The following is a 57,671-nucleotide window of genomic DNA, read 5'->3' as shown; positions in this document are numbered from 1 at the left end:
GTACTGGCCGAAACCATTTGCCCCAACATAGTATTGACCACTTTCTTTTGCTGGCCAGAGCCACCGCAGGTAGAACAGGTTTTGAAAGTAACTCCGCTGGCATTCACCAAACGGTTAACTTTTATTTTCTTCTCTACGCCCTCGGCAATTTCATTTAATGTAAGCTTAAGCTTTATGCGCAAATTCGATCCTTTTCGTTGACGACTTCGGCCTCCGCCCCCGCCTCCAAAAAAGCTTTCGAACGGACTACCGCCTCCACCTCCAAAGATGTCTCCGAATTGCGAGAAGATGTCATCCATGTTCATTCCGCCACCATGACCGCCTGCACCAGCACGCATGCCATCATGTCCGAAACGGTCGTATTGTGCACGCTTGTCTGCGTTGCTCAATACTTCATAAGCTTCGGCAGCTTCTTTGAACTTATCTTCTGCTTGAGGATCGTCTGGGTTTTTATCAGGGTGGTATTTAATAGCCATTTTACGATAAGCCTTTTTTAGCTCATCGTCTGTTGCTGTTTTACTAACCCCTAATATGTCGTAGTAGTCTCTTTTTGCCATCTTATGCTCCTATCACCACCTTTGCGAAACGAACTACTTTTTCACCTAAGAAATAGCCCTTTTCAACGGTATCTATAATCTTACCTTTTAACTCTTCTTCTTCAACCGGAAACTGCGTAACCGCCTCGTGCAAGTCTGCATCGAAAGCCGTTCCTTTTTCCGTATTCATTAATTTAAGTCCCTTTGCCTCAAGTGTTTTCAAAAGCTTTTTATGAATTAAATCAAAGCCTTCTTTCACCACTTCTACATCTTCTTGCTTTTGATTGGCTTGTTGAGCTCTTTCAAAATCATCTATGGTAGGGATTAAATCAGCCATTAAGTCTTGCGAGGCTGTTTTAATCAAATCTATTCTTTCTTTAGCGTTTCTTCTTCTGAAGTTCTCGAACTCAGAATACAACCTTAGGTATTTGTCTTTTGCTTCTGCTACCTCAATGGTCAACTTTTCTTCAGCAGTTAACTCAACAGGTTCTTCTATTTCTTCGTTCTGCGCTTCAGCAGCCTCATTAGCTTCTATCTCTTCAGCAGTAAGATTATCCTTTACCACTTCCTCGTTCTCTTGCGCTTTGTTTTTCTTCTTCATCGATTCTCTATCAGTTTTTAAAAATGCCGAAAACATTTTCTTAATTCTCGCCATTTTACCTCCTTAAAAACAGACGCTCGGCTACAATTATATTGCCAAGCGTAGTTTTGTGTCATTCTGACATAAGATGTAAAAAGAAAGAAGGTAAATGGCAGTTCCCCAGCTAAGGTTTAGCGGGATTCAGTTTTGACCAAAGTAAGTCTTTCAGTTCTTGCAGCCCAATATTAGCCACTGATGAAATAAATAATGTAGGCAGTGTTTTAGGCAACATTTCCTTCATCTCTTCAATCATTTGCTCATCTAACATATCGGTTTTAGAAATTGCTAGAATTCGCTCTTTATCTAACAGTTCAGGATTGTATTTTGTGAGTTCCCCTAAAAGGATTTCATATTCTTTGGCTACATCATCGGCATCGGCAGGCACTAAAAATAGCAACAATGAATTGCGCTCTATATGACGTAAAAACCTTAAACCCAACCCTTTTCCTTCAGCAGCCCCTTCAATAATTCCAGGAATATCGGCCATTACAAAAGAACGGTGGTCGCGATAAGACACCACGCCCAAATTAGGAACAAGGGTAGTGAATGGGTAATCCGCAATTTCTGGCTTGGCAGCCGAAAGCACTGAAAGCAAAGTTGATTTACCCGCATTTGGAAAACCTACTAAGCCTACATCGGCCAAAAGCTTAAGCTCGAGCACGAAAATAGTATCAATCCCAGGCTCTCCAGGTTGTGCATACCTTGGTGTTTGATTGGTAGAAGTATTGAAATGTTGATTTCCTAAGCCCCCTCTTCCGCCTTTGGCAAGTATAATTTCTTCGTTGTGCTCGGTAATTTCACAAACAATTTCATTGGTTTCAGCATCGCGTGCTACGGTACCTAAAGGCACTTCCAGTATAATGTCTTTCCCATCTGCTCCAGTACTGCCATGTCCTGATCCACCTTCGCCATTTTGAGCGAAAACGTGTTTCTGATATCGAAGGTGAAGCAATGTCCAAAGGTTTGAACTTCCGCGAAGAATAATATGCCCACCACGACCGCCATCACCACCATCGGGGCCACCTTTGGGTACGTGTTTTTCTCTACGCATGTGTACAGCGCCTGCGCCTCCATTGCCCGATCGGCAATAAAGTCGGACGTGATCGATAAAATTGGAACTGGCCATAATACGTATTTAACTTTTGTTCGAATTAAGAACGCCCCCTAACCCGTAGATTAAAAAGGGCTTTATGAAAATAAAAAAGATGATCAACCCGAAAGTGACCATCTTCAAATTACTAATTTTTTCAAGCAATATTAAGCGTAATGCCCATCTATTGCCTTTTCTATCTGAGCGAAAATTGAGTCGATAGTACCCACTCCATTAACCCTGCAGATTTTATTTTGTTTGGCGTAAAACTCAGCAACAGGAACCGTTTTGTTATTGTACTCCTGAATTCTAACGTTAATTTTTTCTTCATTTTGATCGTCTGCTCGGCCTGAGGTTTTGCCTCTTTCTAACAAACGCTTTTTCAGTTCTTCAACCGGCACTTCGAGCATCACCATGCAAGAAATGGAAGTATCATATTTAGCTAAAAGTTCATCTAAAGCCTCTGCTTGGGCTACAGTTCTGGGGAAGCCATCGAAAATAAAACCTGGAGCAGTTTGAAATTCCTTCACTGTTTCACCCACCATTCCAATCACTACTTCGTCTGGAACAAGTTTTCCGTTGTCCATAAAGCCTTGTGCTTTTTTGCCCAATTCGGTGCCTTCTCCTAAATGCTTTCTGAATAAATCTCCTGTGGAAATGTGTTTCAGCCCGTACTTTTTAATGATGTTTTCGCTTTGTGTACCTTTCCCCGCTCCTGGAGGGCCGAATAAAACTATATTAACCATTTACAGAATTAGATTTTGAGGGTTCAAATATAGTGAAGGAAATTTTTAGGCTTCCTTCAATTGATAAATATCTTTGAGATTTCGGCCATGGCCGTTGTAATCTAGGCCGTAACCTACCACAAATTTTTCAGGAATCTCAAACCCTACATAGTCGAGTTTCAGGTCTTTTTCAAGCTTTTCGGGCTTTAAGAGCAGTGTAGCTACTCTTATAGATTTCGGTCCTCTTTCCTGAAAAAATTTAATTACTTGTTCCATAGTGAGGCCTGAATCTACAATGTCTTCAATGAGAATAAGGTGCCTTCCAAATACGTTTTCTTGTAGTCCGAGCACTTGTTTTACAGCCCCACTACTTTCCATTCCTTTGTAGGACGCCATTCGGATGAAAGCTATTTCTGAAGGTACATTTACGGCCTTCATCAAGTCGCTGGCGAACATAAATGAGCCATTCAAAATACCAATAAACAATGGATTTTTATTAGCGTACTCCTCATTTATCTCTTCGCCTATTTCCGCTATGCGCTGTTGAATTTTGGTTTCATCTAAGTAAACCTCAAACTCCTTTTCTCGAACTTTGATTGTATTCACAGGTAATAAATTTTGGCGCAAGTTAATAATTACAACCGCTCCATCAGCACTTTGTACAAAGCAATCATGCAAGCGATGTCGTGCTTGTGAACTTTTTCATTGGGGCTGTGTACATGATCTTCAGGTGCGCCAACAAAACACCAATCAAACGGATAAGGTGAAAGTTGAAGTTCTCGACCATCACTAGAGCCAGCGCCTTCTACTTCAAGTTGAAAGTCAATGCCTGATTCCTCGGCAATTTTGATGATTTTTTGAATATAGCTTCTGCGCGGAATATTTCTGTCGCGCATTGAAATGGCTACGCCTTCCCCGTGCGGAACTCCTTCGGTAACCCAAGTAATATCTGAAATTAAGGCTTGCCTTACGCCCCATTGTTCATACATATGTTTGGCCAAATACGGCACGGCTCCCCCTCCGTGTTCTTCCCAACAACCAAAAGCAATTACTCCGTTTTCTAAGGTTTCAGCTACTTTTAATGCATTGAACACCCCCAAACGGTTGTCCATATAACAAGACTGAATGTATTCATCATCTTCGCGAAAATCGCACTTAAAAACTAGCTCTGTTCCTCGATCAATACCTCTTGGAAACTTGTAATAAAGGTTTCCATCGTCTTCAAGTAATTCGCACTCAATGGGTCCCATTGAATCTTCTCCCACCAACTTATAGCCAGTTTCTGCTTTGGGGCCGCCAATGGCCACTAACTGATCGTTATAGCGCACTGTAAAACCAATGCTGTCCATGTGGGCAAAAATGGCAGTTCGAGGTGTACCGAATTTGAGCATGACGCAGTCTTGGAATTTATCTCCAAAAATCACTTCAGGTTTGGTCTTCCATTTAGAAGCATTGACCTCCACGTAATTTAAGATGAACTCTTTCATGGCAACTTCGTTTCCAGAAGGTGCATGAATTTGGCAAAGGGTTTTAAGCAGTTTGAAATCCATAAGTGAGAATTTGGCCAAAATTAAGTTGGTCTTTTGTGATACCCTAGCATTGTCAGGCAAATTCACCTTTCAACCGATATTGTCTGAATGAGCGAATGTTTCCATTAAATTTGCAGCGAATTTGAAATTGAATGAGAGTACTCAATACATCAAACAGCATTGCCAATACTTATTTGGCCGAACTCAGGAATGTTGAGGTGCAAAACGACCGGTTGCGCTTCAGAACAAATTTGCAGCGACTGGGAACTTTGATGGCCTATGAAATTTCGAAAACACTTCATTTTGAAAAACAAAAAATTCAAACCCCGCTGGCCATTACTGCTGAACAAACCATTAGCGACTCAATTGTATTGGTGTCTATTTTACGGGCTGCGGTGCCCTTTATGAATGGTTTCTTAGATGTATTTGACCATTCTGAAGTTGGCTTTATTGGCGCATGGCGAAAAGAAGAAACCGAAAATATTGAAGTAGCGTTGGAGTACTCAGCTGCGCCAAACTTAGAGGGAAAAACATTGATTTTAATAGACCCAATGTTGGCAACTGGCAAATCGCTGGCAGCCAGTCTTAATCAAATTCTTAAAAACGGCAAACCAGCCAGTATTCATTTGGCTTCAGTAATTGCCGCACCAGAGGGCATTGAATACCTAAAAAGGAACATCGAGGTCGACCATGAGTTATGGATATGGGCGGTAGATGAAAAGTTAAACGATAAATCATACATAGTGCCCGGTTTGGGCGATGCGGGTGATCTTTCATTCGGGTCAAAACTTTAATTCATGCTATTGAGTACGATTCTAATTCTTGTTTTGGGTTTGGCTACCCTAATTGTTGGTGGTGAGGTGCTTGTAAAAGGAGCGTCAAAATTGGCCTTGCGTTTTAACGTGAGCAGCTTGGTGGTTGGCCTTACCGTAGTTGCTTTTGGTACCTCGGCACCAGAGTTACTTGTCAGCTTGAATTCAGCCTTGAAAGGTGCACCTGATTTTGCTTTGGGCAATGTAATCGGCTCCAACATTTCCAATTTGGCTTTAGTGCTAGGAACAGCCGCTCTTTTTGGATTTATTCCCATAAAAAAAGACAGCGCAAGAAGAGATTGGCCTGTAACATTAGGCTCATCAGTGCTCCTCTACATTTTCGCTTACAACGGCATGATTTCTAATTTAGAAGGCACAATTCTAGTGATTCTATTGGTGATTTATTTAGGTTCATTGCTGTACACTACACGCAAAGAACAAATCAAACTTGATGTGGAAGAGCCAGACAAGCTAGAAAAATGGGGAATTGTTAAAGATATTTTTCAGGTGAGTTTAGGTATTGTTTGCCTCTATTTTGGTGCAGATTGGTTTATTGGTGGTGCCGAAGAAATTGCTGTGGATTTAGGTGTGTCGCAGCGCGTTATAGGGCTTACTGTATTGGCGTTAGGCACAAGCTTACCCGAACTTTTTACTTCTGTAATTGCGGCCCGAAAAGGAGAAACCGATCTTGCATTAGGAAATTTATTGGGTTCCAATATTTTCAATGTGCTTTCCATTATAGGGATTACAAGCATTATTAAGCCTCTTTCGGTAAACATGGACATGCTCCATACCGATTTCCCTTGGATGATCGGTATTACAATACTTATCCTTCCTTTGATGGTCTTCCGTAAAAGACTAGGAACGCCTTCTGGAATTATCCTGATTGGCTCATATCTAGTCTATGTGTTTTTCTTATTGAAGTAATGTTAGAGAAGGTTCTTACTTACCTTGGCATTTATTTGTTGGCTTGCCTCAAGTCAATTCTCCCTCCTTTATTAGGGCCGAATGTGGGCATGAGTCCATTGGAAATTATCATTATCACCATGGCTGGACTAATGACCAGTGTAGTCTTATTTTCTTTTTTAGGAGAGAAAATAAAAAAGAATGTGCTCCCTATTTTCATTAGAAAGAAAGGTAAATTTTCGCCTCAAAGCCGCAGAATGGTAAGAATTTGGACGAAGTATGGCATTATTGGCACCTGCTTTCTTACCCCTCTAATCCTATCTCCAGTGGGTGGTTCTCTTTTGGTTTCAACTGTGGGTGCTCCTCGCAAGCAAGTCTTTTTCTATATGTTTATTTTTGGGTTGTTTTGGTCTATTGTCTGGACATTCTCAGTGGATTGGCTAATTGATTTGGGCTTGATTAATTCGAGGTAGTACTGAATACTAGGAAGCATTCTTGAGATAACTATCCCCCTCGCTGGCGAGGTGAGGCATAAGATTGATATACAGGTCTGACCTTCGGTGCCGACCTAAAAGTAGTCCATCGAGTAATCGGTCGGTACCGAAGGTCAGACCACATTAAAAAGAAGAAATTCCTTACTCCTCTCCCTCATCAGGTAACATTTCAATGTCTTGAATCAATACTTTTTTTGAAATGGCTTGACCCGTGAGTGTAGCGGCTAAGCCTCCCATGGCTGTTTCTTTGTAGCGGGTTTCCATGCTTTGACCTACTTCGCCCATGGCTTCAACACATTCGTCTACCGGAATTACTGCGCTTACATTTGCCAGCGCTATTTGTGCCGAACTATTGGCAATAGCGGCTGCACTTGCATTTCGTACCACGCAAGGCACTTCAACCAAACCTGCAACTGGGTCACAAATTAAGCCCAACATGCACTGAATGGTAATAGCCACTGCATTAAAAACTTGGTCGATTGAGCCGCCTAAACAATACACAATAGCACCAGAAGCCATTGCTGCTGCGCTACCCGTTTCGGCTTGGCAACCACCCACTGCTCCAGCAATGGAAGCACGTTTTTCCATAATCAAGGCAATACCTGCGCTTACTAAGAGCCCTTCGTGAATCTTACGGTCAGGCACATCGTGCAACTCTTGGAAGGTAACTAGCACTCCTGGGATAATGCCCGAAGCACCAGCTGTTGGAGCAGCCACAACGCGCCCCATGCATGAATTCACTTCCTTAGCAGCCAGTGCACGAGAAATCAAAACTTGGAATTCTTTACTTAAAACAGTTACCGGGTGGTTGTACACTTTCTTCGCGCCATTATTTATCATTCCCGAACGAGAAGTCATGTCTTCGGTGAGACCTGTTTGAACTGCCTCCTTCATTACGGTATAGGCATTCTCTAAGCTGGCCCAAATGAATGCTTCATTGCGTTGCTTTTGCTGCACCTCGTATTCAATTACGGGTTCAAAAAGCTTCATATCATTTGCCTCACAATAGGACTTCCAACCTTTAAAATCATCGAAAAGAAAGCTCATAACTGTATACCTTTTACACAAAGCTAAGGGAATTAAGGGAAAGGATTGCAAGCAAATTGAGAAAGCCTATGCCCCTTAAGATTAAGGGAAAACTGATAGTACTATTCATTGTTTTGAGAAAGGGTTTAGAACGAACAATTCCTATCTTTGCGGCATGGAATTGAAGAACGATCTGATTTTACGTGCGGCCAGAGGCGAAAAGACTGAAAGAACTCCAGTATGGTTAATGCGCCAGGCAGGCAGAATTTTACCTGAATATCGTGCGGTTAGAAATAGCCTGAGCGGATTTATTGAATTGGTGAAAAATCCAGACTTGGCTGCCGAGGTAACTATTCAACCAGTGGATATTTTGGGAGTGGATGCCGCCATTATTTTCTCAGATATTCTCGTGATTCCAGAAGCCATGGGCTTGCCTTACGAAATGATCGAAAAGAAAGGGCCTTGGTTTCCGAACACCATAAAGTCTGAGGCAGACTTAAAAAACATCAGAATTGCCGATTCTTCTTCTGATTTGGGTTATGTTATTGATGCCATTAAAGTAACCAAAAGAGAACTGGCTGGGCGTGTGCCATTGATTGGTTTTGCTGGCGCACCCTGGACTATTTTCTGCTATATGGTAGAAGGCCACGGAAGTAAAACCTTCTCTAACGCCCGAAAAATGCTGTACACTCAACCTGCTTTGGCCGAAAAGCTGATGCAGATGATTACCGACAGCACCATTACTTACTTGAAAGCTCAAATTGAAGCAGGCGCCAATATTGTTCAAGTATTCGATTCGTGGGCAGGTATTTTGCCGGCAGATCAATACGAACAATTCTCGATGAAATACATTCGTCAGATTTGTTCGGCCATTACCGAAGTGCCCGTAACTGTTTTTGCCAAAGGAGCTTATTTCGCTAGAAAATCTATGGCTACTTTAGATTGCGAAACCATTGGGCTGGACTGGAATATGGACATTAAAGAAAGTCGTGAGCTAGTTGGGCCAAATAAAACTTTGCAAGGAAATCTTGATCCATGTGCGCTTTATGGCTCTAATACCGAAGTAGAAGCTGCTACCAAAAAGATGCTTGATGCTTTTGGGCCAGACCGTCATATTGCCAATTTAGGTCACGGTGTTTACCCTGATATCGATCCTGAGAAGGTGAAGGTGTTTGTGAATACAGTGAAGGAATATAGCGCAACACTCCGTAACTCTTAACTTAACCATGACTCAGTGTGGGAGGTAAAAAACATATCCACGGAGAGAAGGACTCTTAACTTCGAATCATCTGGACAAGGTGTTCATGTAGGCACATCTATATATGCCAACAATGAACTTCTATTTAATCAAGCAGAATCAATTCAAGATCACGGAGAGGGAGAAAATGTATTCCAGTCTATTATCTGTGACCATTGTGGATTTTCAAATTGTGAGCCTGGTAATTGGATTGCCCTGAGGAAAATTGGTGATGCCCATCTTATCATACCTGTATTTGATTGGATTATAGAAGAGGAGGATTCTTTGAAAAATGAATATTTGCCACCTAAATATATATCATCTCAAGGGGCTGGTATTATTGACTCTTCTACATTTGATAAGTTGAAAGAGTTAATTACGCCATTCAAGGAAATTCACGAGGTTAAAGAACTTACCGGAAAGGAACTCGCGACTTTATACAAGTATGAGACCCCAACGCGCCTTTTTGGAGACTTACCTAAGATCGGGCAAATAAAAAAAGACCAAATTATAGGTTGTTCTGAAGGTGAAGTAAGTCTTTATCTAAAGCTCATAGATGAAAAGATTTATCAGATTGAAAAGTGCAGCACAGTTCAACTTGTAAAAATGGATGATAACTATCGCTTTGTAAGTTTTTTTCTTGATGATCTTGGCTCTACGGAATGGAAGGCAGCTACAATTGACTCCGAGGGAAACATAGAATTATTGATTGACAATTGGAGAGTTATTAGCAATTAAGCTTCTTAAGAAGTTCGGTTAAAGTGAGTAAAAATAATGCATAACTAACCTCACAGCTATCCTTAAAATTTAAAAATTCTTCTTTCTTAAATCTTAGGAAGCTCTTTTAAAAAACTAAGGGTTCATCACCCACTTTCAAATATCACTTGCTTTGTGTTAATTGGTTAGTAAATCTTGAGCTATGAAAAGATCCTACCAACTCTCTCTGATGGCATTTATGCTTTTAGCCCTGTCGGCTTTTACTTTTAAAACTGACCCAGCGCCTTCTTTAAAAGAAAGAATTATCGAACTCTCTAAAAAAGTGGAGCCTAAGGTAATTGAATGGCGACATCACATTCATGAAAACCCAGAGCTTTCCAATCGCGAGTTTAAAACAGCCGCCTATATCGCAGCTCATTTGAAGGGTTTGGGCATTGAAGTACAAGAAGGCGTGGCCAAAACAGGAGTCGTGGGAATTCTTAAAGGAGGAAAACCCGGGCCAGTAATGGGCTTAAGGGCCGATATGGATGGCCTCCCCGTAAAAGAAAAAGTCGATTTACCTTGGGCATCTAAAGCCATGGGAGAATACCAAGGCGCTGAAGTACCTGTGATGCATGCCTGTGGACACGACACGCATGTAGCCATTTTAATGGGGGTGGCCGAAGTGCTTTCTCAAGTGAAAGCTGATTTAAAAGGCACCATAAAATTTATTTTTCAACCTGCGGAAGAAGGCGCTCCTGCTGGTGAAGAAGGTGGTGCAGACTTAATGGTCAAAGAAGGAGTCTTAGAAGGAATGGATGCCATTTTCGGCCTACACATTAATGCCCAAACCGAAGTAGGGCAAGTGAAATATCGTCCCGAAGGAATTATGGCAGCCGTAAATAGCTTCGAAATTAAAATCAAAGGAAAGCAGACGCATGGTTCTACACCATGGACGGGCATTGACCCCATTGTAACTGCAGCGCAGATCATTAATAATGTTCAAACCATAGTGAGCAGAAGTATGCCATTAACGACTCAAGCAGCCGTAGTTTCATTTGGTAAAATTGAAGCGGGGGTAAGAAGCAATATTATCCCAGAAGAAGCCACCTTGGTGGGCACCATTCGTACGTTGGATGCCGACATGAGAGAAAGACTTTTCGAACGTCTTCGCACCATTGTAAAGAGTACCGCTGAAAGTAATGAGGCCGAAGCCAGCTTGTACATTGATAAAGGTTATCCTATTACCTACAACGACCCACAGCTTACGGCTAAAATGGCTGACACATTCGTAGATGTAGTTGGTGCCCAAAACGTAACTCCCAACATGAATGCCATTACGGGAGCTGAAGATTTTTCATTCTTTCAGGAAAAAATCCCTGGGCTGTATTTCTTTATTGGAGGTGCTCCAAAAGGAGTGGATGCTGAAAAACAAGCTCCTCACCATACGCCAGATTTTTATGTGGATGATGCTGGAATGTTAACAGGCATCAAATTATTGAGCAGAATAGTTGTGGATTATCCTGAGGTGACGATTTCGAAAAAGTAACAGGAAATAAAGAAGCTTTCCAAAAGGCAGAACTTTTGGAAAGCTTTGAATCAATTCAGAATCTTATTGTCTTCGGCTTCTTCCATCAAGTCTTCTTTATTGATGGGCACTACGCCTACATGTTCGCAGACCAAGCCACCCGCTAAATTGGCCAAGGCCGCAGCTTTTTGAGCCGACATTCCCACTGCCAAAGCGCAAGCCATTACACTGATTACTGTGTCGCCAGCGCCAGAAACATCAGAAATATGGCGGATGTGGGCAGGAATCAAATGTGTTTCGCCATTGTCTTTAATGAAAACCCCGTATTCCGAAAGGGTCACCATCACCATTTCGGCATTCAGTTTAGACTGAAGCAAAGTCACTCCATCGCGCACCGAATCTATGTTTTTAGGATCCACTTGAATGTTCAATCCTTCTCTCAATTCTTTCAAATTAGGCTTAAAAAGGGTCACCCCTTTATAGTCCATAAAGTTGCGCTTTTTGGGATCTACCACCGTTGCTATGCCCAATCGGGTTGCCTCCTTAACGGTTTCTTCAATAATGGTGGCGTTAATTACACCCTTATCGTAATCTTCAAAAACCACCACATCGCAATCGGGCAATAAACGCTTGATATTGGCCAATAGCTGTGCTTGTTCAGTAGCACTGAGCTCCTTATCGGTTTCAGTATCTACCCTCAGCATTTGATGCGCTCCGGCCAAAACACGCTCCTTCACCGTAGTATCTCTTTCAGAGCTGGTCATTACTCCATTGCTTGGAATTCCTTTTTCTTCCAATCTGTTCAAGAAAAATTCACCGTCTAAATCGTTGCCCACAATGGCACATGGAATTGGAGTAGCCCCTAATGCTTGTACATTCAAGGCTACATTTGCAGCACCTCCCAAACGTTTCTCTTTTCTTTCTGTAAGCACCACAGGCACAGGCGCCTCTGGCGAAATTCTAGACACTTTACCAAACACATAAGAGTCTACCATTACATCGCCAATCACCAATACTCTAAGTTTGGAGAAGGCTTCGAAAAGTTCGTTAACGCTTGAGAATTCCATTAAGAAAGTTTAGAAACTGCTATTTTAATTCTCGTAATGGCTTCACGCAAATCTTCTTCAGATGCTGCATATGACAAACGAATACAGTTGGCATCGCCAAAAGCATCGCCAGTTACCACAGACACCTGCGCCTGATCTAAAAGGTATAGGCTTAGGTCATCTGCATTGTTAATGGTTACGTTTCCATCTGTTTTACCGAAAAGCGCTGTTACATCTGGAAAGAAGTAGAAAGCACCCGTTGGTAAATTGGTTTTAAAGCCAGGCACTTCGTCCAATAATGCTTTTACTATATCTCTTCTTCTTAAATATTCCTTCGACATTTCTACTGTTGGAGCAAGATCCGTAGTAAGTGCAGTTAAGGCAGCTCTTTGGGCAATGCTACAGTTGGCAGAAGTAATTTGTCCTTGAATTTTATTGCATGCTTTGGCCAACCAAAGTGGTGCGCCTAGGTATCCAACTCTCCAGCCCGTCATAGCAAAACCTTTGGCCATACCATTAATGGTTACGGTTCTGTCAATCATTCCTTCAATGGCACCAATACTGGCGTGAGCACCTGTATAATTAATGTGTTCGTAGATTTCGTCTGCAATAACCACAATGTCTTTGTGTTTTTTAATTACTTCAGAAATCGCTGTTAATTCCTCTAATGTGAATACAGAACCTGTTGGGTTACATGGCGAAGAATAAATAATGGCCTTGGTTTTTGGCGTAATCGCTTGCGCCAATTGCTCTGGAGTTACTTTAAAATCTGACTCAATTCCTCCTTTTACATACACAGGTACACCGCCCGCTAATTCAATAAGTGAAGAATAACTCACCCAAAATGGAGAAAAGACTACCACTTCATCACCTTCATTCAATAAAGCTAAAAATACGTTGGCGATAGATTGCTTGGCTCCATTGGAAACCACAATCTGATCGGGTGAATAATCTAAGTTATTCTCGTTTTTGAATTTAGCCGAAATGGCTTGTCTTAGGTCTAAATAACCGTTTACAGGAGGGTAAGCAAAGTATTTACCTTCATCAATTGCGGCCTTAGCGCCCTCTTGAATATGCTTTGGAGTTTTAAAGTCGGGCTCGCCCAAACTTAAACTTATCACGTTAATGCCTTTTTCTTTTAGCTCTCGGGCTTTGGCAGCCATGGCTAATGTGGCCGATTCGGCCATGTTCTTTACTCTATCAGATACCATTGTAGACATTCGATTAATTCAATGTGGGGCAAAAGTAGCTATTTATAGATTGTTGTACCAAAAACCAATTGGAATGTTCTACAATTCCACAAACTGTTGAATCAAAACGACCGAATATTTCTCGATTGTAGAAAATATTTCCCCACCCCATTTCTATACTCCAACATAAAAACGAGCCATACATTAAAATTTCGAATGATTCTTCGGTTTGGCACGGTTATCACATATAGACTAGTCAAACGACATGGTTATGAAAACTTTAGAAACTAGCCCGGAAAAATTGAAAAGAGTAATTAAGAAAATTGCTGACGCAGCTAAGATTGCCCACTTCATGAACAAATTTGCTGTATCAGAAGATTCTAAAGATTACTTCGCCATTCACGAAAATAATTTATCAAACACCAGGGCCTTGCTTTTCAAAAGCATTGGTGCCTCTACCAAAGACCTACATCTTTTGTATGGTACCAACTGGGCGCCAGCTTTAGTATATGCTCAAATTCGTTTTTGGAAATACAACGATCTAGAAATGATTGATGTATTGAAATCTAAAGTAAGTAAAGTTCTTACAGAGCTTGAGGAAGTGGCTTCAACTCCACATTCAAACATAAGAATCAGTGATTTGAATGAAGCTTCGAACAACTTGAGCATTCTATTATCAGCCTTGAATACCCAGCGCTTTTATGCATCGGGTATGTTAAGCGAAATCAATTAGGCTTTTAGCCGTAGCTATAGATGACGAAGGGCGATCGAAATGATCGCCCTTCGTGTTTTTATGTCTGTGCTGTTGAAGCAATTTTATTTGTATTCAGAACGAGTCATAATGCTTCGACCCAAAGTAATTTCATCGGTGTATTCTAACTCCCCACCCATCGGAATTCCACGTGCAATCGAAGTAATCTTCACTCCGAATTCCTTCAGCCTTTTGGTAATGTAGAAAGCTGTGGTATCACCTTCCATGGTAGGGCTTAGGGCTAAAATTACTTCTTCTATTTTGGGTTCGCTCAGTTGAATTCGCTCTACCAAAGAGTCGATATGAATATCGCTTGGACCAATCCCTTCAATCGGAGAAATAACACCACCCAGAACATGATAAAGCCCTCTGTATTGAGCCGTGTTTTCAATGGCCATTACATCAGGCGTGTCGGTAACCACACAAATAGTGGTCAAATCGCGTTTAATCGTACGGCAAGTACAGTCTGTCGTGTCGGAAATAATATGGCAAGTACCACAGTACTTTATTCCATCACGCAACTCGTTAAGCGCAGTGGTTAAATGAGCCGTACTGATGGGGTCTTGTTTTAGTAAATGAAGTACCAGCCTTAAGGCGGTCTTTTTTCCTATGCCCGGAAGTTTAGAGATTTCCTCAATGGCATTGTCGACAATTTTGGGAGGGAAGTTCAAATTGAGCTCTGATGAAAATCTTTCTAATTATAACACAGTGGCGGTAATTCCTGCTGAAAGAATACTCTCGCACATTGGCTTCAATTCTGTAAACGATCCATTTTTAACTGTGCACTTTCCTTTATAATGAATCAACAGTGTACACTGTTCTGCTTGCTCGGCAGTGTGCTTACACACTTTCATTAAAATATTAATCACGTGTTCAAACGTGTTAAAGTCATCATTAAAAACTACCAAATCACATAATTCCTCATCTGTAGTTTTTTCGAGTACCTCGACTAACTCTTCTTCTTGATAGCTGAAATTCATGTTTTTAATTTTTTACAAATGTACAAAAAAACACTTGTTGCCTAAACTGTCTGTTTGTCTAATTGGTTCGTTCCGCTTTTTGGTGTCCACAGTTTTTTCACGGATATTCAAACTTTAATTTACTAGTTCTTTGGTATGAACCCCACTTTAGTGATTTCAATTATAGGCGGTTATTTTCTACTGCTGATTCTCATTTCTCGATTTACCTCGAAAGGGGCTGATTCGGCTACCTTTTTTACGGCCAACAAACAGTCGCCTTGGTATTTGGTAGCTTTCGGAATGATTGGGGCTTCCTTGTCGGGAGTTACCTTTATTTCTGTTCCCGGTGAAGTAGGGAATAGCTTCTTCTCTTATTTTCAGGTTGTTTTGGGGTATATCGTTGGTTACCTCATTATTGCCACGGTGTTGATGCCTCTTTATTACCGTCTGAATTTGGTTTCTATATATACCTATTTAGAACAGCGCTTTGGCTTTTGGTCATACAAAACGGGGTCGTTTTTCTTTATGCTTTCCAGAACAATTGGGGCTTCCTTTCGCCTTTTTTTAGTAGCCAGTGTACTTCAGATTGCGCTTTTCGATAGTTATGGCGTTCCGTTTTGGGTTTCGGTACTCGTTACTATCGCCCTTATTTGGGTGTATACTTTTAGAGGGGGAATAAAAACCATTGTGTGGACGGATACGCTACAAACCTTTTTTATGCTCTCAGCAGTGGTGATTACCATTTATATTATTACCAAAGAAATGGGTATTGGTCTGGGAGATGCCATTACTCAAATTAGCGACAGTGAGTATTCCAAAACATTCTTCTTCGATTGGAACGACAAAAAAGATTTCTTCAAACAGTTTATTTCTGGGGTATTTATTGCCATCGTGATGACGGGTTTAGACCAAGACATGATGCAGAAAAACCTAACCTGCAGAACCTTGAAGGACGCTCAGAAAAATATTTTCTGGTTCACTATAGCTTTGGTGATTGCTAATATCCTTTTCTTGGGAATGGGTGCACTGCTCTATTTGTATGCAGGCCAAAATGGAATTGAAATTCCGACAAGAACGGATAATTTCTACCCTTTAATCGCTTTGAATCACCTCGGCACTTTTGGCGGAATTGTATTCTTATTGGGCATTGTGGCTGCGGCCTACTCCAGTGCCGACTCTGCCCTTACCTCGCTTACAACTGCATTCTGTGTCGATTTCTTAAATTTTGAAAAGAAAGAAGAATCGGTAAAGAAACCGATTAGGCTTAAAGTGCACTTGGGCTTTTCTGTGTTGCTCTTCATCGTCATCATTATCTTCAACGCGATAAACGACAGTAGTGTAATTAGTGCGATTTTTAAAGTGGCTGGTTATACTTATGGCCCGCTATTAGGCCTTTTCAGTTTTGGATTGATGACCAAACTAAAAGTGAAAGACAATCTGGTACTGCCTGTTTGTTTGCTTTCTCCGGCCATATCTTACCTAGTAGATATGAATTCATCTGCTTGGTTCAACGGTTTTCAATTCGGATTCTTTATCCTGATTTTTAATGCAGGGCTTACGTTCTTGGGAATGTTGCTGATTTCTAAAAGTTCAACACAACAAATCGTCTAATGAATTTCTACTGCTTTAGTGGGCTTGGAGCAGATAAAAGTGTATTCCAGTTTCTTGAAATTGAAGGGGTTAAATTTCATTATGTAGATTGGATAGAGCCACTCAACAATGAATCACTAGAGGACTATAGCCGAAGGCTTATCGGTAATCTGAAATTAAGAACCCCGTATAGCTTTATAGGAGTTTCTTTCGGAGGAATGATTGCCTTGGAGGCTTCAAAAATCACTAACCCCATCAACGTATTTCTTGTGTCAAGCGCGCAAAGTTCATTGGAAATACCAATAATATTTCGGCTTTTGGAACGAACCAAACTATACAAAATCATACCCGATCGACTGTTCAGAACACCGAACCGTTTCACTAATTATTTATTTGGAGCCTCTAGGCTAGAGGAAAAGAAAATTTTAGATAACATCATTAGAAATATTGATGTCAAGTTTCTTAAATGGGCATTTGGCGCAATTGTAAATTGGGTTCCAAAAGAAAATAAAAAGGCAATAAGAATACATGGGACAAAAGACCGAATAATCCCGTTAAGAGTTCAAAACATATCCCTTCGCATTAGCGGTGGATCACATCTGTTGATTGTCCGTAATGCAAATGAAGTAAGTGGGTTTATTTCTGCACTCTTATAGCACACAAATAGATTAAGGGAAATTTACTCCTCGCCAACAATTCTTTTTCTGAGTTTCACCACGCGGTCTTTGCTACGCTTTCTCATATTGAGAGCTTCCACCGCTAACGAGAAGAATACCGCAAAGTAGATATAGCCCTTTTCAATGTGTTCACCAATGCCTTCGAGCACTAGCATAAAACCAATTAAAATCAAAAACGACATGGCCAACATTTGCAGCGATGGATGTTTGTTGATAAAAGCACTGATTTTTCCTGCAGAAGACATCATCACAATCATGGCTAAAGTAACTGCAATAATCATGATCAATACATGCTCTGTAAGGCCCACAGCGGTTAAAATAGAATCAAAAGAGAAAACGATATCTAAAGCTACGATTTGAAGAATCACTTTACTCACAGTAACACTTTTACTCTTCTTCACCTGATGCTCATCTCCCTCTAAAGTGTGGTGGATTTCAGTCGTGCTCTTTCCGATTAGGAATAAACCTCCCAAAATTAAAATCAAGTCTTTTATACTTACATCATGCTCTAAAACGGTAAAGAGGGGTTCAGTAAAACCAATGATCCAGCTGATTCCCAAAAGCAAACCAATACGCATGATCAAGGCGAGTCCTAAACCTAGGTTTCTGGTTTTTTTACGATCCGCCTCTGGTAGTCGGTTAGAAACAATTGAAATGAAAATGATGTTATCGACCCCGAGAATAACCTCTAAAAAAGTAAGGGTTAATAGTGCGACAAGGCCTTCTGATGTAAGTAACGCTTCCATTCAAATTGACAGTTTATTGTTGGGCAAGAGGCACATAGTTTTCTTTGGCGTAATTCAGAATGGTTTTATTGGTAAACCTCCAAACCGCCCTTTCCATTTCCTTGCTCTTTTTATCGAGTGTAATGTAAAGTTTCAGATTCACCGTATCCTTCAGAATATGGAAAACCCTTAAGCTAAATTTTTCAAGATTGATACTAGGAAACTCAGACTTAAGTGCTTTTATGATGTACTCTTCAAGATCGTCTGGATTGCCCAAAGTTTGCCTGTCCATTTCAAAATCGAAGCTTAGTTTTTTAAAATTCTTTTTACTGGTATTCACCACATTATGGGTAACAAGCAAAGTGTTAGGTACATAAATAATCTCGTCTTCATCGCTTAACAGCACCACGTTCAGCAAAGTAATATCAGTTATTCTGCCACTGTGTTCTTCAATAACAATATAGTCGTTCAACGAAAGCTGATTGGAGAACATCAGTATAAATCCGTTGATGGTGTTTGCTATGTAATCCTTAGAAATAATGGCAATTGCAGCAGCAACAATACTAATGGAAGTGAAAAACTCCTTAGCATCTAAGCCAAAAAGAGCCAACAATGCAAACAGTAAAATGATGACATGGAGAATAGCTGAGATTCCATTGATCCCTAAAATGAAGTTATCTTTAAAGTCAGTTCCTTTCTTCTTTCGCTTGAGGTAGAAATACACCATCAAGATTCGACCGAGCGACACAAGCAATATACCTGAGATGTAAGAGATAACCGCAGGGACTATTCTAGTTCCAAAAAAGCTCCCTTCTTCAAAGTCAGGTTTTAACCAAAACCTCCAAACCAATATAATCACCAGCACAATAAATTTCAGGAAGAAAAACAGTCGTCTTCTTCCTTCCTTTTTTGCCTGATCAATAGGCTTATTTGCTTTTACTCTCGTCTTAATCATGATTATAAATCCACTGCAAAATTAACGGAATTTCGAGCCAAAAAAGTTTAAAGTTCTAACTCTTTAATCGGTTCCCAATACACCTCTTTAAACCCCACAATTTTATCTTCGCTCACTTTTACTCCTTCGGCTTCTAAACGTTCTTGCATCAGGGTGGGTGTCTGAAAATGATGACGACCGGTTAAAACTCCAGATCGGTTTACTACCCTATGCGCAGGAACATCTGACAGTCCATGTGCTGCATTCATGGCCCAGCCTACCATTCGGGCGCCACCCTTTGTGCCTAAGTATTGAGCAATGGCTCCATATGAAGTAACTCGCCCTGCAGGAATGAGTTTAACTACTTCGTAAACATTATTAAAAAAGTTGCTGTGATCTTTTGCCATAAAGCTAAGTTGAGCATTCTGAACTACTCAAACAAAAAATGACACCCCTAAGAGTGTCATTTTGATCGATTCTGTCCAGCATCTATTAACCGCCTCCACCAAAAATTCCGAATAAGCCCATCATGTTCAGTAATACAATAAGAATAACTACTGGGCATACGTAACGGATAAAAAAGACAAAAGCATTAGAAGCAAATGTACCTGGTTTCCAACCTGGTGCTCCCAAATCAATTTCGGAGACTATATTCTTGATTGGCATTTTCCAAGCCACATAAATACAAGTAACCAAAGCCACCACTACAATAAAGAAGGTGCCAAAGAAGAAGTCGAGAATATCTTGAAAGCCAGTGTATGTTGCTCCGAAAACCGTGACATTCATGGTGGAGAAAAATTCAGAGCCCCCTTGTGAAAGCGCTGAAGGAATGCCTACAATAAAAAGTAAAATACCGACTACCCAAGCAGATTTATTTCTGCTCCATTTTTTCTCATCCATAAAATAAGAGGCGGGTACCTCCAACATGGAAATAGAAGATGTTAAAGCTGCCACCATTAATAAAAGGAAGAAGAAGGCGCCTATAATGGCTCCGCCCGGCATACTGCTGAAAATTTCTGGCAATACCTGGAACACCAAAGTAGGGCCAGCGGCAGGGTCTTTTCCGAAAGCAAAAACAGCAGGGAAGATCATGAAACCCGCAAGCAAAGCTACGCCAGCGTCCATCAAACCTACCCAAACACCGCTACTAACAATATTCGCTGTTTTCGGTAAATATGAGCCATAAGTAATCATAATTCCCCAACCAATACTCATAGAAAAGAAAGCTTGCCCTAGAGCTACCAAAAACGTTTGACCCGAAATTTTACTGAAATCTGGGTTTAAGTAGAAGTCTACGCCTTTCATTGCGCCTTCTAATGACATACTTCGAATGGCCACAATAAGAATAAGCAAGAAGAGTACAGGCATCAATATTTTGGCGGCCTTTTCAATTCCTCCAGAAATCCCTTTTCGCACAATAAGAATTGTAACCAGCGTAAACAGTCCCATTAAGGGAATTGTGTTCATTGGGTTTGCGGCAAATTCTTCAAAAGGAACTTCGCTACCACTTAACGATTTGAAAATATAGCCGATTGTCCAACCAGCAATATTGCCATAATAAGAAAGCACAAAAAAGCTGACCAACAAAGCCATAATGGCACCCAAACCCATAAAAAGAGGATTGGCACCAGTATCTTTAAATGCACCAATGGTGCCCTTTTTTGTGTACCTACCAAAGCCCATCTCTGTAAAGAGCAAGGGTACTCCAATAAGTATTACACAAAGCAAATAAACCAAAACAAAGGCTCCGCCTCCATTCTGACCTGTGATGTAAGGGAATCTCCAGATGTTCCCTAACCCGACAGCTGAACCGGCCGCAGCCATGATAAATCCAAATTTGGACCCCCACTGGCCTCTGCCCTCATTACTAACGTTAACCGCCATATTCTTAAAAATTGAGTTGAGTATTGAAAAAAATAACGTAGAATATTGAGAATTTTCTTCTTAAAAACCAAGTGGTTAGAACACCTGTGGCTACCAAAATTTTAAAATCAGATTTACCGTAAATAAAGTTTTATGTGAGAAAAACCCTGTAAAGCTTGGGTTTGTGCCTCAAAAAACTACCTTGTGCGGCTTGAAAATCGATTTTTCTTAAACTTTGAACAAAACTTACAGGTAATTGAGCACGCAAGAAAAACCAGAAGAATTTAGTAATCGGTGGGGAATTATTTTAGCCGCCTTAGGTATGGCCATTGGGGCGGGTAACCTTTGGCGCTTCCCAAGAATAGCAGGAGAGTACGGTGGAACATTCATTATTTTATGGATGTTTTTCCTTGTAATATGGTCTATACCTTTACTTATGGCCGAATTGGCCATAGGTAAACACTATAAAAAGGGAACCATAGGCGCCCTTGGTAGTTTGTCGGGCAAAAAATTTAATTGGATGGGCGTGTTTGTTACGCTTGTCACCATGGGCATTGCCTTTTATTACTCCGTGGTAACGGGGTGGTCTTTTCGATACTTCCTGCTTAACACACAAAACTTAGTCGATTATATTTTTGGTTCAGGCGCCATGAACGAGAAATTTGCAGACCCCAACGTGAACTACATGGACAACTTCTGGGCGCATTTATCTAACTCAAGCTGGGAAGCAGTACTGTGCTATATGTTTACAATTGCTATTGCCATTTGGGTTTTGAGCAAAGGAATTAAACAAGGGTTAGAGAAGGTAAATAAGATATTAATTCCTACGCTCTTCATTCTACTTATGGTTGTGGCCGCTTTTGCTATTCAGATGCCAGGAGGAGTAAAAGGGCTTGAGTACTTATTCACAATTAATGTTGAGCTTTTTAAAGACCCCAACATTTGGATTCAGGCTATTACCGACTCTGCTTGGAGTACAGGGGCAGGCTGGGGACTAATGATTACTATTGGGTCGTTCTCAAGGAAGAAGGAAGATGTAACGCTTAACACATTCTTAGGAGCGTTTGGAAACAACTCAGCAGCACTTTTGGCAGCTATGGCCATTTTACCAGCCGTTTTTGCCATGTCAGCTACATCGGCCGATGCCATTGATTTTTTGCATGGCGGTAACACAGCATTAGTATTTACCGTGCTGCCTCAACTATTCTCTCAAATGACAGGAGGACCATTCTTATCATGGATTTTCTTTGGCGCATTCGCTATGGCGGCATTTAGTTCGGTACTCCCCATGATGCAGTTAATAATCAGAAACTTAACGGACTATAACATTTCTAAAAAACAGGCCGCATTAATAACAGGTGCTGCATGTTTTATCATTGGTTTTCCTTCGGCATGGAGCCTTGCCATATTCGAAAATCAAGATTGGGTTTGGGGTGTGGGTCTTTTAGTGAGCGGAATTTTCATTTCCTTTCTTATTATGCGTTATGGCCCATCGAAATTTAAGAGGGACTTTATAGATGAAAACTCCGATTTTAAAGTCTCTTCTAAATACTTTACTGGCATGATCTACTTTATCTTTTTTGCTGGGCTATTCTTGGTGTATTGGTGGATGGACCAAGGCTACAGCAAATACCCTTGGTTTGATGAAAAGGGTAATTGGAACGTATTCGATACGTTTAGTAATGCTTCAATTGTAACACAATGGGCCATTGCCCTCATTATTGCAATTGTATTTAATGGATGGTTCTACAAAAAATTCGTGAAAAAATGAGTCAAGAAGCTATAATAGGAATGATCATATGTTTAGCGATTACCTTCGGAGGTTTCATCACCTTTCTTACAATCGCACTTAAATCAGATAAGAAAACTGAAGACGCAAACGCAGAAGAATAAACTTTGACTTACTTACCAGCCATTTGTTCGGAAACGATGGCTATACCTTGGTCAAAAGTATGAGGCTCGTACCCCAAAACGGTGCGGGCCTTTTCTATTAATAGCCCAGTTTTCGGAGGTCTTCTGGCAGTTTGAGTAAAGGTAGAAGCATCGGCCTTTTGCATAGTAGCCGTACTTAGGTTGAAGAACTGGGCAGTTTTAATCGCCATTTCATAAGGGGTCAGTAAATCGCTTCCGCTAATGTTAAAAATACCTTTCGCCTTTTGTTCTGAAATTAGCAAACAGCCCTTGGCCAAATCTTCTGCCAAGGTAGGGCTTCGCAATTGGTCATCTACCACCTTAATTTCTTTGCCTTCTTCCAAGCTATTCTTCACCCAAAGAATAATGTTAGAACGGCTCATGTCGTGCGCAATGCCGTACACCAAAACAGTACGAGCAATCGCCCAATCAATTTTACTTTCTTCTATTATGCGCTCAGCAGCGAGTTTGCTTTCTCCATAATAGCTAATCGGATTGGCTTCGGCTTTTTCATCGTATGGGCCGTTTTCACCATCAAAAATAAAGTCGGTAGAAAGGTGTACTAGAAAGGCATTATTCAATTTACAAGCTTCAACCAAATGTTTTACAGCAGTAACATTTAAATCCCAGCAGGCCTCTTTTTCTAATTCACATTGGTCCACGTTGGTCATGGCTGCGGTATGAATTACCACATCGGGTTTGTGCTGGGCAATTACTTCTAGTACCTGTTCACGATTGGTGATATCAAGCGATTGAAAAGTATATTTTTCTTCGGGAATAGGTAGTCGGTTAGTTCCTCTGGCGGTAGCCACCAATTGGTGATTTGCTTCATCTAAAATAAGCTGAACCAGTTTTTGACCAAGTAAACCGTTAGAACCTGTAACTAAAATTTTCATTGCTCCTTTTTAGGGTATTCTATTCCGTATTTTTTTGTAATCTCTTTTTTCGACATTTCGATAACAGCAATCGTCATTCGAATGTCTTCGGTTGGCTTGTCTCTTCTATTGGTTTCTACCGCAGCAATTTTATCGATTACATCCAAACCTTCAACCACCTGACCAAAAACTGTGTATTCTCCATCCAAATGTGGTGCGCCACCAACGGTTGTATAAGCCTCCACTTGTTGGGTAGTAAATCCAGGGTCTACCTGTGGCCCAAATTCTTCTTCAATCAAATCTTTCGAATTAAAAACCAGTTCGCGCTGCGCCTGTTGAAAATCGTAAGTAGTATCTTCTTGATACTTATTTACATGGTAGTTATACTTCTCATTCAACTCAATGTATTTGTCCATTTTGCGCATGCGGTCAAATAAACCATTAAGCTTTAAATATTCCCTTCTATCTGCTCTGGTTTGCAAACCCGCCTGATCGTACACTTCGCCATCGACAATATAAAATTGAGATCCGCTTGATTGCTTTTGAGGGTTTACGTTATCTCCCATTCGGGCAGCCGCCAAAGCTCCTTTTACATGAATATATTTTTCAGGAAGAAATTCGGCATCTATTCTATAATTGGCATCCTCTTCTTGAGTACCCGTAGACAGGTCACCCGTTTGAATCATAAAGTTTTCAATCACTCTATGGAAGATCACTGAATCGTATTTTCCTTCTTTGGCCAAACTCAAAAAATTGGCCTTGTGTAGCGGAGTATCATCATACAGCACAGCTGTCATATCTCCATATGGAGTTGAAATTACTACTACCTCATCCATTTCAGTATTACAGGCTGAAAAAAACAGACTGAAAGAAACAAGGAACGCTAAGTTTAAAAAAGTCTTTTTCATGGCTAATTATTGATAAACTGGGCCGTATTTTTTTACGATTTCTTCTCTTGGCATTTCTTCTACCGAGATATACATACGCACATCTTCAAAAGGCCTGTTGTTTGGGTCTACCCCAACCGTAGTAATTGCATCAATCACTTCTAAGCCCTGAATTACCTGACCAAAAACTGTATATTCCTCATCCAACGGAGGGTAGCCTCCTACAGTAGTATAAGCCTCTACTCTTTCTGCTGGCATTTTAATCATGATTCCAGTAGCCTCACTTAATTTGTCTGCCAGTTCCATTGCCTTAACCCTAAAGGTTTCATCCCCTCCTTCATTAAAAGAATCTTCCAATTCTTTATTCAAAGGGTTGTCTGGATCGGTTCTTCTTAAAGTAGATATGGATTGCGACAAAGCCTGCATGTCCATACCTGTTTCTTGTTCTGTAAACACTCTACCTTGAACAATAAAAAATTGACTTCCGCTCGATGCTTTTTCTGGGTTTACATAGTCTGGCTGTCTGGCAGCAGATAATGCCCCCTTTTTATGGAAGAAGCTCTTTACAAATTCTGCAGGAATGGTATAACCCGGGCCTCCAGAGCCTAAACGAGCTCCTGGTTCGGCATCTTTTGAATTTGGGTCACCACCCTGAATCATAAAGCCAGTCATTACTCTGTGAAACAAAAGGCTATCGAAAAAGCCTTCTTTGGCCAGTTTAAGAAAGTTCTCTTTATGCTTTGGAGTTTCATCATAAAGAATGGCCTTCATTTCACCCATGTCTGTTTTGATAGTCACCAAATAATCATTGCCCTTTACTTTTTCTTCGCCTGAGCCTCCGCATGAAGCGACAACTGCAATTAGCAAGGCCATTAAGGCCAACTGTATATACTTTTTCATTGGTTTGATAATTCGGTTTTTATGGATTTTAATATGCGATCTCCGCCCGAAGATAATACTTCTTCGGCAAGTTTTTTGCCTATTGATTTGGCATCCTTTAGCTTACCAATAAACACTTTACGAATCATTTCTTTGCCATCCAAACTGGTAATTCCTCCAGTCATTTGAAGGCTGTCATCTTTGATTTGAGCCAAACCGAATACCGGAATTGAACAGCCTCCATCCATAGTTTTTAAGAACGATCGCTCAGCCAAAAGGCACACCTCAGTAGGTTCATGGTTCAGTGCTTTTCTAACTAAATCTTTCTTGGCTTTACTCAATCCTTTGTGTACTTCAATGGCTACAGAGCCTTGCCCTACAGCGGGCGTAAACTCTGTTAAATTTAGCTTTTGAACAATTTTGTCATCGTAGCCCATTCTGTGTACTCCCGCATATGCGAGCAATAAAGCATCGCAGGCTCCTTCTTCCATTCGCTTTATTCTGGTTTGAAGATTGCCCCGAACTGGAACGGTTTTGATATGAGGATAAAAGTGTTTTAACGTGGCAATTCTTCTATTGGAAGAAGTACCGACTACTAGATTTTTATTGTTGAGTGAAGCTTCCTTATTATCACTAATCAGTACATCATTGGCCAATTCGCGTTCTGAAAACGAAATGAGTTCGAAGCCATCAGGAAGGGTAGACTGCATGTCTTTGGCGCTATGCACGGCAATGTCAATCGCTCCATTGGCCAATTGCTCTTCTATTTCCTCGGTAAAAACCCCTTTGCTTCCAATCTTGGAAATTGAAACATCTAAGATTTTATCTCCTTTGGTTTCTATTTTAACAATTTCAGTTTTTACACCAGCCGCTACCAGCTTATCTTCCACAAAATAAGCTTGCCATAGGGCCAACTTACTACCTCGTGTTCCTATTCTAATTTTCATTTAAGCGTTCAATTTTGCTTTCGATCCTCTTTTCTTAGGCTGATTGTTCTCAATAAACTCAACGATGGTTCCTGCAATATCTACTCCTGTTGCCTTTTCTATTCCTTCTAAACCTGGCGAAGAATTTACTTCTAAAACCAATGGCCCTCTTGATGATGGTAGCATATCAACACCTGCTACGGAAAGTCCCATTGCGTTGGCTGCTTTTACCGCAACCGATCTCTCTTGCCTTGAGAGTTTAATTACCTCGGCCGAACCGCCACGGTGAAGGTTAGAACGAAACTCGCCCTCCATTCCTCTTCTGCGCATGGCGCCTACTACTTTGCCATTCACAACGAAAACGCGTATGTCGGTAGCTTTGGCTTCTTTAATAAATTCTTGCACTAAAATGCGTGCTTTTAGGCCATGAAAAGCCTCAATAACGGATTGCGCTGCTTTTCGGGTTTCGGCCAAAACAACGCCCAAACCTTGAGTGCCCTCTAATAATTTAATAATTACGGGTGCTCCGCCTACGTGCTCTATCAAAGATTTTTCTTCTTTAGAATAATTGGTAAAGGCTGTGCGTGGCATTGGCAAACCAGCTCCTGCTAAAATCTGCATCGACCTTAGTTTATCTCTAGAACGAACTATGGCCTGAGAATCGGTAGTGCTAAAAACGCCCATCATTTCGAACTGACGAACTGTGGCTGTTCCGTAAAAGGTAACTGAAGCACCTATTCTAGGAATTACGGCATCAATACCTTCCACTCTTTCTCCCATATAATATACTGCTGGGCCAGCATCTTCAATAACGAGGTCGCATTTTAGATGGTCCAATATGACGGCTTCATGCCCCCTGGTTTCAATCGCTTCTACCAACCGCTTTGTACTGTAAAGGGCTGAATTTCGAGAGAGCACTGCAATCTTCATTTTTTCTTGGTTTTTAGATTATTCGGCACTTTCGGCCTTGATACTTTTGGGTGTCATCTTAAGGGAAAGATCCTTTTGACTTACATCCACAATAAAACGATTCGTGAGCAACTTTCGGCCTAAAAGTATAGGGAATTTCATCTTGCTCCGGTCTGATAAAGAGAACTCTGCATTAATGCGCCTCTTCATTAGTACTACCGTTGTTTTGATAATAAAACGTTCTTCAGTTACTCCATTTGAGCTCCGAATTTTCTTCTTCTTAAAATTAGTGGTCGAAAATTTTCTGGCCTTTTTTTCATGAATCTTATTGGCCGATAATTGAAAGGTAAGTGTTGGCACACCTTCCACCTTAGTTAGTTTTACTTTTGAACAGTTAATAGACGAAGTGTAAGCGCCAGTGTCAATTTTAGCGTTTACATCTTTCAATCCGAATTCTGGCAGATTGATGAAATCTTGCCTTCCTATTAGCTGTAATGGTTTCGACATTCTACTTTTTAGAACGTGCAATTTGTGCAATCGCCAGAGATAAATCAAGAAAGAGAATCTTAGGGTTAGCATTCCGCTCTATATGATAGTTGGCCTCTTCGATTTTAGGCACCACTTCTGTTATTTTTTCTGCATTAAATACCTTACCAAAGTTGGCTACAAAATCCTTTTCTGTATCTGGAATTCTTTCCAGTTCACTAACTCCGTATTGGTGAATCAGGGTATCGCGCATTACTTTACTTCCGGTATTGAGCAGCCCTTTCTGAAACTCCTTTCCACCACTCTGAAATTCATCGGCCATTTTTACCAAAGCCTGAAAATCATAAGTAAAACACAGACGCATCCACTGCTTAAACTGCACACCCATTGCATCTTGTCCGCCTTGCACCAAGTGCAACGCTTCGCGCATATTTCCTTCGGCCAAATAGGTGATTTCTTGGGCGCGTTCAGTACTCACGCCTTCCGCTTTACTTACTGTGGAAAGAATGTTCTCATCGGTAAAAGAAGGGATTTTCATTAACTGAACCCTAGAACGAATGGTGGTGAGCAGCTTATTCTCATCATTCGACACCATCAAGAAAATGGTTTTTTCTGGCGGTTCTTCTAATACTTTCAGAATTCCGTTGGCCGCATTGCTATTCATTAGCTCAGGCAACCAAATGAGCATTACCTTATATTTGCCCTCAAAAGCCTTAAGCGAAAGGTTGGTAATAATATTTCTACTTTCCTGACGGGGAATAAGCAACTGCTTGTTTTCCCAACCAAAGTGAAAGCTCCAATCGCTTACGTTTCCGTAAGGTGATTTTAGAAGGTATTCCCTCCATTCTTTCAGGAATTTTTCACTGGTAGCGTCTTCCCTTTTAATTTTAGGGGTTGCCGCAGTTGGAAAAACAAAGTGAACATCGGGGTGAATGTGTTTTGCCTGTTTTGTGCAAGACGAACACTCTCCGCAGGCATCATTCTCCTGTTTATTTTCACAGTTTAGATAGGTAGCAAAAGCCAGAGCCATAGGCAAATTTGCCGAGCCTTCAGCGCCTAAAAAGAGCTGTGCATGCGCCACATGATCTACCTTAACGGCCTCAATGAGCTTATTCTTAACTTCGTCTAAACCGGGTATGTCTTGAAAACGCATGTTTATTTTTTATCCCAAGTTCTGTATTGGGTGGTAATTTCAAAAATTCGGTCGATGATCTCTTTTTCGGTATCATCAAAAGTCATTCCTCTGCGCTGCATTACTGCTTCGGCTACTTCATAAAACTTTCTTGGTTGGAAGGTAATTAAACCAGAAGACCCACCCCAAGAGAAAGAAGGAATAAAGTTTTTCGGAAAGCCAGCGCCAAATATATTCGATCCTACACCTACCACTGTACCTGTATTAAACATAGTATTAATGCCGCACTTGGCATGGTCGCCCATCATCAGCCCACAAAACTGTAAGCCTGTTTGCACAAAACGTTCGCTGGTGTAGTTCCAAAGCTTAACTGGTGCGTAGTTATTTTTTAGGTTAGAAGTGTTGGTATCGGCACCTAGGTTACACCATTCGCCAATCACTGAATTGCCCAAAAAACCATCGTGTCCTTTGTTGCTGAAACCAAAAATAACTGAATTGCTTACCTCACCCCCCACTTTAGAATGAGGACCTACCGTGCTATCTCCTTTTATTTTTGCACCCATATTTACATGCGCTCCTTCACACAAAGCAAAGGCTCCGCTAATAATTGCTCCTTCGTGCACATGTGCATTCTTACCGATATACACAGGGCCGTTTTCAGCATTAATAATGGCTGCCCGAATTGTAGCGCCCTCTTCCAAAAACACGTTTTCCTTACCATAGACCACCGTATGCGGATCGGTGATGGGCTGAGAAATTCGGCCTTTGGTGATGAGCGAAAAATCCGCTTCAATCTGTTCTTTGTTGAATTGAAAGATTTCCCAAGGTTGGTTGATCATTCTAAATGCGCCCTTAAAACTTACTTCTTCCGAGCCATTTCCTGAAACTGCTAAAACGGTATCTCCCGACACCAACTTTGTATTTGCGGTTAAGGCTAAAATTGCTTCAGATAATTCTTTTGAAGGACACAACGCGCCATTCACTTTTACGTTTGTTGGCAAGGCCTCAAACTTCTTCCCCAAGTAATCTTGGGTTTCGAAACCAATATGAAAGCCATATTTCTCCCATTTTTCGGCAATGGTTAAAATTCCTACACGAATGCAGGCCACTGGTCTGGTAAAAGTAAAAGGAAGAAGATTCTCCCTGATTTGGGGCGGATCGAAAAGATTAATGTGCATGTAGCAAAAATATAAAAGGCTTTCGATTAAGTATCAATTCTGTGATTTTATCTCGCATTTAGAAAGAATTTGGAAATTAAATTTAATACTCTACATTTGTAGAGAACACTCTAAAGAAGTAGAGCATGAACTTATCTAAAAGCGAAGAACAACTGATGAATTATTTATGGAAGCTAAAAAAAGCCTTCATGAAAGATTTACTCACTGAGTTTCCTGAACCAAAGCCTGCTACCACTACAGTAGCTACGCTCTTAAAAAGAATGAAAGACAAGGGTTTTGTGGATTATAAACTTTTTGGAAACTCACGAGAATACTATCCGCTGGTGCGTAAAAGCGAATATTTTTCGCTGCACCTCAAAGGATTAATTAAGGATTTCTTTAACGATTCAAGCACTCAGTTTGCCTCGTTTTTTACTAACGAAACTGATTTGAGCACAGAAGAATTGGAAGACCTTAAAAAAATGATTGACGAACAGATAAAGAAGAAACAATGATCGCGGGCCTATTCGAAATCTTCTTATGCTTATTGGTGCTCTTTGGCATTTATAAGCTGGTTTTAGAGCAAACTGCGCTGCACCGAGTAAAAAGGTTTTACCTCCTTTTCGCTTTGATTTTCTCATTGACCACCCCTTGGTTGAACCTAGAAATCAGTTCGGATAAAATCATGATTCCAACCGGAGAAATGATTTCAGAAACGCTTTACGAAGTAGTAGCCAATGAGCAGGCGGTAACTCCAGAAGTAATTAGCCCATCGGAGTTCACAGAAGCAAAACCTAAAATGAGTATCAACTATGCGGCTTGGGCAATTGGTGGGCTTTATTTGGTAATTGCCTTTGTTCTGCTAATTCGTTTCGGAAGGAATATTCGCAGACTCTTTACTAAGGCTAAAAACAACACTCGAATTCCGTTCAAATCGGCTGAAGTGGTACTTCTTCAGCAACCCACAATTCCTCATAACTTCCTGAAATTCATTTTCATGTATAATGAAGACTATAAAAAGGAAGCTTTGAGGAAACAACTTTTAGCGCACGAGCTTGGTCATGCGCTGCAACGACATTCATTAGACATTCTATTGGTAGAATTGCTTCAAGTGCTCTTCTGGTTCAATCCAATGTATTACTTCTATGCCAAGGCCATTCGGCTGAACCACGAGTATTTAGCAGATGCAATGGTGCTTGGTAAGTTTAATGACATCGCCACTTATCAGCGTCTGTTGCTCAAGTTTACCAACCGCAACCACAGCAATGAAATGAACTTGGCCTGCCTTTCAAATTATTCATTAACTAAAAAAAGATTCAAAATGATGACACAACAAACCACTAAAATGGCTGCTCTGGTTCGTGCGGCTATTTTGCTGCCGTTATTGGCAGTGACCACGCTTTGCTTCAGTTTAAAAATTAAGGCAGAAGCCATTGGTAACAACGCTAGCGAGCTTATTTCCACCATTGAAAATTCCATTTTTCAAGAAAACAAACCAGAGCTACATCCATTAGGAGACTATAAATACCTACGCACCACTTCCACTTATGGCATGCGTAAAGACCCTCTGACCAAAGAAGACAAAATGCACAAAGGGGTTGACTTTTCAGCAAAAACAGGGGTGCCAGTAATTGCTACAGCCTCGGGAACAGTAGAAAAGGTAGAATCTCTGAAAGGTGGTTATGGCAATTACATTCAAATTAAGCATGACGACCAATACCAAACCCTTTATGCACAGCTTAGCGAAATGGACGTTCAGGTGGGTGATAAAGTAGAAAAAGGACAGCTGATTGGAAAAGTTGGCAACACAGGCCACAGTACAGGCCCGCATCTTCATTATGAGGTAATCAAAAATGGCGAAAAGGTCGACCCGAAAGATTATTATAAGGCGACTTCTGATACACCAACTCGTCCAGCCATCTTGATCCTGGAACAAAAATCAAGAGACCCAAAAAATGTAGCAGTCTATGCTGTAAAGGAGGAGCATTATGATGTAAACTTGGGCGCTGGGTTTGAATACGAAAAAGTTATCTATGATGATAACAAAGCCATATTCATAAGGAAGAATGAGAAGCCTATTATTAAAGACATGGCAAACCTATCTGTTGAGCAAACCCTAGCATTAAAATCTCTTACTTTACCACCACTCCCATATTTTGAAAAAAGTCAGCCAACACAAGAAATTGTAAAAAATTGGAGTGACCCTACTATTTACGGAATTTGGATCGATGACAAAAAAGTAGACAATTCTGTAATGAGCAATTACAAGGCCTCGGATTTTTCGCACTACTTTAAAAGCTTTTTATACCCAAATGCCAAAAAAGGAAAAATCTATAGCTACCAGCTTAACCTAACCACCAACGAGAAATATGAAAAAGATAAAATAAGAGCGGCACAACAAAAAGCAGAATGGGAGAAAACAACCAAGGCCTCACTCGCCAAGCTAGATTTTTAAAAACCTATATAAACTCAAATGTACAACATAAAGCCTCACTGAATTGGGGCTTTATTTATGTATAGCCTTGAAATTAAGTGTCTTTTTGAAACTTTAGATCTTTCCTCCAAAGTCTCGGAGTCAGGACAGGAAATAAATCATTTCTACTACAGTCATTTTGAGGAGAATCCATCCCGATGGAGTAGATCAGAAGGTGAAAATTCACTACCAGTTTTAATTGTTTGCATACTGCTTTTCATTCTGACTCCGAGACTTCGGAGAAAGGAGCAAAAGAGGTATCAATAGGCATCCGCTTTATTTGGAATAATTCTAAATAAAACCGAACTTCGCCAGCGAGTTTTGGGTTAACCCTTCAAAAGTTCAGCGAAATGCAAGAGGTAATTGTCGGTATAGTTTTTTTAATAGCGCTAATCTTTATCGGGAGGCACTTTTATCATCAATACAAGTCCGAAAGCGGTTGCCCGAAAGGCTGTGGCTCTTGTGATATTTCTAAAGAGGTGAAAAAGATGGACTTTAAAATGCCTGAGCACTTAAAGAATTAAGCCCAAACCCTGGTTCCTTCTGAGCAATTCTTACACATTTCAATTTCACTTCTGGATTTAATCAGCGACTGACGGAAGCTCTGATAGGCTTTCCCTTTCCAAACTTGCTGAAAACTTTCGGCCTGCATACTACCCAATTGGTAATGGGCATCCTTGTCAAAACAACAGGGCACAACTTTTCCGTCCCAAGTGATTACGCAGGAGTGCCACATTTTCCAACAATGGTTGAGTAATCGGTTTTTGATCTCCCATTTTCCATTGGCCTTTTGACGGTAACGTGAGTACTTTTCTATAGTTGGAATAAGCTCAGAACCGTTTTCGTAATCGTAAATTTGGGCAGTTTTAAAAGCGACTTCGTCCACGCCCAATTCTTTGGCCAGCTTTTGTACATCATCTAACTGATGCTGATTTGGCTTGACCACCAAATATTGAAAAATGACATGTGGGGTTTTACTCTTCAGCTCTTTTTTCCAGCGAATAATGTTCTTTGTGCCTTCAATTACTTTTTCCAGCTTCCCCCCAATGCGGTATTGCTCATAGGTTTCTTGTGTGGTGCCATCAATGGAAATAATCAATCGGTCTAAACCTGATTCAACTGTGGCCTTCGCATTTTTATCGTGGAGGTAATGTGCATTGGTCGAAGTAGCCGTATAGATTTTCTTTCGCGAAGCATACTTTACGTGATCTAAAAAACTGGCGTTTAAATAAGGTTCGCCCTGAAAGTAGAAAATAAGATAAGTGAGCCTTGGCGCCAGTTCATCAATGGTTTTCTGAAAAATTTCGTCAGTGAGCATTCCCGTATCTCGAGAAAAACTGCGCATTCCACTAGGGCATTCGGGGCAGCGTAAATTGCAGGAAGTGGTGGGCTCTAAGCTAATGCTGGTAGGCATTCCAGAATGACTTGCCTTTTTGGTGATTTTAGAAAGCCAATAACTACCCACCAATTGAAACATATTCCACAGCCGAATGGGCGTCAGTTTTGACGCATAATTAAGTCCATCGGTGAAATTTCTGTTCATTGCGTCAAATTAGGTTGGCAAAGTTCACTTTCAAAACCCTTAAGGGTTTTTAATCAAATAAGTCTCTTTATCTTCGTACAACACAATCTAATTACGAATGAAGCGGTTTGTACTTTTTTTCAGTTTGCTCCTTTTTGTTTTCAGCGCGAAGGCACAGTTTCCAGGACTTTCTGGCCAAGCTGAAATTAGTATTATTACCATTGGGCCAGGTGAAAATTTATATGACAGCTTTGGGCATGGTGCAATTAGAGTTCAAGACCCTTATTTGAGTATTGACAGGGTTTATAATTATGGAACATTTGATTCTTTTGAAGATGGTTTCTACTTGAAATTTGCACAGGGAAAACTCAATTATAAACTTTCAATTCAGGACTTCAATCGTTTTCTAGGGAACTACCAAGCTCAAAACCGTTGGATAACCGAACAGGTTTTAAGTCTGACTCAAGCCGAGAAGCAAGAGATTTTCGAATTCTTAGAAAACAATGCCATTCCCGAAAAAAGTTATTATTTATACGATTTCTTCTACGATAACTGTGCTACCAAATTACGTGATGTGGTGGGTGATGTGTTAGGCGACAAGCTTACATTTAATAACAGCCACCTTACAGAAGAAAAAACCTTTCGAGACCTGATTCAAGAAAACACCTTTAACTTTCCTTGGTGGGATTTTGGAATTGACCTTGCCTTAGGAGCCGTAATTGATGTAAATGCCACTGCAGCAGAGCATATGTTTTTGCCCGATTACGTTATGCAGGCTTATGCCAATGCAACCATAACAAGGGGTGATGAAACTGTTCCAGCAGTAAAAGCTACAAACCAACTGTTTGAGTCTGATTACTATGAAACGCCAAGGGAATCGATTAGCCCTTGGATGATATTTTCAATCCTATTGCTCGTTGTTGTAGTATTCACTTACAAAGACACGCTCCAAAACACAAGGGCACGATATTTAGATTTCACCATTCTATTCTTAACAGGTTTGGTCGGGGTAGTTGTAGCCTTGCTTTGGTTTGCTACAGACCATACCGCTACGGCCAAAAACCTAAACTTGCTTTGGGCTTTTGCCCCTAACCTTGTTGTGGCTTTCTATGTAGTGAAAAAAAATGCACCTGTATGGACTAGAGGCTATGTCCGCTTTCTGTTTATTCTTTTAATTGGAATGACCTTTATTTGGGTTTTCCAACTACAAGTATTTTCCATTGCCTTACTACCAATCATGTTACTCTTAGCTGTGCGGTATGCCTTTTTATGGGTAAAGGGTTTGGCATAGTCTGCACTAATCATCTCATTTTCAAACACCTTGTTGTGGAGACATCTCTACAAGCTGGGTCTTAACGTCTCATTAAATTCAATAAAAACCTGATTTTTTGCTGAAAATTGGCTTGGCACAGTTTTGCTACTAGTGGGAGTGAAATCAATTAATCACTAAAACCCCACAGATATGTTACGTTGGACAATCACATTCTTAGTTATAGCAATTATTGCAGGTATTTTAGGTTTTGGAGGCATTGCCGCTGGTGCTGCTTCTTTGGCTAAAATTGTATTCTTCATTTTCGTGGTACTGCTTGTTGTCTCTCTTTTAAGAGGAGTCACCAGTGGACGATAGGCACTACTCTTTATATAGATTAGATAGAACGGTTTCTGAAAATTCAGAAACCGTTCTGAATTAACATCCCGAATTCTTCTCCACTTTTTAACTTATTATTATGAAACCACAGGAAAACGAAATTCTTCTTATTTATAATGGTCGAAAGTCGCATGACACAAAAGTACTAGGCTATGCAAGTGCCGTTCAAAAATATACCGTGAACGAAAGAAACATAGATAAAAACCCACTGACCGAAACACAGCTGAATCAAGTAGCAAACGATATGGGATTACAGATTCTTGATTTAATAGATAAAAAATCAGACGCTTATTTAAATGAGATTAAGGATCAGCGCTTTTCGAATGAAGAAATGATGAAGATCGTAAAGCAACACCCAGAAATACTAAAAACGCCAATTGCAATGCTGAATAACACTGTCTTTTTTGTGCACTCTGCTTATGACTTTGTGAACAAAGGAATTGAGATTGAAGGCATAAAAAGCAAAAGCGGAAATATATATGAATCACCCAACCGTGATTAATTCTTTCTCTTTGAACCAAATTCATTCTGATCATCTCTCGCAATGAAAGATCGTTTTATTTCTTCTTTTCAAGAGTTTTGGGAAACCATACTTGACAAAAGTCCTTCAATTGTTTTAGGCCTAGTGCTCTTGTTTATAATGTGGGGCTTGGCTGTGCTCATTTCTCGATTGGTTAAGAAGAGAATCATGGTGCGCATTAATGATCAACTGCTTTCTAATTTTATTGGAAGGCTCATTTTTTTGATTTTCCTGATTATCGGTATAGTCATGTTTTTAAATCAAATTGGCTTAGGCCAAGCGGCTGGTGGTTTGCTGGCAGGCGCAGGTGTTTCTGCATTGATTATCGGCTTGGCATTTAAAGATATAGGAGAGAATTTTTTGGCCGGCTTCTTTTTAGCCTTCAGTCGCCCTTTTAGCATTGGCGATGTAATTCAGGTAACAGATATTACAGGCAAAGCCAGAGCGCTGAATTTCAGAAATACGCATGTCCGCACTTTCGATGGACGAGACGTATTTATTCCAAATTCAATGCTCATCAAGAGCCCCTTAACCAACTTTACCCGCGATGGCCTAATGCGTTATGACTTTATAATTGGGCTTGATTATGGAGACAATATTGCCGAAGCCATTAGAGTAATTATAGATGAATTAAACAATATGGCAAATATCACCAAAGCTGAAGGGGTTGAGCCTTTTGTAATTATCAATGATTTTGGAACCAGCACCATCAACTTAAAAACCTACTTTTGGATTAACACTTATGATTTTACAGGCTCGTCTTTACAGCTCAAAAGTGTGGTAATGCATCAGGTATTATTGCGTTTATCAGAAGCTGGCTTCAATATGCCTGCGGATATTATTGAACTTAAAATTTATCAAGAAGGTCAGCCTATTCCTGTTTCGGTACGGAATGACGCGAGCATTAAACCAAAACCTAACCCTGAAATAGTCTAGCCTATCCATTTTTCAATTCATTTGTTAAAACTAAAATCAGCAGGTTTTTCACATTCAATAAGAACCGAATACCTAAATTAGGGAAATGAACCTCTTTCCTGAAGAAATAGACGAAACCAAAAACTGGCTGCCCAAAGAAGGTACGGTTAACTATTATGGAAAATTAGTTTCTGAAGAAGACGCCAACTTCTATTTCCGAAAACTCTACGATACAATTGAATGGAGAAACGATGAAGCCGTTATTTTTGGCAAGCATTACATTACCAAACGCAAAGTAGCTTGGTATGCCGACCAACCCTACGAATACAGTTATTCCAACGTCACCAAAAAAGCCCTGCTTTGGACACCTGAACTTCTAAGCTTAAAAGCTATAGTAGAAGGAAAAACGGGTGAAAAATTCAACTCTTGTTTGCTCAATTTATACCACACAGGCGAAGAAGGAATGGCTTGGCACAGCGATGGCGAAAAGGACTTGAAGAAAAATGGAGCAATTGCCTCGGTGAGTTTTGGGGCGGAAAGAAAATTCGCTTTTAAGCACAAAGAAACCAAAGAGAAGGTTGATATTTTCTTAGAACACGGCAGTCTCTTAGTGATGAAAGATGCTACCCAAAGCCATTGGCTTCATCGTTTGCCTCCCACCAAAAAAGTAAATGCCCCAAGGGTGAATTTGACTTTTAGAACGATAGTGAGGTAAGTCAAATTGATATGCATGATCTGACCTATTCGGTGCCGGCCTTTGAATAGTGCCTAATGCGACTTTTCGGTCGGTACCGAAGGTCAGACCGTACCTATTTATGAGCCAAGGGCAAATCCATAAAAATCTTTCCCCAAAAAAACCTACTGACATAGGGTTGTCATAAGTGCCCTTTAAGTTTATTCCATAATCTTAAATCGCACGATATGAAAAACGAAACATTAGCACCAGTAGTCATTAGCCCAAGCGACTTGTTAACACAGTGGCAAGGACACCGAAGCCTTACCCGAAGAGTAATTGAAGCTTTTCCAGAAGACAAACTTTTTAGTTACTCAGTAGGCGGAATGCGTCCGTTTTCTGAATTAGCACTTGAAATGATTCACATGGCTGTGCCGAGCGTAGCTGGAATCATTACTGGAGAATGGAAAACTTTTGGCGAATCTGAGGCGGAAGAAAAACCTACTACTAAAGCAGAGCTTCTTAAACTTTGGGACGAATCAACAGAAAAACTGAATGAGTTATTTCCTCAAATTAAAATTGAGCGTTTTCAGGAAGTAGAAAAAGCTTTTGGCCAATATGAAGGCACCAATCACGCTTTAATTTTTTACTGTATCGATAATGAAATTCACCACAGAGGGCAAGGTTATGTATACCTGCGCACTTTAGATATTGAGCCTCCTTTTTTCTGGGAAAGAGGTTGATTGGCATTAATTATGGAGCTGTTGAATTGAGCAGCTCCTCAATTACCTCTCTTATCAAATCACCCTCAAAGCCCTTCATTACCAAATGCTGTGTTAGTTTGCCTCGCACCGTATATTGGTTTTCGGCTTTAATGGTCGGTAATTTTTTCTCTGCATGACGCATAAGCGTAGCGTAATAATCATCTGGGTCAATTTCTTGAAAGCCTTTCTTTATACAGTAATCAGAAATACGATGCTGCTTCAGCCCTTGCAAAATTTTGCGTTTGCCCCAGCCCTTAATTCTAAACTTTCCACCTACATAGGCCTTTGCAAAACGCTCTTCATTAATGAAATTATCAGTGATTAAGTCCGACAAAATTTCCTCAACCTCGTCATGATGAAGCCCATAGCTATACAGCTTATCGCGCACCTCTTGCTGCGAACGCTCCTGATAAGCGCAAAAATCGGCCGCTTTGAGCTTGGCCACTTTCGGATCCAGTCGTTTTGGTTTGCGTTCTTCGTATTGAAAAGCCATCGAACTAAGTTAGAATGAATTATCTTTGGGCAAAACACAACAAACCGATAATGAGAAAAAAGATTGTTGCAGGAAACTGGAAAATGAATAAAAACTTCAGCGAAGGCCTTACACTGGCTTCTGAAGTGGTAAACATTGTGAAGGATGAATTGAATGACGATGTAACCGTAATCATGTGTTCTCCATTTATTCACCTGGCCCAGATAGCAAAAAATGCCGAAGAAAGCGATAAGGTTTTTGTAGGTGCGCAAAACATGAGCGAACATGCTTCTGGAGCTTACACTGGTGATATTTCTGCCGAAATGATTAAGTCTGTAGGGGCAGAATACGTTATTCTTGGCCATAGCGAAAGAAGAGAATACCACAACGAAACAAACGAGCAGTTAGCCAAGCGAGTGGATTTAGCTTTAGAAATGGGCTTAAACCCAATTTTCTGCTGTGGCGAATCGCTTGAAATCAGAGAATCTGGAAAAGAAGTGAGCTACGTTTGCAATCAGCTTACCGAAAGCCTTTTCCATCTTACAGAAGATGAAATTCAGAAAATTGTAATTGCCTACGAACCCATTTGGGCGATTGGAACAGGAAAAACTGCTTCATCGCAACAAGCACAAGACATGCACAAAGCCATACGCGATTTCTTGGCAGGTCAGTTTGGGCAAGAAGTGGCCGATAAAATCTCTATTCTTTACGGAGGAAGCGCCAAGCCAGATAATGCAAAAGAACTTTTTGCTCAACCCGATGTTGATGGCGGCCTAATTGGCGGAGCATCTTTAAAAGCCAGAGACTTTGTAGAAATTGCTAAGTCATTTTAATTGAAACCCATGAATTACATAGAAATCAAAGTCCATTGCGACCCGCCTTTTGGCGAAATTTTAATTGCCGAAATGGGCGAATTGGACTTTGATACCTTCGTTGAAACCGAGGTGGGTTTTGACGCATATATTGCTGAGGATATTTTTAGCCATCCTGCATTGCAGCAACTTTTCAACAATTACCGCAAGCAAACCCGCATTTGGTATGAATTGAAAAAAATTGAAAAACAGAACTGGAACGAAGAGTGGGAAAAGAACTACGATCCGATTGAAGTAGGTACAGATATTTTTGTGCGTGCTACTTTTCATGAGTCGAAACCGGGCTTTAAGCACGAAATAATTATCCACCCACAAATGTCATTCGGAACAGGGCACCACGAAACCACCCACCAAATGCTGGCGCTCGAAATGACGCTGGACCATCAAGGGAAAAAGGTTTTAGATGTAGGCGCTGGAACAGGGATTTTGGCCATTATGGCTTCGAAACTGGGTGCTTCAGAAGTATCCGCCACCGACATTGACGATTGGTGCATTGACAACGCCAAAGAGAATTTTGCATTGAATGGTATTGTACCGAAAGATGTATTATTGGGCACCATCGATGAGTTAAGTTTTGATGAACCTTTCGATATTCTTTACGCCAACATCAATAAAAATGTGCTTTTGGCTGAAATGGAATATTATGCAAAACTTACAAAGCCAGGAGGACATTTATTCTTGAGTGGCTTTTATACCTATGATGAGGCCGATATTCTGGAGTGTACCGCAGCAAACGGTTTTGAAAAATTGAATTCTACAGAAAGGAAAAACTGGGCGGCTATACTTTTAAAGAAACTGTAGTTTCTAAGTATTATTTTCGTCTTTTTATCGTTATTAAAGGTCAGTTGAGGGGTCATATGCAATTTCTGGTCAAAAGGATTATATATAGTTTATTGATACTGTTGTTGTTTCTGCCAAGCACTTTTGCGCAAGAAGCAACTCAAACGGATTCTATTGTTTATACCCCAGATATTGCCCGAATTTTAACCACACCCAACCCCGCAAGTTTTGGGGTAGATTACAAACCTTTTATAGAAGCTTGGCAAGGGAATATCTTTACCCAAACCCAAAAAAACCAGTTAGGTCAGGCCCTATTGAACATGGAAAAAAAGGGTTTTAGGCCCCGCTTCGATTTCAAAGCGATCTTTAACATATTGATTCTGGCCAAAGAAAAACGAAACTTCAGTCAAACTCAACTAGACGATTTAGTGAAGGCTTGCCTGAAAGTTTCGGAAAACTACGATAAGAAAATCATTGACCAGTTTCACCAATATGCCGCCTTCTTTTTAGGCGACATGGCGCTTTTTAAAGACCGTAGTTATGGCATTTATGTAGAGAATGCAGATTATGCATTGAAATTCAATGGAAGTGAAGACATTTCTGAAGAAGAGCCGTTCGTAGCCGAGGCCCAAAAAGGTCCCGATGCCATTGAGCTTTTACTCATGAAGCAGCAGGGCTTAATTTCCAGTGAAGAGGACATTATCACTAACGAGCCACAAGTAGAAGCCCCTTTGCCAGCCATGCCCACCCAAATGGGTCCAGTAATTGAGTTTAAAAAACTAGATCTAGCCTTTGTAAATCGTTTAGACACAATATATCTCCGAAACACACAAGGGAATTTCTCTTTCGAAACACTCGAATTCACTGGCCAAGATGGAGCCATTGACTGGACGAATGTAGGGTTACCAGCAGAAACCACTTATGCCAAGCTGCGCAATTACTTTTTCTCTGTAACCCAAACCGACATTAAATTTGACGAAGCCTATTTTCATTACGAAGGCAAATTAGATCAACCCGTAGTGGGCGCTGTGGAAATCACGCTTGCACCGCAGCGAAGCACTGTAGACTCCTACCCTAAGTTCGTATCAGATTTTGCTGACGCACCCATAAACGATTTAGGCACTAGCGACCTGACGTATCGAGGTGGGGTAAGTTATGAAGGAAGAGATTTTTACAGTAAATCTGCCTTCAACGAACTTTCAAGGGTAGAAGGCTTTCTGAACGGGGAATTAAAATTTAGGGCAGAGGCGCCCAACTTTGTTTTCAATAAAGCAGACTCCATGGTGAGTTCTACCGTGGCTAAAGTAACGATTTACCATAGTACAGACTCAATCTATAACCCGAGCGTAGAGATGGTTTATAACTATGGAAATTACCACCTAAATCTTGAACCAAATAAAGGCGATTTTGGAAGCACTCCTTTTAGCTCTTCCTATTATGGTGTGGACCTTACAGGTGACAGACTGATGTGGGACTTAAAATCTGATTCCTTACACCTTACCATTGGTTCAGCCCGAAGTGAAGTTCCACTCATTGTGGAATCGAAGAACTTCTTCAGTTCTTCAAGGTTTTACAGCCTTTCGCAATTGTATGATTTTAACCCCTTAATTCTTTCGGTACGACAGGCCCAAAAATATGACCCTAAAAATGAGTTCTACATTTCTGAGCTGTCAGAAGACCGAAAAATTAGCCTCGGAATTTTAAAAAGAAGCATGATCGACTTAATGTCGAAAGGATTGGTGCTCTACAACGAATACACTGGCAAGGTAATTATTACCCCAAAAGGGCTACATTATTACGATTCTGGCCGAGATGAATCTGATTTTGACGACTTAGTAATTCCTTCGGTAATCAGTTCTTCACCCAATGCCACTATCAATTTGGTAAATGATACCCTGACGGTTAGAGGAGTGGAAAAGTTTTATGTGAGCGATTCGCTCGATGTAATGATTACTCCCACCAACGGAGTAGTGAAAATTTCGAATAACAGAACAATAGAATTTGATGGTGCACTAGAAGCGGGTAACTTCCAGTTCAATGGCCAGAAATTCAAATTCGATTATAACAACTTCTTGGTAGAACTACCTCAAATTGATTCGATTAAGCTACAAGTAGAACTAGAAGAAGGCAGAAAAGAAGCCCTGAATAACCAGTTGGTAAATACCTCAGGAGTTTTGAATATTAACGACCCAAATAACAAGTCGGCAAGAATTTCGAAACCTGAGTACCCTATTTTCACCTCAAATGAAAGCGCCAGCGTAATGTTCGATAAAAATGGCGTTTTAGGCGGAGCTTATGACAGCACTATTTACTTTGATGTACCGCCTTTTCAACTTGATAGTGCCTCTAAAGCCGACCCTTCGGCTTATGCTTTTGAAGGAACTTTCTATTCCAACGGAATTTTCCCTGAATTCAAAGAAAGCCTTAGGGCCATGCCCGATAAATCGTTTGGTTTTATTCACACCATTCCAGATTCTGGTTATAGCCTTTATGGCACTACAGGCAAGCTTTATGGCGAAATAAAAATGGATCAAGCAGGCCTTCAGTCACCGGGGGCAATCGATTTTCTAACAGGTAATTTCAATACCGAATCGGTTACTTTTTACCTGGATTCCATGTATTCGAAAAAGGGAATTGAAGGTCAAATTTTGTCAGGCACATTAGATGGTGTTTCCTATCCTGCGGTAAAATTAGCCCGATATGAAGTAAACTGGCTGGCCAAAAAGGACAGCATGAATCTAAGAAACTTGGAAGCCCCATTTAAAATGTATGACAGCCTTGGTGCATTTAGCGGTATGCTTACGCTATCTACAAAGGGGTTGTTTGGTAAAGGAGAAATGAAAATGCAGGGCTCTAAAACTAATTCAGAAAATTACACTTTAGAAGAAACCTCATTTGAATCTAGAAATTCAGACTTTGAGTTGGATTCTGGAAACCCTCAAAAACCAATATTGAGTTCTGCCGATGTACGTGTGAATTACGATTTAGCAAATAACAGAGCCATCATTCAGCCCGAAGTACAGGGTAACGCAGCTTTGGCCTTCCCTTTCGCACAATACAAAACCTCTATTCCAACAGCCGAATGGGACATAGCGAATAACATGATTACCATGACCAAACCAGACACTGTTGCGTTGGAAAAGTCGTTTTTCTATTCAACCAAAAAGAGCATGGATTCACTGGTGTTTATGGGAACAAACGCCAATTACGATATTGAAAAACAAGAGTTAAAAGTGGAAGGTATTCCATACATTGTTGTGGCAGATGCACTCATTACTCCCGAAAATAATGAAGTACTGATTCTAGAAAACTCTGAGCTTGGAGTAATGGAAAATGCGATCATTGTATTCGACACAGCCAATACAAACCACCGATTATACGATGCCAAAATAGAAATCATTTCACGCAATCGCTTTAGAGGTGAAGGCACCTATGAATTGGTAACCGTGCAAGACACTTTCGCTATTAAGTTCGATAAATTTGGGTTTGAAGAAGATCCAGTACGTGGCCTTTATACCAAATCAAGTGGACAAATAAAAGCCGATGCTGGCGTAATCGTATCTCCAGGATTTACTTTCAAAGGCACTGTATTTATGTATGCCTTCAGAAAAGCGCTAGAGTTGAGAGGTTCAGTAAAGCTTAACCTTCAGAAATTGAAAGAAAGAAACGTTTGGATTGAATATGAATCGAATGATGACATTGCCGAAGTAGTTTTCAATTTCGATGAGGCCAGAACCGAATTTGGAGAGCCACTTACAGCTGGACTTCACTTTAATAATGGAGACATTTATCTGTCATTTATCACTGAAAAACGCGACCCAAGCGATGACGATTTCTTTATTCCAAAAGGCGGAAACTTGTTCTACGATCAGAATACTGGTTCATACAATATTGCAAACCCTAACAAACTAGACGACCCTGCTAATTTTTACAAAGGCAACATGTTCTCTTATAATGAAGAAACTCAAGATGTTTCTTTTGAAGGAAAGCTAAACTTTGTAAGTCCACTTAGTAAAGGCTTAACGGTTCAAGGAGCAGGTAAAGGTTCTGGGAATTTAGATTCGGCCGATTTTAAAATCAACGCCATGCTGGTAATGGATTTCAGTTTGCCTGTAAACAGTGTTCCGCTTATGGCTCAAAACTTAAAAGACATGGGCGAAAAGCTGGGAATCAAAAGAGCTCATGACGACAGGTCTGACTTGATTTACAAAGCCGCAGAATTTATTGGAGACGAAGCCGTCAAAAAATGGGATAAATCGTATCAGTCGGTGCCCATACCATTGGTGAGTGCTTCTGCAAATGGTGAGCTAGTGAAAAACCTAGTAATTTCAAATGTGGACCTCAGATGGTCCAAACAACTGAAAACTTTCTACAGCGAAGGCAAAATTAGTGTCAGCAATATCAATAACACCGACATCAATATGGAGTTGGATGGTTTTGTAGAAATCAAGAAAACTCCTGAAGGCGACATTGTAAATGTTTTGATTCAAATGACCGATGGCACATGGTATTATTTCACCTATGACGGTTTCAGCTTAGGCACTTTTTCATCTAACGAAGCCTTCAATGCCTCTATCGCAAACCCTTTAGATGCCAAGGGGAAATCATCTAAACCCAAAGTAGGCGAATTCAATGTTTTCGCTTATTCTTTGGAGGAAGTTATCGCTTGGTCGAAAAATTACAGAAAGCTGTTTTACGGCATAGACGAGCCCTATAAATTAGTGATGTCGGCCGATTCAAATCAATCACTCAAAAAGAAAGAAGTGGTTGAAGGCGATGGATTTTAGAGCTTCCCAAAACCCATCATCTCCATGGGCGTTTCATTACAAATCAATTATCTTCGAGTCATAAATTAAAAGACATGGCAAACATCAACGATTACATAGAAAACAATAAAGACCGTTTCTTAAACGAACTTCTCGATTTACTCAGAATTCCCTCGGTAAGTGCCGACAGTAAGTTTAAAGGAGATGTACTAAAAGCGGCTGAATTTATACACGGAAAATTACTAGAAGCCGGTGCCGACATTGTGGAAATTTGCCCAACTGGTGGCCACCCGATTGTTTACGGAGAAAAAATTATTGATGCCAAATTGCCTACCGTTTTGGTTTACGGTCATTACGATGTTCAACCAGCCGACCCTTACGAGCTTTGGGATTCACCTCCCTTCGAACCCGTAATTAAAACCACAGAAATTCACCCTGAAGGAGCCATTTTTGCTCGCGGTGCTTGTGACGACAAAGGCCAAGTTTACATGCATATCAAGGCGTTTGAAGCCATGATGAAAACTGATAACCTTGCTTGTAACATAAAATTCTTAATAGAAGGAGAAGAAGAAGTTGGTTCTGACCATTTAGGGATTTTCCTTGAAGAGAATAAAGAAAAATTGGCAGCCGATATTGTATTAGTATCCGATACTGGAATTATTGCCAACGATGTGCCTTCTATTACGGTTGGTTTAAGAGGTTTGAGTTATGTACAGGTAGAAGTTACTGGCCCAAATAGAGATTTACACTCAGGTTTATACGGTGGAGCAGTGCCAAACCCAATCAACGTATTGGCCGAAATGATTGCTTCGTTAAAAGACGAAAACAAGAAAATTAACATCCCGGGCTTCTATGCCGATGTAATTGAGCTTTCTGCTGATGAAAGGGCAGCTATGGCCCTTGCTCCTTTTGATGAAGAAGAATACAAAAAATCAATCGGCCTAAGCGCTACCGAAGGCGAAGCAGGTTATACCTCTATGGAGCGTTCTTCTATTCGACCAACTTTAGACGTGAACGGAATTTGGGGTGGTTACATTGGCGAAGGTGCTAAAACTGTAATTGCCTCTAAAGCCTATGCAAAAATTTCAATGCGCTTAGTACCAAACCAAGACCCTGATAAAATCACAAAGCTTTTCCAAGATCATTTTACATCAATAGCTCCTCCATCGGTAAAGGTAAAAGTAATTCCACACCACGGAGGTAAGCCTGCAGTTACGCCTACGGATTCTCCAGCTTATATTGCTGCGGCCAAGGCTATGGAAACTACTTTCGGAAAGGTACCTGTGCCGTTTAGAGGTGGAGGAAGTATTCCTATTGTGGCACTTTTTGAACAAACCCTGGGTTTAAAAACTGTATTAATGGGTTTTGGCCTTGATTCAGATGCCATTCATTCTCCAAACGAACACTATGGGGTTTTCAATTACTTTAAAGGAATTGAAACCATTCCATTGTTCTTCAAAAATTTTGCTGAACTGAACGACTAAAGTACATTTACAGTGGGCCTTAAAATTTTAAGGCCCACTTTTTACAAACTCTGGTTACATATGAGAAAGTATCTGCTGTCACTTATTCTTATTGTTTTTACCTTAAGCTCGTTTGCTCAATTCAAGCAAACCACGAATTGGACCTTTGATGCTTCGCAAAAAGAAGTAAAAGTTGGGGATGAGGTCGAATTGATCTTCAAGGTCAATGTAATTAAGGACTGGTACATCTATTCTTCAAACCAAAAAGAAGATGTGATGGCCATACCCGCCACTGCAGAACTGAATGCAGATTCTTCTTTCGAAGTGATTGGAAAGCTTTATGGCGTTAATCCAAAACATAAGTTTGACCAAATTTGGGGTGACACGGTAGAGTATTTTGGTGCGAAGGGAGAGTTTAGACAAAAAATAAAAGTACTGAGCAACAACCTTAAGATTTCAGGCACACTTGATTTTCAGACCTGTACCGATGTTACTGGGCAGTGTGTTCCCGGAGAGCAAGACTTTGTAATTGATTTTATAAAAGTAACCGGAGGAGAAAAAGAACCAACTGAAACACCAACTCAAGCTGCACCACAGAATTTATTAAACCAAGGGCCTGGGGTGAGAAAGGTAACTTCTTGGAAACTCAGCAAAGAAGGAACCGCAGAAGTAGGCGCTGAAATTGATCTGGTTTTCAATGTAACTGTCGATGCCAACTGGTACATCTATTCTAGTGATTTAGCACCTGATGCTTCTCCTATTCCTGCCACCGTGGTTTTTGAAGAAACAGATGGTTTTGAGGTAATTGGTGATTTGATTCCTACCAACCCAAAGAAAAAATTCGATAATTTTTTCAATGAAGAAGTTACCTACTTTTCTGGAAAAGGTGAGTTTAAGCAGAGAATAAAAATATTGAAGCCCGACTTTCAAATTAAGGGCGAGCTCGATTTTCAAACTTGCTCCGATGTGGAGGGTCTCTGTATTAACGGAAGTGAGGATTTTGATGTAGCCCTGTCGGCACTAGAAGATGGAGCGAAGAAGATTACCACAACGACTGGAGTAGTAACGGGCACAAACAGCAAAGCCAGTCAAAGCAGTTTTGAAGACTTGCTAAAACCCGAAGATGATGGCTCCTTATGGGGCTTTTTTATTACCGCTTTTCTTTTCGGGTTGGCAGCATTATTAACGCCATGCGTTTTCCCAATGATCCCGATGACAGTGGCTTTCTTTACAAACAGCAGTCAGTCGAGAGCACAAGCCATTACCAAAGCCAGTATTTATGGGGTCTCAATTATTGTAATCTATATTTTAATAGGCCTGCTTTTCACAAGCCTATTCGGGGTAGGTATTGCCAATGAACTGGCCACAGGCGCTATTCCAAACATTATATTCTTTGCTGTATTCGTCATTTTTGCACTTTCCTTTTTTGGGCTTTTCGAAATCGTATTGCCTAGCGGGCTTGTCAATAAAATAGATAAAAAGGCCAATAAGGGCGGAATGTTCGGCACCTTCTTTATGGCTTTTACTTTGGTACTTGTGTCGTTTTCTTGCACGGGTCCAATTGTAGGTACAATTCTAATCGAATCTTTTCAAGGACAAGTAACCAAGCCCGTGGTGGGCATGATGGGTTTTTCTATTGCCTTTGCTATTCCTTTTACCCTGTTCGCTATTTTTCCAGGAATGCTGAAGAGCCTTCCAAAATCTGGTGGCTGGTTAAACTCAGTAAAAGTGGTTTTAGGCTTTATCGAATTGGCTTTGGGTTTCAAATTCCTAAGCGTAGCCGATCAGGCCTATCATTGGGGCTTACTCGACCGTGAAATTTACATTGCCATTTGGTTGGTAATTGCAGTGCTTTTAGGCTTCTATTTATTAGGGAAATTACGCTTGCCTCACGATGATGAAGTTCAAAAAACTTCGGTACCACGTTTGGTATTGGCCATCATCAGTTTTGTGTTTGCTGTGTATTTATTGCCTGGTATGTTTGGTGCACCACTCAAAGGCCTTTCTGGTTATTTGCCTCCACTTACCACACATGATTTTGCGCTTAGGGAAATGATAAGAGAAGAGATTGGCGCTGCACAAATTTCAGGTTCGGCCACTGAAACAGGTTTTCCTACTAAAGTAAAATATTCTGACATTCTGCATTTACCGCATGGTATCAAAGGCTTCTTTGATTACGAACAAGCACTCGCTTATGCCAAGAAGGTAAAGAGACCTTTGTTCATTGACTTTACAGGTCACGGCTGCGTGAACTGTCGTAAAATGGAAGAATATGTTTGGTCAGACCCAGAAGTACTCAAAAGGTTGAAAGAAGACTATGTGGTAGTGGCCCTTTATGTAGATGATAAAACAGAGCTGCCTGAGTCAGAATGGTACACTTCTGAGTTCGACAACAAAGTCAAAAAGACCATTGGAAAGCAGAATTTCGATTTTCAGATCACCCGATTTAATGGCAATGCTCAACCTTATTATGTGCTATTAGATAATAACGAAGCTCCATTGGTCAGGCCCAAAGCCTATGATGTTGAAGTGTCTAACTTTGTTGAGTTCTTAGACAAAGGCCTTGCTGAATTCGCTAAACGCTAAACATGTTGGTGGCAACTTTTCCAGCGTTGGTTTTGTTCACAGAACGCAATGAAAGAAGCCATGATTAAAGATACTTACCCCGTTGAAGGAATGCACTGCGCAGGCTGTGCTTCCACCGTTGAGAAAACCCTCAAGAACAGCAAAGGAGTAGAAGAAGCTTCGGTAAACTATGCTACCAATACGGTTAGTTTGGTCTACAACGAGGCCGAAGTTGACTTTAAGCTGCTCCAGAAATATGTAAAAGGAGCGGGCTATACTTTGCAAGCCAAAAAAGACAAAGCCTCAGTTGCCGCGTCACGCGAAGAAGGTCTAAAGAAAACGAAACGAGCATTGGCTTTGGCCATTACGCTTGGCGCTATTGTCATGGTGCTTTCCATGTTTGTAGGCGACTTTCCCTATAAAAATTGGGTTCTACTTGCCCTTTCTTTTCCTGTAGTCTTTATTTCTGGGTGGAGGTTTTTTACAAGTGCCTTTTCGCAAATTAAGCGAGGAGCCGTTAATATGGATACGCTCATTGCTTTTGGAACAGGATCGGCTTTTCTATTCAGCATGTTCAACACCATTTTTCCAGAAATAATTAGAAACCAAGGTTTGCAGGTGCATGTGTATTATGAGTCGGCTGCGGTAATAATTGCCTTTATTCTATTGGGTAAGTATTTGGAAGAAAAAGCCAAGTTTTCTACCTCAAAAGCCATTGAAAAGCTTTATGAGCTTCAGGTTAAAAAAGTAATAAAGATTGAAGATGGAGAACAACATGAAATTCTATTTGAAGAAGTTCAGCTAAACGATATTCTCTTGGTAAAAGCCGGAGAGAAAATTCCTGTAGACGGAAAAATCATATCTGGACGTGCAAGTTTAGACGAAGCCATGATTTCTGGCGAATCTGTTTTAGTTGAAAAATCAGAAGGTGATGAAGTAAAAGCAGGCACCATCAACACCGATGGAAGTCTACAAGTTAAAACCGAAAAGTTGGGAGAAGACACCATGTTGGGCAAAATCATTCAGATGGTTACTGAAGCCCAAGGCTCCAAAGCCCCCGCACAACAACTGGCCGATAAAATTGCAAGTGTATTTGTGCCAATAGTGTTGGGCTTAGCCGCACTTACCTTCGTTATATGGTATTTTATTGGCCCCGACCCTGCCCTTACTTATGCCTTCGTAAGCACCTTTTCTGTGTTAATCATCGCCTGCCCATGTGCACTTGGATTAGCCACACCTATGGCCATTATGGTAGGCATTGGCAAAGGAGCAAAAAATGGAATTCTTGTTAAAGATGCTGTGGCTTTAGAAAACGCATCGAAAGTGACCAAGCTATTTGTAGATAAAACAGGCACTATATCGGAAGGGAAACTTTCGGTTACCGACTTCAAAACCTTCTTTACTGAAGAAAACAACCTTGAGCTCTTGAGTGTGCTCAACGGCATGGAGGCGGCATCAAGCCACCCAATTGCAGGAGCAGTTACGGATTACCTAGAAGAAAATTATTTGCTTTTCCCTGTACAAATCAAAGACCTTAAAACAATTGCAGGGGTTGGTTTAGCCACTACCCTAGACCAGCACAATTATAAAATTGTAGGAAAAAGCGGCTTAAAGGAAATTTCGCTTTCGGATGATATTAGTGATTTGATAAAAAGCTATGACAAGGAAGGTAGAACCCAAGTATTCTTTATTCGGGACGAAAAGCTTTTGGCGGTAATTGCTTTAAAAGATACTGTCCGTAAATCATCCGCAGCCTTAGTGGCTCAATTACAAGAACGCGGCATAGAAATCGAAATGCTTTCTGGCGACAACGAACAAATTTGTGCTAATGTGGCACGCGAAACAGGAATCAAGAAGTATCAGGCCGGCCTATTGCCAGACGATAAGCACGCGATAGTTAAACAGGCCAAAACTGCGGGACACATTGTAGCTTTCGCTGGCGATGGCATTAATGATGCGCCCTCCATGGCCGAAGCCGATTTAGGAATTGCCATGAGCACCGGAGCCGATGTAGCATTAGAAAGCGCTTCTGTAACTTTACTAAATGGAGATATTTCTAAACTACATCAGTTAATTCTGCTTTCCGAAAAAACCACAAAAACCATGAAGCAGAACTTGTTTTGGGCTTTTGCATACAACGTAATAGCCATTCCTTTGGCTGCAGGAGTACTTTTTCCTATCAATGGCTTTCTTCTAAATCCTATGATTGCAGGGGCGGCAATGGCCTTTTCTTCTGTTTCTGTTGTATTGAATAGTCTTAGGCTTAGAGGTTCAAAAATATAGTCGAAAAAAAAGATTTATTAAAAGGCCACATTTTTAGTACTTTGCCGTTGAAAGGTAAAAACTAACGGAGAATGAAAAAAAACTTAGGACTTGCCAGTGTTGTGAGTTTAGTCGTTGTGGTAGTTCTATACTTCTATTTTAGCAAAAAAAGCACCCCCTCTATTGAAGAAAGCATACCAATGAATGAGGTTGCTGAAATCTCAGAGCCACTTTATAAGTTTGGAATACCCTTAGATGAGTACCAAATGCTTGAAGGGAAAATAAAGCGAAATCAAACTATTGCAGACATCCTTCTCCCTTTTAATATCAGTAATCAAGATATTTTCAGCATCGACCGTCTTTCTAAAGATGTATTTAGCGTGCGTAATTTTGTTCCCAATCGTGACTACACCCTTTTTTATACCGAGGACTCAATTAAAAGAGCCGCCTACTTTGTTTACGAACCAAGCCCTTTAGAATATGTAGTTTATCAATTGAAGGATTCTATTTCTATTTATAAAGAAGAAAGAGAAGTTGAAACCATAGAAAAAACCATGTCGGGCAGAATTACCGTTTCACTCGATCATTCCATACGAGAAAAAGGAGGTTCAGCCGCATTGGTAAGTGCTGTGGCCGATGTTTTTGGTTGGCAAATAGACATGCGTTCTCTCCAAGTGGGAGATTGGTTTAAAGTGATTTATGAAGAAAGACAAGTGAATGGTGAGCCCATTGGAATAGGCAAAGTTTTAGGGGCAGAGTTTAATCATATTCGAAATAACTATATGGCCTATGCCTACGACCAAGGAGACGGTTTCGATTATTATGACGACCTGGGTGAAAGCCTTCAAAGAGCATTCTTAAGGTATCCTGTTGAGTTTTCCCGAATTTCATCACGCTATAATAAAAATCGTCTTCATCCGGTACTGAATACCAGAAGAGCTCATTTAGGAACTGATTTTGCCGCTGCAAAAGGAACCCCAATTAAAGCTGCTGCCGATGGAGTTATTATTGCACGAGGTTATACAGGAGGGAATGGCAATTATGTGAAGATTAGACATAACGGCACTTATACTACAGGCTATTTACACATGTCTAAATTTGGAAGCTACAAGAATGGGCAGAAAGTAAAAAAGGGTGATATAATTGGCTACGTAGGTAGCACCGGCTTAGCCACTGGCAACCACCTTTGTTTCAGATTTTGGAAAAGAGGAGAGCAAGTTGATTTCTTGAGAGAAGATTTACCAGCTGAAAAACCACTTTCTGCAGAACACATTATAAAGTTTGAAGCCATGAAGGAATTGATGGATAAAAAGCTAAACGATATTCCCATGGATTGGGTGGAAGATGTTATTACTGCTAGTAATAGATAAATGAAATTGAATTTATATTTTTAAGCAGGCTAATCCCTGCTTTTTTTATGTCAATCAAAATTGCAAACCGGTCTCTAGTTATTGCCTTATTGCTGTGCAGTTCGTTCATTCTCCATGCGCAAAAAGTGGGCTTGGTTTTGAGCGGAGGAGCAGCCAAAGGTATTGCCCATATTGGGGTAATGAAGGCCCTAGAAGAGAATAATATCCCGATAGATTATGTAGTAGGCACCTCTATGGGAGCAGTAGTCGGGTCGCTATATGCAGCAGGTTTTAGCCCAGAAGAAATAGAGATAATTGTTACTAATCCCAACTTTGAGAATTGGATCAACGGAGTATCATCAGAACGCTATCAATACAACTATACCAAATCTCAAGACGATGCCTCATGGCTAACCGTTGATCTTCTTTTAGATAAAAACCTTAAGGCTTCCATTAGCACTCCTTTGGCCAATGATATCATTATCAATTTTCTTTTGAACGAATATTTAGGTCAGGCGGCAAAAGCAGCCGATTATAATTTCGACAATTTATTTGTTCCATTTAAAGCTGTAGCTGCCGACATTTTTTCTGAAAAAGTAGTGAGACTAGACACGGGCTCGTTAATGCAAGCTACGCGTTCGTCCATGGCAGTTCCATTCTTCTACCGGCCAATCAAATTTCAGAACCAATATATTTTTGATGGTGGTGTTTACGACAACTTTCCTGTAGACATAATGAAAGATGAGTTTAAGCCCGAAGTAACAATCGGGTCAAACGTAGCTACTAAAAAAGCCGAATCTTATCCGTTTGATGCTGATGAAGAAATTTTGACGGACGCTCTTCTTTTTCTCTTCCTCAACAAGTCTGACCCTTCTCAGCTAGACAGCACGGATATTTACATTGAACCAGAAATGAAGTCTTATACGGCCATGTCGTTCGATAAAGTTCCGGAATTAATTCAAGCAGGCTACGATGTAACCATGAGCCAAATGGAAAGTATAAAGCAGAAAATTTCGCGTAGAGTTGATAAAAATGAGGTGGAATCAAATCGAACCAAGTTCAGAAAAAAGTTTGAAGAGTATGAATTTGGAGCCATTCGGTTATTTGGTTTTATGCCAAAACAGGAATTATTGATTAACTCATTAGTTTCTTTTAAAGATGGCTCTTTAAGCTTGCTAGAAATCAGACAAGCCTACTTTAAGCTGCTTTCCGAACCTTACTTCAGAAATATCTATATCAACTTTGACTACGATTACGAAAAGGAATTTTATGTATTGGAATTTTATTTAAAACCAACTGCAAGAAACGGCCTATCTGTTGATTTTGGAGGAAATCTTTCCACCCGAAGCGTTAGTACCCTACACTTCGGTTTGACGCTTAATTCTTTTAATCGATTCTTAAATTCGTATAAGCTTAAAATTTCAACTGGTAAATTTTATGAGTCGGTTTATTTGGGTTCGCGTTTTAATCTTAACCCTAGAACAAGGTTATTTTTAGAACCTTCCTTTTTACTAAACCAATGGGATTACCTGAATACAGATGATTTTTTCGATGAAAAAGCCAATCCAACTATTTTGAATAGAATCGACAGAAAGTTTGGTGCTATCGTAGGTTTAGGATCTGGTCAACGCAGTGTATTTACAGCCGAAGCCGCCTATGTTAGAAACTCTGATAACTTTAGCAACATGGCTAATATTTCAGTTGAAGAAAGCTTAGACCACACCAGGTATGAGGCCTTTAAAGGCAAACTGAGCTACGAAAGAAACAGCCTGAACGCCAAACAATTTGCCACTTCAGGAGTGAGGTTTTACACCTCTGCCAACATGTTGGTAGGGCACCTTTCCTATACCCCAGGAAGCACTTCTGTTTTATTCAGACCCAATGTGACTACCACCTATACAGAATCAAAAAATTGGCTGGCACTTGAACTATATTTTGAAGAGTATAAGAAGATGTCTGAGAATTATAGCTTTGGATGGAAGTTTGAGTCAATTTTCAGTAGCCAACCCAATTTCATAAACTATCAGTCTAGTCTGATTTATACCACCCAGTTTAACCCCATGTTCGATTCAGAAACCTATTTTCTTCCAAACTATAGAGCATATAGCTATGTAGGGGCAGGAATGGTACACTCCGTTCGTTTGGCCAATAATCTGTTTTTTAGAGGAGAGGTTTATGGTTTCAGCGCCTATAATAGACCACAGCAAATAGCAGGACAAAAGGCACAAGACAAAAGAGGCTTTGACGATGTTCGTTTGTTAGGAATGGCTGGCCTAATCTACAATTCGGTTTTAGGCCCTCTCACTTTTCGAGTGAATTATTTAGAAAACCCCACTTCAAATTTAGGGTTGTCGCTCTCATTCGGGTATATGATTTTCAACCAAAGATCAATTGAATAGAAAAAGGCTATTTGCTTCCTTTAAATATTCATTTACTTGTTATAATTGGTTATTATTGAGTCCCAATTAACATGTGTGTTTCCACTTTTATGAGAATTGTCTTTTGTACGCTTCTTTGGGTATTGTGTTTTTCTACAACCTATTCCCAAACCACAGTTCAGTGGGCTTCTCGTGTGATTGATTATTCCTCCGAAATTTCAGAATTACAAGGCTCAGCCAAGCAAGTGCTGGGCAAACCCAATGTACTTCCTGCTGGCGGTGATAATCCAAGTGCTTGGTCTCCCTTTAATCCTAATACTGTTGAGTTTGTAAAGGTGCAATTCGATCTAGAAATGCCCATTGAGCAAATTGCCATTGGTGAAACCTTTAATCCAGGAGCCATTAGAGAAGTATTTTTGTACGATGATGATGACAATGAGTATTCTGTATTTAAACAAGCCCCAGGGCCAGTAAGTGAATTGCACAGAATGTTCAGAATATTTTTGGATAAAACCCCTTACAATGTAAAAGCGGTAAAAATTGTAATAGACGGAAAATCTGTTGATGGCTTTACTGCCATTGACTGTATTGGTGTTTCTAACTCTCAAGAACCTATAGAGGCAAAAATCAACTTAATGCCCAATATCAATACCAAATTGATGGTGTATAGACTTAATGATTTGGTAAACAGTACCAATAGAGAGATAAAACCCCTGATGACCAAAGACAAGAAAACACTCTATTTCAGCAGAAGGGGGCATCCAGAAAATGTAGGCGGTGAGGAAGACTTAGAAGATATCTGGTATTCCGATTTTGACTCAACCACCCTAGATTGGGGGCAGGCAAAAAATATCGGAGATGTACTCAACAATCCCGACCCAAATTTTATAAGCTCATTCCTTCAAGAAGATGAAGAGTTGATTATTCTAGGAAACCAGTACTTACCTGGCGGAATGAAATATGGTATTTCAAAAAGTCAGAGGATATCCAAAACTGAGTGGACCAAACCAAACAACCTTAAGATTTTTAACGACATCAATGTTCATAGAAATGTAAATTTTTGGCTCACACCCGATAGTGAAATTTTACTTATTTCTGAAGAAGGAAGGGGCACAGAAGGAGGAAGAGATTTATATGTAAGCTTTTTGCAGAAGGATGGTTTATGGACAGAACCATTACATATGGGGCCTGTAATCAACTCTGCTGGCGAAGAAGAAGGCCAATTCCTAATGCCTGATAAGAAAACCATGTTCTTCACTTCTGAAGGACATAGTGGTTATGGTAAGAAAGATATTTTTGTTACCAGACGCCTTGATAATTCATGGACTAGCTGGACGGAGCCAGAAAACCTAGGCCCCGTGATTAACACTGAGGTGGATGACATGTTCCTTTTCATTCCACACGATGGCTCTTTTGCTTATTTCTGTAGAGAGGTAGAAGGCAATGACTTAGATATTCATTCCTTAACTTTACCGTTAGTAACTCGTCAGTTACGATTGGTAACCTTATGTGGTACCATAGCAGACCCCGAAACAGGCAACCCATTGGATGCGGAGGTAGTTTTCTCTAGGCTAAGAGATGGTGTTGAAGTAGGCCGAGTAAGAACCGATGCTGCCGGAAACTACTGCATTGAATTACCTGCCGATGAAATCTATAGTTATAGGGCCGAAATACCAGGCTTCATTCCTGTAGGCGCCACTATTGACCTTCTTGATATTTCTGAAATCAATGTGTATGCCGTAACGCTTGATAAACTAGATCTGGATAGTGCCGATTTAGCAACAGGAGAACCTATTAGTGTGCCTAATGATATTATGAAGGCGGTAGCAATTGACTTGAGCTTACCTCAAATTAAGAGAGATACATTTGAGCTATTAAATGCACAGCGTAAAGAATTAGGACAAGAACCATTGGAATCTAATGCTTTGGTGAGTGGTGTACAAGCTCCAATCATAAACGTAAATGCACAAGTGGTAAAAGCAGCCCCTGGCGCTTCGTTTATTATCCGAAATGTATTCTTCGATTTCGATAAAGATCTACTTAAACCGAGGTCGTGGACGGAAATTCGGAACCTTGCCCAGTTTATGAATGACTACCCAACAGCGATTGTTGAACTGGCTGGCCATACCGATA

Annotated in this window: 54 protein-coding genes (2 of these 54 only partly in view); 29 read left to right on the top strand and 25 right to left on the bottom strand. The window is 40.5% G+C overall.

Annotated elements, in window-relative coordinates; all coding sequences use genetic code 11:
* The 6 genes from dnaJ to AWW67_RS09910 form a co-directional block, all read right to left on the bottom strand.
* A protein-coding gene (gene dnaJ / locus AWW67_RS09935) for a molecular chaperone DnaJ (protein ID WP_062301494.1) crosses the window boundary here: on the bottom strand, nt 1-557 show its beginning. Its footprint begins 565 nt before the window's first position; 557 of the gene's 1,122 nt are visible here — the first part of the coding sequence; it begins with the start codon at nt 555-557; its stop codon lies off the left edge, out of view.
* 1 nt (nt 558) lies between these two features.
* Complete coding sequence (locus AWW67_RS09930) at nt 559-1,191, bottom strand: nucleotide exchange factor GrpE (RefSeq protein ID WP_260311402.1); 633 nt, start codon at nt 1,189-1,191, stop codon at nt 559-561.
* Nucleotides 1,192-1,300: 109 nt separating this feature from the next.
* The gene (gene obgE / locus AWW67_RS09925) at nt 1,301-2,302 is read right to left on the bottom strand and encodes a GTPase ObgE (protein ID WP_062301493.1); all 1,002 of its coding nucleotides are present in this window, start codon (nt 2,300-2,302) and stop codon (nt 1,301-1,303) included.
* Nucleotides 2,303-2,433: 131 nt separating this feature from the next.
* On the bottom strand, nt 2,434-3,012 hold the full coding sequence (locus AWW67_RS09920; RefSeq protein ID WP_053223994.1) for an adenylate kinase: 579 nt from the start codon (nt 3,010-3,012) through the stop codon (nt 2,434-2,436).
* Nucleotides 3,013-3,057: 45 nt separating this feature from the next.
* Nucleotides 3,058-3,597, bottom strand: coding sequence for a hypoxanthine phosphoribosyltransferase (gene hpt / locus AWW67_RS09915; RefSeq protein ID WP_062301555.1), 540 nt, complete (start codon nt 3,595-3,597; stop codon nt 3,058-3,060).
* Nucleotides 3,598-3,626: 29 nt separating this feature from the next.
* On the bottom strand, nt 3,627-4,541 hold the full coding sequence (locus tag AWW67_RS09910) for a M20/M25/M40 family metallo-hydrolase (protein WP_062301553.1): 915 nt from the start codon (nt 4,539-4,541) through the stop codon (nt 3,627-3,629).
* Between the two features lie 131 nt (nt 4,542-4,672).
* Here AWW67_RS09910 and upp point away from each other — a divergent pair, with 131 nt between their 5' ends.
* From upp to AWW67_RS09895, 3 genes are read left to right on the top strand one after another with little or no spacing between them, the layout of a single operon-like run.
* On the top strand, nt 4,673-5,314 hold the full coding sequence (gene upp / locus AWW67_RS09905) for a uracil phosphoribosyltransferase (protein ID WP_062301491.1): 642 nt from the start codon (nt 4,673-4,675) through the stop codon (nt 5,312-5,314).
* A gap of 3 nt (nt 5,315-5,317) precedes the next feature.
* Nucleotides 5,318-6,259, top strand: coding sequence for a calcium/sodium antiporter (locus AWW67_RS09900; protein ID WP_062301490.1), 942 nt, complete (start codon nt 5,318-5,320; stop codon nt 6,257-6,259).
* Nucleotides 6,259-6,711, top strand: coding sequence for a hypothetical protein (locus tag AWW67_RS09895; protein ID WP_062301488.1), 453 nt, complete (start codon nt 6,259-6,261; stop codon nt 6,709-6,711). The genes AWW67_RS09900 and AWW67_RS09895 overlap by 1 nt, the downstream gene beginning before the upstream one ends.
* Before the next feature lie 162 nt (nt 6,712-6,873).
* On the opposite strand, the gene sdaAA is transcribed toward AWW67_RS09895, so the two are convergent.
* A complete protein-coding gene (gene sdaAA / locus AWW67_RS09890; protein WP_062301486.1) occupies nt 6,874-7,779 on the bottom strand; it encodes an L-serine ammonia-lyase, iron-sulfur-dependent, subunit alpha in 906 nt (301 codons plus the stop codon).
* Between the two features lie 154 nt (nt 7,780-7,933).
* On the opposite strand from sdaAA, the gene hemE reads away from it, so the two are divergent.
* The 3 genes from hemE (at nt 7,934) to AWW67_RS09875 (ending at nt 11,240) form a co-directional block, all read left to right on the top strand.
* Nucleotides 7,934-8,977 (top strand): uroporphyrinogen decarboxylase, encoded by a 1,044-nt coding sequence (gene hemE / locus AWW67_RS09885; protein WP_062301484.1) that lies wholly within the window; start codon nt 7,934-7,936, stop codon nt 8,975-8,977.
* Nucleotides 8,978-8,992: 15 nt separating this feature from the next.
* Complete coding sequence (locus AWW67_RS09880; protein ID WP_062301483.1) at nt 8,993-9,733, top strand: hypothetical protein; 741 nt, start codon at nt 8,993-8,995, stop codon at nt 9,731-9,733.
* Nucleotides 9,734-9,914: 181 nt separating this feature from the next.
* Nucleotides 9,915-11,240 (top strand): amidohydrolase, encoded by a 1,326-nt coding sequence (locus tag AWW67_RS09875; protein WP_062301481.1) that lies wholly within the window; start codon nt 9,915-9,917, stop codon nt 11,238-11,240.
* A 50-nt stretch (nt 11,241-11,290) separates the two neighbouring features.
* Here AWW67_RS09875 and AWW67_RS09870 read toward each other — a convergent pair whose 3' ends face one another.
* On the bottom strand, nt 11,291-12,286 hold the full coding sequence (locus tag AWW67_RS09870; RefSeq protein WP_062301480.1) for a bifunctional heptose 7-phosphate kinase/heptose 1-phosphate adenyltransferase: 996 nt from the start codon (nt 12,284-12,286) through the stop codon (nt 11,291-11,293).
* Nucleotides 12,286-13,485, bottom strand: a complete 1,200-nt coding sequence (locus AWW67_RS09865; RefSeq protein ID WP_053223986.1) for a pyridoxal phosphate-dependent aminotransferase — start codon at nt 13,483-13,485, stop codon at nt 12,286-12,288. The genes AWW67_RS09870 and AWW67_RS09865 overlap by 1 nt, the downstream gene beginning before the upstream one ends.
* 241 nt (nt 13,486-13,726) lie before the next feature.
* Between AWW67_RS09865 and AWW67_RS09860 the strand changes: the two genes are divergently transcribed.
* Complete coding sequence (locus AWW67_RS09860) at nt 13,727-14,188, top strand: hypothetical protein (protein ID WP_141655428.1); 462 nt, start codon at nt 13,727-13,729, stop codon at nt 14,186-14,188.
* A gap of 83 nt (nt 14,189-14,271) precedes the next feature.
* On the opposite strand, the gene recR is transcribed toward AWW67_RS09860, so the two are convergent.
* Together recR and AWW67_RS09850 are read right to left on the bottom strand one after the other, a co-directional pair.
* On the bottom strand, nt 14,272-14,877 hold the full coding sequence (gene recR / locus AWW67_RS09855) for a recombination mediator RecR (RefSeq protein ID WP_053223984.1): 606 nt from the start codon (nt 14,875-14,877) through the stop codon (nt 14,272-14,274).
* Between the two features lie 27 nt (nt 14,878-14,904).
* Nucleotides 14,905-15,186 (bottom strand): ATP-dependent Clp protease adaptor ClpS, encoded by a 282-nt coding sequence (locus AWW67_RS09850; RefSeq protein WP_062301478.1) that lies wholly within the window; start codon nt 15,184-15,186, stop codon nt 14,905-14,907.
* Between the two features lie 135 nt (nt 15,187-15,321).
* Between AWW67_RS09850 and AWW67_RS09845 the strand changes: the two genes are divergently transcribed.
* Nucleotides 15,322-16,776 (top strand): sodium:solute symporter, encoded by a 1,455-nt coding sequence (locus AWW67_RS09845; RefSeq protein ID WP_062301477.1) that lies wholly within the window; start codon nt 15,322-15,324, stop codon nt 16,774-16,776.
* A complete protein-coding gene (locus tag AWW67_RS09840; RefSeq protein WP_062301475.1) occupies nt 16,776-17,411 on the top strand; it encodes an alpha/beta hydrolase in 636 nt (211 codons plus the stop codon). Before AWW67_RS09845 ends, AWW67_RS09840 begins: the two co-directional genes overlap by 1 nt.
* 23 nt (nt 17,412-17,434) lie before the next feature.
* Here the strand turns inward: AWW67_RS09840 and AWW67_RS09835 are convergent, their stop codons facing one another.
* From AWW67_RS09835 to AWW67_RS09820, 4 genes are all read right to left on the bottom strand, one after another.
* Nucleotides 17,435-18,178, bottom strand: coding sequence for a TerC family protein (locus AWW67_RS09835; RefSeq protein WP_062301474.1), 744 nt, complete (start codon nt 18,176-18,178; stop codon nt 17,435-17,437).
* Nucleotides 18,179-18,191: 13 nt separating this feature from the next.
* Nucleotides 18,192-19,112: a mechanosensitive ion channel domain-containing protein gene (locus AWW67_RS09830; RefSeq protein WP_053223978.1), complete on the bottom strand. Its 921-nt coding sequence runs from the start codon at nt 19,110-19,112 to the stop codon at nt 18,192-18,194.
* A 47-nt stretch (nt 19,113-19,159) separates the two neighbouring features.
* Nucleotides 19,160-19,498: an MGMT family protein gene (locus AWW67_RS09825; RefSeq protein ID WP_062301472.1), complete on the bottom strand. Its 339-nt coding sequence runs from the start codon at nt 19,496-19,498 to the stop codon at nt 19,160-19,162.
* A gap of 85 nt (nt 19,499-19,583) precedes the next feature.
* Complete coding sequence (locus tag AWW67_RS09820) at nt 19,584-20,975, bottom strand: sodium-dependent transporter (RefSeq protein WP_062301470.1); 1,392 nt, start codon at nt 20,973-20,975, stop codon at nt 19,584-19,586.
* A gap of 235 nt (nt 20,976-21,210) precedes the next feature.
* Between AWW67_RS09820 and AWW67_RS09815 the strand changes: the two genes are divergently transcribed.
* Both AWW67_RS09815 and AWW67_RS18875 read left to right on the top strand, forming a co-directional pair.
* Nucleotides 21,211-22,725 (top strand): sodium-dependent transporter, encoded by a 1,515-nt coding sequence (locus AWW67_RS09815; RefSeq protein ID WP_245620810.1) that lies wholly within the window; start codon nt 21,211-21,213, stop codon nt 22,723-22,725.
* Complete coding sequence (locus AWW67_RS18875; protein ID WP_176700028.1) at nt 22,722-22,847, top strand: MetS family NSS transporter small subunit; 126 nt, start codon at nt 22,722-22,724, stop codon at nt 22,845-22,847. Before AWW67_RS09815 ends, AWW67_RS18875 begins: the two co-directional genes overlap by 4 nt.
* Nucleotides 22,848-22,855: 8 nt before the next feature.
* Here AWW67_RS18875 and AWW67_RS09810 read toward each other — a convergent pair whose 3' ends face one another.
* The 8 genes from AWW67_RS09810 to AWW67_RS09775 are packed head-to-tail and all read right to left on the bottom strand — an operon-like array spanning nt 22,856 to nt 30,137.
* A complete protein-coding gene (locus tag AWW67_RS09810; RefSeq protein WP_062301469.1) occupies nt 22,856-23,761 on the bottom strand; it encodes an SDR family oxidoreductase in 906 nt (301 codons plus the stop codon).
* Nucleotides 23,758-24,648 carry a peptidylprolyl isomerase gene (locus AWW67_RS09805; protein ID WP_062301467.1) on the bottom strand — a complete coding sequence of 297 codons (891 nt, stop codon included), beginning with the start codon at nt 24,646-24,648 and terminating at the stop codon, nt 23,758-23,760. The genes AWW67_RS09810 and AWW67_RS09805 overlap by 4 nt, the downstream gene beginning before the upstream one ends.
* 6 nt (nt 24,649-24,654) lie before the next feature.
* Complete coding sequence (locus tag AWW67_RS09800; protein WP_062301465.1) at nt 24,655-25,527, bottom strand: peptidylprolyl isomerase; 873 nt, start codon at nt 25,525-25,527, stop codon at nt 24,655-24,657.
* Nucleotides 25,524-26,453 (bottom strand): hydroxymethylbilane synthase, encoded by a 930-nt coding sequence (hemC, locus tag AWW67_RS09795; RefSeq protein ID WP_062301464.1) that lies wholly within the window; start codon nt 26,451-26,453, stop codon nt 25,524-25,526. Before hemC ends, AWW67_RS09800 begins: the two co-directional genes overlap by 4 nt.
* Nucleotides 26,454-27,362 carry a 30S ribosomal protein S6--L-glutamate ligase gene (gene rimK, locus AWW67_RS09790; protein ID WP_053223971.1) on the bottom strand — a complete coding sequence of 303 codons (909 nt, stop codon included), beginning with the start codon at nt 27,360-27,362 and terminating at the stop codon, nt 26,454-26,456.
* A gap of 18 nt (nt 27,363-27,380) precedes the next feature.
* A complete protein-coding gene (locus AWW67_RS09785; protein ID WP_053223970.1) occupies nt 27,381-27,848 on the bottom strand; it encodes an ATP-dependent zinc protease family protein in 468 nt (155 codons plus the stop codon).
* A 1-nt stretch (nt 27,849) separates the two neighbouring features.
* A complete protein-coding gene (locus AWW67_RS09780) occupies nt 27,850-28,980 on the bottom strand; it encodes a DNA polymerase III subunit (RefSeq protein ID WP_062301462.1) in 1,131 nt (376 codons plus the stop codon).
* A gap of 2 nt (nt 28,981-28,982) precedes the next feature.
* The gene (locus AWW67_RS09775; protein WP_062301461.1) at nt 28,983-30,137 is read right to left on the bottom strand and encodes a GlmU family protein; all 1,155 of its coding nucleotides are present in this window, start codon (nt 30,135-30,137) and stop codon (nt 28,983-28,985) included.
* Between the two features lie 125 nt (nt 30,138-30,262).
* On the opposite strand from AWW67_RS09775, the gene AWW67_RS09770 reads away from it, so the two are divergent.
* The 3 genes from AWW67_RS09770 (at nt 30,263) to AWW67_RS19275 (ending at nt 33,113) form a co-directional block, all read left to right on the top strand.
* Entirely contained in the window at nt 30,263-30,631 is a 369-nt protein-coding gene (locus AWW67_RS09770; protein WP_062301458.1) for a BlaI/MecI/CopY family transcriptional regulator, read from the top strand.
* Entirely contained in the window at nt 30,628-32,571 is a 1,944-nt protein-coding gene (locus AWW67_RS09765) for a M23/M56 family metallopeptidase (protein WP_062301457.1), read from the top strand. Before AWW67_RS09770 ends, AWW67_RS09765 begins: the two co-directional genes overlap by 4 nt.
* A 368-nt stretch (nt 32,572-32,939) precedes the next feature.
* Nucleotides 32,940-33,113, top strand: a complete 174-nt coding sequence (locus AWW67_RS19275; RefSeq protein ID WP_082794009.1) for a FeoB-associated Cys-rich membrane protein — start codon at nt 32,940-32,942, stop codon at nt 33,111-33,113.
* Here the strand turns inward: AWW67_RS19275 and AWW67_RS09760 are convergent.
* Nucleotides 33,110-34,132: an SPASM domain-containing protein gene (locus AWW67_RS09760; RefSeq protein WP_062301455.1), complete on the bottom strand. Its 1,023-nt coding sequence runs from the start codon at nt 34,130-34,132 to the stop codon at nt 33,110-33,112. The genes AWW67_RS19275 and AWW67_RS09760 overlap by 4 nt on opposite strands.
* 97 nt (nt 34,133-34,229) lie before the next feature.
* On the opposite strand from AWW67_RS09760, the gene AWW67_RS09755 reads away from it, so the two are divergent.
* The 6 genes from AWW67_RS09755 to AWW67_RS09735 all read left to right on the top strand — a co-directional run bounded on the left by AWW67_RS09755 (nt 34,230) and on the right by AWW67_RS09735 (nt 38,610).
* Nucleotides 34,230-35,402 (top strand): lipoprotein N-acyltransferase Lnb domain-containing protein, encoded by a 1,173-nt coding sequence (locus AWW67_RS09755; protein WP_062301453.1) that lies wholly within the window; start codon nt 34,230-34,232, stop codon nt 35,400-35,402.
* Between the two features lie 171 nt (nt 35,403-35,573).
* On the top strand, nt 35,574-35,738 hold the full coding sequence (locus tag AWW67_RS18615) for a DUF1328 domain-containing protein (protein ID WP_071387084.1): 165 nt from the start codon (nt 35,574-35,576) through the stop codon (nt 35,736-35,738).
* A gap of 100 nt (nt 35,739-35,838) precedes the next feature.
* Nucleotides 35,839-36,261 carry an arsenate reductase family protein gene (locus tag AWW67_RS09750; protein ID WP_062301451.1) on the top strand — a complete coding sequence of 141 codons (423 nt, stop codon included), beginning with the start codon at nt 35,839-35,841 and terminating at the stop codon, nt 36,259-36,261.
* A gap of 42 nt (nt 36,262-36,303) precedes the next feature.
* Entirely contained in the window at nt 36,304-37,215 is a 912-nt protein-coding gene (locus AWW67_RS09745) for a mechanosensitive ion channel family protein (RefSeq protein WP_062301450.1), read from the top strand.
* Between the two features lie 85 nt (nt 37,216-37,300).
* Complete coding sequence (locus AWW67_RS09740) at nt 37,301-37,909, top strand: alpha-ketoglutarate-dependent dioxygenase AlkB family protein (protein ID WP_062301448.1); 609 nt, start codon at nt 37,301-37,303, stop codon at nt 37,907-37,909.
* A 206-nt stretch (nt 37,910-38,115) separates the two neighbouring features.
* Nucleotides 38,116-38,610 (top strand): DinB family protein, encoded by a 495-nt coding sequence (locus AWW67_RS09735; RefSeq protein WP_062301447.1) that lies wholly within the window; start codon nt 38,116-38,118, stop codon nt 38,608-38,610.
* A 10-nt stretch (nt 38,611-38,620) separates the two neighbouring features.
* Here the strand turns inward: AWW67_RS09735 and AWW67_RS09730 are convergent, their stop codons facing one another.
* Nucleotides 38,621-39,124, bottom strand: a complete 504-nt coding sequence (locus AWW67_RS09730; protein ID WP_062301445.1) for a regulatory protein RecX — start codon at nt 39,122-39,124, stop codon at nt 38,621-38,623.
* Nucleotides 39,125-39,174: 50 nt separating this feature from the next.
* Between AWW67_RS09730 and tpiA the strand changes: the two genes are divergently transcribed.
* The 9 genes from tpiA to AWW67_RS09685 form a co-directional block, all read left to right on the top strand.
* Complete coding sequence (gene tpiA / locus AWW67_RS09725; RefSeq protein WP_062301443.1) at nt 39,175-39,936, top strand: triose-phosphate isomerase; 762 nt, start codon at nt 39,175-39,177, stop codon at nt 39,934-39,936.
* Nucleotides 39,937-39,945: 9 nt separating this feature from the next.
* Nucleotides 39,946-40,776, top strand: a complete 831-nt coding sequence (gene prmA, locus AWW67_RS09720; RefSeq protein ID WP_062301442.1) for a 50S ribosomal protein L11 methyltransferase — start codon at nt 39,946-39,948, stop codon at nt 40,774-40,776.
* A 101-nt stretch (nt 40,777-40,877) separates the two neighbouring features.
* Nucleotides 40,878-45,542 carry a hypothetical protein gene (locus AWW67_RS09715; RefSeq protein WP_176700027.1) on the top strand — a complete coding sequence of 1,555 codons (4,665 nt, stop codon included), beginning with the start codon at nt 40,878-40,880 and terminating at the stop codon, nt 45,540-45,542.
* Nucleotides 45,543-45,616: 74 nt separating this feature from the next.
* The gene (locus AWW67_RS09710; RefSeq protein ID WP_062301439.1) at nt 45,617-47,005 is read left to right on the top strand and encodes a dipeptidase; all 1,389 of its coding nucleotides are present in this window, start codon (nt 45,617-45,619) and stop codon (nt 47,003-47,005) included.
* A gap of 60 nt (nt 47,006-47,065) precedes the next feature.
* Entirely contained in the window at nt 47,066-49,570 is a 2,505-nt protein-coding gene (locus tag AWW67_RS09705; RefSeq protein ID WP_082794008.1) for a protein-disulfide reductase DsbD family protein, read from the top strand.
* A gap of 48 nt (nt 49,571-49,618) precedes the next feature.
* Nucleotides 49,619-51,832, top strand: coding sequence for a heavy metal translocating P-type ATPase (locus AWW67_RS09700; protein WP_062301437.1), 2,214 nt, complete (start codon nt 49,619-49,621; stop codon nt 51,830-51,832).
* A gap of 71 nt (nt 51,833-51,903) precedes the next feature.
* A complete protein-coding gene (locus AWW67_RS09695) occupies nt 51,904-53,181 on the top strand; it encodes a M23 family metallopeptidase (RefSeq protein ID WP_062301436.1) in 1,278 nt (425 codons plus the stop codon).
* A gap of 47 nt (nt 53,182-53,228) precedes the next feature.
* Complete coding sequence (locus AWW67_RS09690) at nt 53,229-55,559, top strand: patatin-like phospholipase family protein (protein ID WP_062301434.1); 2,331 nt, start codon at nt 53,229-53,231, stop codon at nt 55,557-55,559.
* Between the two features lie 89 nt (nt 55,560-55,648).
* Nucleotides 55,649-57,671 carry the 5' portion of an OmpA family protein gene (locus tag AWW67_RS09685; protein ID WP_176700026.1) on the top strand. 200 nt of this gene lie beyond the right edge of the window, so the window shows 2,023 of its 2,223 coding nt (coding positions 1-2,023); its start codon is at nt 55,649-55,651; its stop codon lies off the right edge, out of view.

The sequence above is a fragment of the Roseivirga seohaensis genome (assembly GCF_001592945.1).
GTDB classification, from domain to species: Bacteria; Bacteroidota; Bacteroidia; order Cytophagales; family Cyclobacteriaceae; genus Roseivirga; species Roseivirga seohaensis.
This window is presented reverse-complemented; position numbering and strand designations above follow the sequence as displayed.

What these genes read in the sequence shown, in the direction of transcription:
- AWW67_RS09875 (WP_062301481.1), top strand. Translation starts at nt 9,915, where the DNA reads ATGAAAAGATCCTACCAACTCTCTCTGATGGCATTTATGCTTTTAGCC.
- tpiA (WP_062301443.1), top strand. Translation starts at nt 39,175, where the DNA reads ATGAGAAAAAAGATTGTTGCAGGAAACTGGAAAATGAATAAAAACTTC.
- AWW67_RS09910 (WP_062301553.1), bottom strand. Translation starts at nt 4,541, where the DNA reads ATGGATTTCAAACTGCTTAAAACCCTTTGCCAAATTCATGCACCTTCT.
- AWW67_RS09690 (WP_062301434.1), top strand. Translation starts at nt 53,229, where the DNA reads ATGTCAATCAAAATTGCAAACCGGTCTCTAGTTATTGCCTTATTGCTG.
- AWW67_RS09900 (WP_062301490.1), top strand. Translation starts at nt 5,318, where the DNA reads ATGCTATTGAGTACGATTCTAATTCTTGTTTTGGGTTTGGCTACCCTA.
- AWW67_RS09895 (WP_062301488.1), top strand. Translation starts at nt 6,259, where the DNA reads ATGTTAGAGAAGGTTCTTACTTACCTTGGCATTTATTTGTTGGCTTGC.
- AWW67_RS09800 (WP_062301465.1), bottom strand. Translation starts at nt 25,527, where the DNA reads ATGAAAAAGTATATACAGTTGGCCTTAATGGCCTTGCTAATTGCAGTT.
- AWW67_RS09750 (WP_062301451.1), top strand. Translation starts at nt 35,839, where the DNA reads ATGAAACCACAGGAAAACGAAATTCTTCTTATTTATAATGGTCGAAAG.
- AWW67_RS09810 (WP_062301469.1), bottom strand. Translation starts at nt 23,761, where the DNA reads ATGAAAATTTTAGTTACAGGTTCTAACGGTTTACTTGGTCAAAAACTG.
- AWW67_RS09705 (WP_082794008.1), top strand. Translation starts at nt 47,066, where the DNA reads ATGAGAAAGTATCTGCTGTCACTTATTCTTATTGTTTTTACCTTAAGC.
- AWW67_RS09710 (WP_062301439.1), top strand. Translation starts at nt 45,617, where the DNA reads ATGGCAAACATCAACGATTACATAGAAAACAATAAAGACCGTTTCTTA.
- AWW67_RS09785 (WP_053223970.1), bottom strand. Translation starts at nt 27,848, where the DNA reads ATGTCGAAACCATTACAGCTAATAGGAAGGCAAGATTTCATCAATCTG.
- AWW67_RS09850 (WP_062301478.1), bottom strand. Translation starts at nt 15,186, where the DNA reads ATGAATTTCAGCTATCAAGAAGAAGAGTTAGTCGAGGTACTCGAAAAA.
- sdaAA (WP_062301486.1), bottom strand. Translation starts at nt 7,779, where the DNA reads ATGAGCTTTCTTTTCGATGATTTTAAAGGTTGGAAGTCCTATTGTGAG.
- AWW67_RS09870 (WP_062301480.1), bottom strand. Translation starts at nt 12,286, where the DNA reads ATGGAATTCTCAAGCGTTAACGAACTTTTCGAAGCCTTCTCCAAACTT.
- AWW67_RS18615 (WP_071387084.1), top strand. Translation starts at nt 35,574, where the DNA reads ATGTTACGTTGGACAATCACATTCTTAGTTATAGCAATTATTGCAGGT.
- AWW67_RS09745 (WP_062301450.1), top strand. Translation starts at nt 36,304, where the DNA reads ATGAAAGATCGTTTTATTTCTTCTTTTCAAGAGTTTTGGGAAACCATA.
- AWW67_RS19275 (WP_082794009.1), top strand. Translation starts at nt 32,940, where the DNA reads ATGCAAGAGGTAATTGTCGGTATAGTTTTTTTAATAGCGCTAATCTTT.
- AWW67_RS09865 (WP_053223986.1), bottom strand. Translation starts at nt 13,485, where the DNA reads ATGTCTACAATGGTATCTGATAGAGTAAAGAACATGGCCGAATCGGCC.
- AWW67_RS09700 (WP_062301437.1), top strand. Translation starts at nt 49,619, where the DNA reads ATGAAAGAAGCCATGATTAAAGATACTTACCCCGTTGAAGGAATGCAC.
- upp (WP_062301491.1), top strand. Translation starts at nt 4,673, where the DNA reads ATGAGAGTACTCAATACATCAAACAGCATTGCCAATACTTATTTGGCC.
- AWW67_RS09860 (WP_141655428.1), top strand. Translation starts at nt 13,727, where the DNA reads ATGAAAACTTTAGAAACTAGCCCGGAAAAATTGAAAAGAGTAATTAAG.
- AWW67_RS09825 (WP_062301472.1), bottom strand. Translation starts at nt 19,498, where the DNA reads ATGGCAAAAGATCACAGCAACTTTTTTAATAATGTTTACGAAGTAGTT.
- AWW67_RS09920 (WP_053223994.1), bottom strand. Translation starts at nt 3,012, where the DNA reads ATGGTTAATATAGTTTTATTCGGCCCTCCAGGAGCGGGGAAAGGTACA.
- AWW67_RS09835 (WP_062301474.1), bottom strand. Translation starts at nt 18,178, where the DNA reads ATGGAAGCGTTACTTACATCAGAAGGCCTTGTCGCACTATTAACCCTT.
- rimK (WP_053223971.1), bottom strand. Translation starts at nt 27,362, where the DNA reads ATGAAGATTGCAGTGCTCTCTCGAAATTCAGCCCTTTACAGTACAAAG.
- AWW67_RS09830 (WP_053223978.1), bottom strand. Translation starts at nt 19,112, where the DNA reads ATGATTAAGACGAGAGTAAAAGCAAATAAGCCTATTGATCAGGCAAAA.
- AWW67_RS09775 (WP_062301461.1), bottom strand. Translation starts at nt 30,137, where the DNA reads ATGCACATTAATCTTTTCGATCCGCCCCAAATCAGGGAGAATCTTCTT.
- AWW67_RS18875 (WP_176700028.1), top strand. Translation starts at nt 22,722, where the DNA reads ATGAGTCAAGAAGCTATAATAGGAATGATCATATGTTTAGCGATTACC.
- obgE (WP_062301493.1), bottom strand. Translation starts at nt 2,302, where the DNA reads ATGGCCAGTTCCAATTTTATCGATCACGTCCGACTTTATTGCCGATCG.
- AWW67_RS09740 (WP_062301448.1), top strand. Translation starts at nt 37,301, where the DNA reads ATGAACCTCTTTCCTGAAGAAATAGACGAAACCAAAAACTGGCTGCCC.
- AWW67_RS09780 (WP_062301462.1), bottom strand. Translation starts at nt 28,980, where the DNA reads ATGCGTTTTCAAGACATACCCGGTTTAGACGAAGTTAAGAATAAGCTC.
- AWW67_RS09760 (WP_062301455.1), bottom strand. Translation starts at nt 34,132, where the DNA reads ATGAACAGAAATTTCACCGATGGACTTAATTATGCGTCAAAACTGACG.
- AWW67_RS09770 (WP_062301458.1), top strand. Translation starts at nt 30,263, where the DNA reads ATGAACTTATCTAAAAGCGAAGAACAACTGATGAATTATTTATGGAAG.
- AWW67_RS09820 (WP_062301470.1), bottom strand. Translation starts at nt 20,975, where the DNA reads ATGGCGGTTAACGTTAGTAATGAGGGCAGAGGCCAGTGGGGGTCCAAA.
- AWW67_RS09695 (WP_062301436.1), top strand. Translation starts at nt 51,904, where the DNA reads ATGAAAAAAAACTTAGGACTTGCCAGTGTTGTGAGTTTAGTCGTTGTG.
- AWW67_RS09755 (WP_062301453.1), top strand. Translation starts at nt 34,230, where the DNA reads ATGAAGCGGTTTGTACTTTTTTTCAGTTTGCTCCTTTTTGTTTTCAGC.
- hemC (WP_062301464.1), bottom strand. Translation starts at nt 26,453, where the DNA reads ATGAAAATTAGAATAGGAACACGAGGTAGTAAGTTGGCCCTATGGCAA.
- AWW67_RS09805 (WP_062301467.1), bottom strand. Translation starts at nt 24,648, where the DNA reads ATGAAAAAGACTTTTTTAAACTTAGCGTTCCTTGTTTCTTTCAGTCTG.
- AWW67_RS09845 (WP_062301477.1), top strand. Translation starts at nt 15,322, where the DNA reads ATGAACCCCACTTTAGTGATTTCAATTATAGGCGGTTATTTTCTACTG.
- hemE (WP_062301484.1), top strand. Translation starts at nt 7,934, where the DNA reads ATGGAATTGAAGAACGATCTGATTTTACGTGCGGCCAGAGGCGAAAAG.
- AWW67_RS09735 (WP_062301447.1), top strand. Translation starts at nt 38,116, where the DNA reads ATGAAAAACGAAACATTAGCACCAGTAGTCATTAGCCCAAGCGACTTG.
- AWW67_RS09765 (WP_062301457.1), top strand. Translation starts at nt 30,628, where the DNA reads ATGATCGCGGGCCTATTCGAAATCTTCTTATGCTTATTGGTGCTCTTT.
- AWW67_RS09930 (WP_260311402.1), bottom strand. Translation starts at nt 1,191, where the DNA reads ATGGCGAGAATTAAGAAAATGTTTTCGGCATTTTTAAAAACTGATAGA.
- prmA (WP_062301442.1), top strand. Translation starts at nt 39,946, where the DNA reads ATGAATTACATAGAAATCAAAGTCCATTGCGACCCGCCTTTTGGCGAA.
- AWW67_RS09840 (WP_062301475.1), top strand. Translation starts at nt 16,776, where the DNA reads ATGAATTTCTACTGCTTTAGTGGGCTTGGAGCAGATAAAAGTGTATTC.
- AWW67_RS09730 (WP_062301445.1), bottom strand. Translation starts at nt 39,124, where the DNA reads ATGGCTTTTCAATACGAAGAACGCAAACCAAAACGACTGGATCCGAAA.